Source organism: Sphingomonas radicis (genome assembly GCF_051400635.1).
Lineage (GTDB): Bacteria > Pseudomonadota > Alphaproteobacteria > Sphingomonadales > Sphingomonadaceae > Sphingomonas.
Genome location: NZ_JBLFFG010000001.1, coordinates 1,179,443 through 1,237,113, shown reverse-complemented (window position 1 = coordinate 1,237,113; position 57,671 = coordinate 1,179,443). Strand labels below are relative to the sequence as shown.

Annotated in this window: 42 protein-coding genes (1 of these 42 cut by a window edge); 16 read left to right on the top strand and 26 right to left on the bottom strand. The window is 66.1% G+C overall.

Going from position 1 to position 57,671, the window contains the following annotated elements; genetic code table 11:
* The first annotated feature begins 404 nt into the window (after positions 1 to 404).
* The 4 genes from ACMGDH_RS05595 (at position 405) to ACMGDH_RS05580 (ending at position 6,535) form a co-directional block, all read left to right on the top strand.
* Positions 405 to 3,146 carry a TonB-dependent receptor gene (locus tag ACMGDH_RS05595; RefSeq protein ID WP_436826914.1) on the top strand — a complete coding sequence of 914 codons (2,742 nt, stop codon included), beginning with the start codon at positions 405 to 407 and terminating at the stop codon, positions 3,144 to 3,146.
* A 124-nt stretch (positions 3,147 to 3,270) separates the two neighbouring features.
* Positions 3,271 to 4,308, top strand: coding sequence for a phosphatidylinositol-specific phospholipase C1-like protein (locus ACMGDH_RS05590; RefSeq protein WP_436826913.1), 1,038 nt, complete (start codon positions 3,271 to 3,273; stop codon positions 4,306 to 4,308).
* Positions 4,309 to 4,329: 21 nt separating this feature from the next.
* On the top strand, positions 4,330 to 5,736 hold the full coding sequence (gene phoA / locus ACMGDH_RS05585) for an alkaline phosphatase (protein ID WP_436826912.1): 1,407 nt from the start codon (positions 4,330 to 4,332) through the stop codon (positions 5,734 to 5,736).
* A 127-nt stretch (positions 5,737 to 5,863) separates the two neighbouring features.
* Complete coding sequence (locus ACMGDH_RS05580; protein ID WP_436826911.1) at positions 5,864 to 6,535, top strand: hypothetical protein; 672 nt, start codon at positions 5,864 to 5,866, stop codon at positions 6,533 to 6,535.
* Between the two features lie 49 nt (positions 6,536 to 6,584).
* Here ACMGDH_RS05580 and ACMGDH_RS05575 read toward each other — a convergent pair whose 3' ends face one another.
* From ACMGDH_RS05575 to ACMGDH_RS05565, 3 genes are all read right to left on the bottom strand, one after another.
* Positions 6,585 to 6,953 (bottom strand): YdbL family probable chaperone protein, encoded by a 369-nt coding sequence (locus tag ACMGDH_RS05575; protein ID WP_436826910.1) that lies wholly within the window; start codon positions 6,951 to 6,953, stop codon positions 6,585 to 6,587.
* On the bottom strand, positions 6,953 to 7,093 hold the full coding sequence (locus tag ACMGDH_RS05570; protein WP_436827232.1) for a YnbE family lipoprotein: 141 nt from the start codon (positions 7,091 to 7,093) through the stop codon (positions 6,953 to 6,955). The genes ACMGDH_RS05575 and ACMGDH_RS05570 overlap by 1 nt, the downstream gene beginning before the upstream one ends.
* Positions 7,094 to 7,170: 77 nt before the next feature.
* Positions 7,171 to 10,326, bottom strand: coding sequence for an intermembrane phospholipid transport YdbH family protein (locus ACMGDH_RS05565; RefSeq protein WP_436826909.1), 3,156 nt, complete (start codon positions 10,324 to 10,326; stop codon positions 7,171 to 7,173).
* Positions 10,327 to 10,488: 162 nt separating this feature from the next.
* On the opposite strand from ACMGDH_RS05565, the gene ACMGDH_RS05560 reads away from it, so the two are divergent.
* Positions 10,489 to 10,869, top strand: a complete 381-nt coding sequence (locus tag ACMGDH_RS05560; RefSeq protein ID WP_436826908.1) for a hypothetical protein — start codon at positions 10,489 to 10,491, stop codon at positions 10,867 to 10,869.
* A gap of 8 nt (positions 10,870 to 10,877) precedes the next feature.
* On the opposite strand, the gene ACMGDH_RS05555 is transcribed toward ACMGDH_RS05560, so the two are convergent.
* The gene (locus ACMGDH_RS05555; protein WP_436827231.1) at positions 10,878 to 11,774 is read right to left on the bottom strand and encodes an AraC family transcriptional regulator; all 897 of its coding nucleotides are present in this window, start codon (positions 11,772 to 11,774) and stop codon (positions 10,878 to 10,880) included.
* 151 nt (positions 11,775 to 11,925) lie between these two features.
* Between ACMGDH_RS05555 and ACMGDH_RS05550 the strand changes: the two genes are divergently transcribed.
* Positions 11,926 to 12,651 (top strand): SDR family oxidoreductase, encoded by a 726-nt coding sequence (locus ACMGDH_RS05550; RefSeq protein WP_436826907.1) that lies wholly within the window; start codon positions 11,926 to 11,928, stop codon positions 12,649 to 12,651.
* Between the two features lie 63 nt (positions 12,652 to 12,714).
* Here the strand turns inward: ACMGDH_RS05550 and ACMGDH_RS05545 are convergent, their stop codons facing one another.
* Positions 12,715 to 14,448 carry a ShlB/FhaC/HecB family hemolysin secretion/activation protein gene (locus ACMGDH_RS05545; RefSeq protein WP_436826906.1) on the bottom strand — a complete coding sequence of 578 codons (1,734 nt, stop codon included), beginning with the start codon at positions 14,446 to 14,448 and terminating at the stop codon, positions 12,715 to 12,717.
* A complete protein-coding gene (locus ACMGDH_RS05540; protein WP_436826905.1) occupies positions 14,445 to 19,685 on the bottom strand; it encodes a beta strand repeat-containing protein in 5,241 nt (1,746 codons plus the stop codon). Before ACMGDH_RS05540 ends, ACMGDH_RS05545 begins: the two co-directional genes overlap by 4 nt.
* Positions 19,686 to 19,691: 6 nt before the next feature.
* Here ACMGDH_RS05540 and ACMGDH_RS05535 point away from each other — a divergent pair, with 6 nt between their 5' ends.
* A complete protein-coding gene (locus tag ACMGDH_RS05535) occupies positions 19,692 to 20,279 on the top strand; it encodes a hypothetical protein (protein ID WP_436826904.1) in 588 nt (195 codons plus the stop codon).
* A gap of 33 nt (positions 20,280 to 20,312) precedes the next feature.
* On the opposite strand, the gene ACMGDH_RS05530 is transcribed toward ACMGDH_RS05535, so the two are convergent.
* From ACMGDH_RS05530 to ACMGDH_RS05520, 3 genes are all read right to left on the bottom strand, one after another.
* Positions 20,313 to 21,239 carry a formylglycine-generating enzyme family protein gene (locus tag ACMGDH_RS05530; protein ID WP_436827230.1) on the bottom strand — a complete coding sequence of 309 codons (927 nt, stop codon included), beginning with the start codon at positions 21,237 to 21,239 and terminating at the stop codon, positions 20,313 to 20,315.
* 122 nt (positions 21,240 to 21,361) lie between these two features.
* Entirely contained in the window at positions 21,362 to 24,097 is a 2,736-nt protein-coding gene (locus tag ACMGDH_RS05525; protein ID WP_436826903.1) for a TonB-dependent receptor, read from the bottom strand.
* Between the two features lie 102 nt (positions 24,098 to 24,199).
* Complete coding sequence (locus ACMGDH_RS05520) at positions 24,200 to 25,135, bottom strand: Gfo/Idh/MocA family protein (RefSeq protein WP_436826902.1); 936 nt, start codon at positions 25,133 to 25,135, stop codon at positions 24,200 to 24,202.
* 129 nt (positions 25,136 to 25,264) lie between these two features.
* Here ACMGDH_RS05520 and ACMGDH_RS05515 point away from each other — a divergent pair, with 129 nt between their 5' ends.
* The 4 genes from ACMGDH_RS05515 to ACMGDH_RS05500 are packed head-to-tail and all read left to right on the top strand — an operon-like array spanning position 25,265 to position 30,392.
* The gene (locus ACMGDH_RS05515; RefSeq protein ID WP_436826901.1) at positions 25,265 to 27,073 is read left to right on the top strand and encodes an IlvD/Edd family dehydratase; all 1,809 of its coding nucleotides are present in this window, start codon (positions 25,265 to 25,267) and stop codon (positions 27,071 to 27,073) included.
* 40 nt (positions 27,074 to 27,113) lie between these two features.
* A complete protein-coding gene (locus tag ACMGDH_RS05510; protein WP_436826900.1) occupies positions 27,114 to 28,262 on the top strand; it encodes an aldose epimerase family protein in 1,149 nt (382 codons plus the stop codon).
* Positions 28,263 to 28,291: 29 nt separating this feature from the next.
* Positions 28,292 to 29,440, top strand: a complete 1,149-nt coding sequence (locus ACMGDH_RS05505; RefSeq protein WP_436826899.1) for a cellulase family glycosylhydrolase — start codon at positions 28,292 to 28,294, stop codon at positions 29,438 to 29,440.
* Between the two features lie 7 nt (positions 29,441 to 29,447).
* On the top strand, positions 29,448 to 30,392 hold the full coding sequence (locus ACMGDH_RS05500) for a family 43 glycosylhydrolase (protein ID WP_436826898.1): 945 nt from the start codon (positions 29,448 to 29,450) through the stop codon (positions 30,390 to 30,392).
* Here the strand turns inward: ACMGDH_RS05500 and ACMGDH_RS05495 are convergent.
* The gene (locus ACMGDH_RS05495; RefSeq protein WP_436826897.1) at positions 30,389 to 32,869 is read right to left on the bottom strand and encodes a fimbrial biogenesis outer membrane usher protein; all 2,481 of its coding nucleotides are present in this window, start codon (positions 32,867 to 32,869) and stop codon (positions 30,389 to 30,391) included. The genes ACMGDH_RS05500 and ACMGDH_RS05495 overlap by 4 nt on opposite strands.
* A 13-nt stretch (positions 32,870 to 32,882) precedes the next feature.
* Positions 32,883 to 33,641, bottom strand: coding sequence for a fimbrial biogenesis chaperone (locus tag ACMGDH_RS05490; protein ID WP_436826896.1), 759 nt, complete (start codon positions 33,639 to 33,641; stop codon positions 32,883 to 32,885).
* Positions 33,642 to 33,792: 151 nt separating this feature from the next.
* Here ACMGDH_RS05490 and ACMGDH_RS05485 point away from each other — a divergent pair, with 151 nt between their 5' ends.
* A complete protein-coding gene (locus ACMGDH_RS05485) occupies positions 33,793 to 33,966 on the top strand; it encodes a hypothetical protein (protein ID WP_436826895.1) in 174 nt (57 codons plus the stop codon).
* A 71-nt stretch (positions 33,967 to 34,037) separates the two neighbouring features.
* Here the strand turns inward: ACMGDH_RS05485 and ACMGDH_RS05480 are convergent, their stop codons facing one another.
* From ACMGDH_RS05480 to ACMGDH_RS05445, 8 genes are all read right to left on the bottom strand, one after another.
* Complete coding sequence (locus ACMGDH_RS05480) at positions 34,038 to 34,595, bottom strand: hypothetical protein (RefSeq protein WP_436826894.1); 558 nt, start codon at positions 34,593 to 34,595, stop codon at positions 34,038 to 34,040.
* A 325-nt stretch (positions 34,596 to 34,920) separates the two neighbouring features.
* Complete coding sequence (locus tag ACMGDH_RS05475; protein ID WP_436826893.1) at positions 34,921 to 35,955, bottom strand: hypothetical protein; 1,035 nt, start codon at positions 35,953 to 35,955, stop codon at positions 34,921 to 34,923.
* A complete protein-coding gene (locus ACMGDH_RS05470) occupies positions 35,952 to 36,284 on the bottom strand; it encodes a hypothetical protein (RefSeq protein ID WP_436826892.1) in 333 nt (110 codons plus the stop codon). Before ACMGDH_RS05470 ends, ACMGDH_RS05475 begins: the two co-directional genes overlap by 4 nt.
* Before the next feature lie 363 nt (positions 36,285 to 36,647).
* Complete coding sequence (locus tag ACMGDH_RS05465) at positions 36,648 to 37,250, bottom strand: hypothetical protein (protein ID WP_436826891.1); 603 nt, start codon at positions 37,248 to 37,250, stop codon at positions 36,648 to 36,650.
* A gap of 135 nt (positions 37,251 to 37,385) precedes the next feature.
* Positions 37,386 to 38,012 carry a response regulator transcription factor gene (locus tag ACMGDH_RS05460; protein ID WP_436826890.1) on the bottom strand — a complete coding sequence of 209 codons (627 nt, stop codon included), beginning with the start codon at positions 38,010 to 38,012 and terminating at the stop codon, positions 37,386 to 37,388.
* A 101-nt stretch (positions 38,013 to 38,113) separates the two neighbouring features.
* Complete coding sequence (locus ACMGDH_RS05455) at positions 38,114 to 38,377, bottom strand: Hpt domain-containing protein (protein ID WP_436826889.1); 264 nt, start codon at positions 38,375 to 38,377, stop codon at positions 38,114 to 38,116.
* Complete coding sequence (locus ACMGDH_RS05450; protein WP_436826888.1) at positions 38,374 to 38,742, bottom strand: response regulator; 369 nt, start codon at positions 38,740 to 38,742, stop codon at positions 38,374 to 38,376. The genes ACMGDH_RS05455 and ACMGDH_RS05450 overlap by 4 nt, the downstream gene beginning before the upstream one ends.
* Complete coding sequence (locus tag ACMGDH_RS05445; RefSeq protein ID WP_436826887.1) at positions 38,742 to 40,865, bottom strand: ATP-binding protein; 2,124 nt, start codon at positions 40,863 to 40,865, stop codon at positions 38,742 to 38,744. Before ACMGDH_RS05445 ends, ACMGDH_RS05450 begins: the two co-directional genes overlap by 1 nt.
* Positions 40,866 to 41,150: 285 nt before the next feature.
* On the opposite strand from ACMGDH_RS05445, the gene ACMGDH_RS05440 reads away from it, so the two are divergent.
* Both ACMGDH_RS05440 and ACMGDH_RS05435 read left to right on the top strand, forming a co-directional pair.
* Entirely contained in the window at positions 41,151 to 44,327 is a 3,177-nt protein-coding gene (locus ACMGDH_RS05440) for a TonB-dependent receptor (RefSeq protein WP_436826886.1), read from the top strand.
* 341 nt (positions 44,328 to 44,668) lie between these two features.
* Positions 44,669 to 45,100, top strand: a complete 432-nt coding sequence (locus ACMGDH_RS05435) for a hypothetical protein (RefSeq protein WP_436826885.1) — start codon at positions 44,669 to 44,671, stop codon at positions 45,098 to 45,100.
* Positions 45,101 to 45,280: 180 nt separating this feature from the next.
* Here the strand turns inward: ACMGDH_RS05435 and ACMGDH_RS05430 are convergent, their stop codons facing one another.
* The 4 genes from ACMGDH_RS05430 to ACMGDH_RS05415 form a co-directional block, all read right to left on the bottom strand.
* Positions 45,281 to 46,696: a hypothetical protein gene (locus ACMGDH_RS05430; protein WP_436826884.1), complete on the bottom strand. Its 1,416-nt coding sequence runs from the start codon at positions 46,694 to 46,696 to the stop codon at positions 45,281 to 45,283.
* Positions 46,697 to 47,215: 519 nt separating this feature from the next.
* Positions 47,216 to 49,918: a beta-galactosidase GalB gene (galB, locus tag ACMGDH_RS05425; protein ID WP_436826883.1), complete on the bottom strand. Its 2,703-nt coding sequence runs from the start codon at positions 49,916 to 49,918 to the stop codon at positions 47,216 to 47,218.
* A gap of 84 nt (positions 49,919 to 50,002) precedes the next feature.
* The gene (locus ACMGDH_RS05420) at positions 50,003 to 51,097 is read right to left on the bottom strand and encodes a PLP-dependent cysteine synthase family protein (protein ID WP_436826882.1); all 1,095 of its coding nucleotides are present in this window, start codon (positions 51,095 to 51,097) and stop codon (positions 50,003 to 50,005) included.
* Positions 51,098 to 51,193: 96 nt separating this feature from the next.
* Positions 51,194 to 52,822: an ArnT family glycosyltransferase gene (locus ACMGDH_RS05415; RefSeq protein ID WP_436826881.1), complete on the bottom strand. Its 1,629-nt coding sequence runs from the start codon at positions 52,820 to 52,822 to the stop codon at positions 51,194 to 51,196.
* A gap of 29 nt (positions 52,823 to 52,851) precedes the next feature.
* Between ACMGDH_RS05415 and rfbF the strand changes: the two genes are divergently transcribed.
* Together rfbF and rfbG are read left to right on the top strand one after the other, a co-directional pair.
* Positions 52,852 to 53,625 carry a glucose-1-phosphate cytidylyltransferase gene (gene rfbF, locus ACMGDH_RS05410; protein ID WP_436826880.1) on the top strand — a complete coding sequence of 258 codons (774 nt, stop codon included), beginning with the start codon at positions 52,852 to 52,854 and terminating at the stop codon, positions 53,623 to 53,625.
* Positions 53,589 to 54,704 carry a CDP-glucose 4,6-dehydratase gene (rfbG, locus tag ACMGDH_RS05405; RefSeq protein ID WP_436826879.1) on the top strand — a complete coding sequence of 372 codons (1,116 nt, stop codon included), beginning with the start codon at positions 53,589 to 53,591 and terminating at the stop codon, positions 54,702 to 54,704. The genes rfbF and rfbG overlap by 37 nt, the downstream gene beginning before the upstream one ends.
* Here rfbG and ACMGDH_RS05400 read toward each other — a convergent pair.
* The 3 genes in view from ACMGDH_RS05400 to ACMGDH_RS05390 are tightly spaced (each overlapping or abutting the next) and all read right to left on the bottom strand, a layout consistent with a single transcriptional unit that may run on beyond the window.
* Positions 54,659 to 55,612: a class I SAM-dependent methyltransferase gene (locus ACMGDH_RS05400; protein ID WP_436826878.1), complete on the bottom strand. Its 954-nt coding sequence runs from the start codon at positions 55,610 to 55,612 to the stop codon at positions 54,659 to 54,661. The two genes, rfbG and ACMGDH_RS05400, sit on opposite strands and share 46 nt — an antisense overlap.
* Positions 55,609 to 56,025 carry a GtrA family protein gene (locus ACMGDH_RS05395; RefSeq protein WP_436826877.1) on the bottom strand — a complete coding sequence of 139 codons (417 nt, stop codon included), beginning with the start codon at positions 56,023 to 56,025 and terminating at the stop codon, positions 55,609 to 55,611. The genes ACMGDH_RS05400 and ACMGDH_RS05395 overlap by 4 nt, the downstream gene beginning before the upstream one ends.
* On the bottom strand, positions 56,022 to 57,671 hold the 3' portion of the coding sequence (locus tag ACMGDH_RS05390) for a thiamine pyrophosphate-binding protein (protein WP_436826876.1). It continues 171 nt past the right edge of the window; 1,650 of the gene's 1,821 nt are visible here — the last part of the coding sequence; its start codon lies off the right edge, out of view; the stop codon is at positions 56,022 to 56,024. The genes ACMGDH_RS05395 and ACMGDH_RS05390 overlap by 4 nt, the downstream gene beginning before the upstream one ends.

Here is a 57,671-nt window from a genome sequence, read left to right as displayed (position 1 = left end):
CCGGACTACCGATCGGCCCGCCACAAGGCTCTGCGCCGCCGCCCGAAAGCCGAAAATATCGGCAGCTCGTAACAACCACGTAATAACTCTTCCCCACCGGGCGAGGCGGGACAACGGGCGTTTGGGGGAAGCAATGAGTTGGATCGCGGCGATTCGCCGCTGTTTGCCGCTGCAATATGCCCGTCGGGGCACGAGGGACTCGGTCGGAACCTTCCTGCCGAGCCACTGCGAACGGCTACAGCGGAGATCCTGCGCCCGATAGTCAGCCGCCCGCGCGGGGCGAGAAACTCGCCGCAGCTACAGAGACACAAACCTGAATTCCGGACCCGGAGTCCGGGAGCCGTATCCATTCGCCAAAAATCCAGCCGGCGAACCGCTGGCTGACGCCAAAAAGGGGATCGCAAATGAACCGGAAATCAAGCCATCTCGGCCGTACCACGCAATTCCTCCTCGGAGCGGCCGTCGCTGCGCTCGCGGTTGCTCCTGCCGCGGCGCAGACGGCGTCGCCCGAAGAAGCGGCCGATGCGGGCGAAGAGATCGTGGTCTCGGGCTACAGCCGCAGCCTCGAGGAAGCGATCGAGATGAAGCGCGAGACGATCGGCTTCTCCGATTCGATCGTCGCCACCGACATTGCGGACTTTCCCGAGCAGAACCTCTCCGAAGCGCTGCAGCGCGTCCCCGGCGTGACGATCGAGCGCGACAAGGGGCTCGGCACGCGCGTCAACGTTCGCGGTCTGCCGACCGAGTTCACCTTCGTCTCGATCAACAAGCTGGCGACCGCATCGGGCTCCGGCGGCCGCGACGTCGAGTTCGACATCTTCGCCTCCGAGCTGATCCAGTCGGTCACGGTGCAGAAGTCGCCGACCGCGGCGGACGAGGAAGGCGGTATCGCCGGCTCGGTCTACATCCGCACCGCGCGCCCGTTCGACACGCCGGGGCTTCGCCTCGTCGGCAGCGTCGAGGGCGCGTACAATTCGATCTCCGAGAAGATCGACCCCAATTTCTCGTTCCTGGCCAGCAATACCTTCGGCGATTTCGGCGTCCTGGTCTCGGTCGCCAAGCAGCAGCGCACTAACCGCACCGACTCCAACTCTGGCATCAACTTCCGCCCTATCTCGCGCTGGACCGACCGCGCGGGCGCAAATCGCAACCAGGCGATCGCAGTGCTCCAGCGCGACGCGGGCATCACCTTCACCGATGCCATGAAGAACACGATCGTCTTCCTCGATAAGGTCGGCGACCGCGTCTATCAGAACGATCAGGACCGGCTCGGCCTGTCCGGCTCGATCCAGTACAAGCCCAGCGACAGCTTCAGCCTCGCTTTCGATGCGTTCATCGGCTCCTATGACACGGTCGAGGACGAATATGACGCCGCGGGCTATTCGGCGTCGAGCAACTCGACCCTCGAAACGATCCACGAATATGACGATACCACGCTGTCCGACGCCGGCATCGTCGTGCTGCGCGACGTCTCCTACACCAACACCCAGCACGAATTCCTGAGCAAGGAGTATCTCAACGAGACCGATTATCGCCAGTTCGGCGGCGAGATGAACTGGGAGACGGGAAACTGGAAGATCAACGCGCTGGGCGGCTATTCGGGCGCGAAGAAGACGCTGGACTTCTCCAACCTCAAGCACGTCGCCTATGCGCCGTCGCGCACCCGCTATACCGAGACCGGCGGCGAGACGATCCCGAGCGCCAATCCGCGCACGATCGACATGTACAACGCGCCTTCATCCTATCTGTTCGAGGCGTATGAAACCACGCGCGAGCAGATCAAGGACGACAAATACGCCGCGCAGCTCGACGTCAGCTACCTGTTCGACTCGTCGGTGCTGAAGCGCTTCAATTTCGGCGGGCGCTACACCGACAAGACCAACGAGCGCGAATATGGCGAGGAGAAGATCCAGGGCCCGACGCGCGGCAGCACTGCCTATGTGAACAGGCGCACGCTCGCGGACAGCCCGCTCGAAAATGTGACCGACATCGTCGGCGGCAAGTCGTACCAGGCGCGCGACCTCAGCTGGTCGCAGATCTCGAACGACTATGCGCGCGATTTCTTCCGGCCCGACGGCTTCGTCACGCCCTTCAACGACGGGCAATATTACAAGGTCAAGGAAGAGACGCTCGCGGCCTATGCCATGGTCGATTTCGAGTTCGATGTCTCCGTCCCGCTCTTCGTGAACCTGGGCGGCCGCTATGTTCGTACCGATATCCGTTCGGAGGGTTTCCACCAGATCCAGAACCCCGACGGCTCGACCGGCCTCACCGATGCGCCCGTTTCGAGCGACGGGAGCTATGAGAAGTTCCTGCCGGCATTCAATGCGCATGCCGAGCTGACCGAAAGTCTGTACCTGCGCGCTGCCGCATCGCAGACGCTGATCCGCCCTGCGCTGACCGATCTTGCCTACAAGCGCACCGCGAGCTGGAACGACTTCCGCTTCACGGACGGTAACCCCAACCTCAAGCCGACCTATGCGGACCAGTGGGAAGTCGGCGTGGAGAAGTATCTCGGCCGCGGCGGCATTCTGGCGGCGTCCTACTTCTGGAAGAAGATCAAGGGCGTGGTGCAGAACGAGCTGACCGGCGTGGTTCCGGACGTCACCAAATACAACGCCAACGGCACGGTCGACGGCGTCTATGACTTCGACGTCTACCAGCCGGTGAATGCCGAGGGTTCGTACAATGTGAGCGGCATCGAGCTCAACGCGGTGCTGCCGTTCGGCATGTTCGCCGACTGGGCGGACGGCTTCGGCATCAACGCCAACGCCACCTTCCTGGACAGCTCGTTGACCGGCGAATCGGATCTCGACCTCGAGACCTCGCCGATCGGGCTGGCCGACAATACCTACAATGCCACCCTGTTCTACGATAAGGGGCCACTCTCGCTGCGCGTCTCGTACAACCGCAAGGGCGCCTATGTGGAGCGGATCGAGCGGAACATGTATCCGGTGTACCGCGACGCCTATGGCCAGTTCGACTTCGCAGCCAGCTATCAGGTGACGCGCAACTTCCGCGTCGAGCTGCAGGGCATCAACATCGGCGACGCGAAGACCACGGGCTACACCATGGATCCGTCCTTCCCGACGACCTATGAATTCTCGGGAAGCCGCATCAGCCTGGGCGTCCGCGCGCAGTTCTGATCCGTGACGAGCCCCGCCGCACCGGGCGGCGGGGCCCGGTCATCCGCATTGTCACAATCGTCTTCTAGGTACCCCGCTCCAGGTCCGGCAGCTTCATGTCGGACCGCCATTTTCGGAGTCCGCCATGTTCTGGCTACCCGTCCTGCTCGCCGCGGCATCTGCCGAGGAGCCGGTTCGCATCAACGACCTGATGATGATCGGCACGCACAACAGCTATAAGCTGGCGATGCCCCCTGAGCGGATGGCCAGGCTGCGCGAGGCCGATCCCAGGAGCGCGGACGCACTCGACTATGCGCATCGCTCCCTCGTCGAGCAGCTCGACGCAGGCGCCCGGCAGCTCGAGTTCGACATCTGGCACGATCCCCAAGGCGGACTCTATGCCGAGGGATCGAAGGATCCCGCGATGCTGCGCGCCGGGTTCAAGGTCCAGCACATGGCCGGTTTCGACGATCGCTCTAACTGCGCGACGCTGGTGCAGTGCCTGACGATCGTCCGCGACTGGTCGAACGCACATCCGGGCCATGTGCCGATCCTGCTGATGTTCAACACCAAGGACAATGGCGAGTTCATCAAGGGCGAGCCCTTCACCGCGGCCGCCTATGACGCGCTCGATGCGGAGGTCCGGTCCGTGCTCGCGCCGGGCAAGCTGATCGTGCCCGACCAGGTCCAGGGCAACTATCCCACGCTGCGCGACGCGGTGCTCGCCAACAACTGGCCGACGCTGGAGGCATCGCGCGGCAAGTTCCTGTTCGCGCTCGACGAGGTGCCGGCGAAGGTCGCGCTCTATCGCGGCGCGCGCAAATCACTCGAGGGGCGCGTCTTCTTCGTCAACACCGACGAGAATTCGCCCGCTGCCGGCTATATTACGCTCAACGAGCCGATCGCCGACGCGGAGCGGATCGCGCGCGCAGTGAAGGCCAATTTCCTCGTCCGGACCCGCGCCGACGCCAACACCCGCGAAGCACGAACGAACGACACCCGCCCGCGCGAGGCCGCGCTTCGAAGCGGCGCGCATTATGTCTCGACCGATTATATCTGGCCCGACACACGCTTCACCGGCGGATACCGCGTGATGATGCCGGGCGGCGCCGTGGCGCTGTGCAATCCGGTGCGGCGCCCGCAGGGATGCGGCGCGCCCATCACCGAATCAACCCCTCGCTGAATTCCCCGGAGTATTGCCCCAATGATCTCGCGTATCGCGCTCGCCACTCTGCTTGTCCTGTCCGCCCAGCCTGCGCTTGCGCAGGAGGCCGCGCCCGATCTGTCGCGCGCGGCGCGCGGCGACCTGCGCGAGCCGGGCGGCGCCCGGCGCATCGCCGGCGACATGCGCGAGACCTATGCAAAGCTGGGCGCTTCCGGGGAGGTCCGCAACGTCATCCTGCTGATCGGCGACGGGATGGGTGACTCCGAAATCACTATTGCGCGCAACTATGCCGAGGGCGCGGGCGGTTATTTCAAGGGCATCGATGCGCTGCCATTCACGGGACAATACACCCATTACTCGCTCGACCGCGAAACGGGGAAACCCGATTACGTAACCGACTCCGCCGCCTCGGCGACCGCCTGGGCGTCGGGCGTGAAGAGCTACAACGGCGCGATCGGTGTCGACATCGAAGGCAAGCCGCACAGGACTCTGCTGGAGCGCGCCAAGGCCGCCGGCCTGGCTACTGGCGACGTCTCCACCTCGGAAGTCCAGGACGCGACGCCAGCAGCGCAGATCGCCCATGTCGCCCACCGCAAATGCTATGCGCCCACGGCGACCAGCAAGACCTGCCCGCAGAATGCGCTCGAGAACGGCGGCGCCGGTTCGATCACCGAGCAGCTGCTCGATACGCGCGCCGACCTGGTGCTGGGCGGCGGCGCAGCGAGCTTCACGGAGACGGCGACGGCAGGCAAATGGAAGGGCCGCACGCTGTTCGAGCAGGCGCAGGCGCGCGGCTATCGGATCGTGCGCAACGCCGCCGAGCTCGATGCAGTGACCCGCGCCGACGATCGCCAGCCGCTGATCGGGCTGTTCTCGGAGGGCAACATGCCCGTGCACTGGACCGGCCCGCGCGCAAGCTTCCACGGCAACATCGACAAGCCCCCCGTCACCTGCCAGCCCAACGCGGAACGCACCGCCGCCACGCCCACCCTCGCGGCGATGACGCGCAAGGCGATCGCGCTGCTCAGGGACAAGCCCAAGGGCTTCTTCCTCCAGGTCGAAGGCGCATCGATCGACAAGGAGGACCATGCCGCCAATCCGTGCGGGCAGATCGGCGAGACGGTGGACCTCGACGAGGCCGTGCAGGTCGCACTCGAATTCGCCAAGGCGGACGGCCACACGCTGGTCATCGTCACGGCCGACCATGCGCATACCAGCCAGATCGTCGGCAACGGCACCCGTTCTCCTGGGCTCACCGCCGCGCTCAACACGCGCGAAGGCGGCTTGATGACGGTCAACTACGGCACGGCCGAAGAAGGATCGCAGGGTCATACCGGCACCCAGCTGCGCATCGCCGCTTATGGCCCGCACGCCGTCAACGTCAGCGGCCTGCTGGACCAGACCGATCTCCACTACATCATCCGCGACGCCCTGAAGCTCGACTGAGCCGCGCCACTGCGGTGCTCGTCGGCTCCAGCTGGAACGACTTGCATCTCATGCGGACCGGCGTCAGCGTTCGGGCGATACCCGTGGTAGATACGGCGTTTGTGGATGCGGAGGCTGCGGAAACTGGATGGTTGTGCTCTCGGCGATCTTCTTCTTCATCAGCCAGCATTACTTGCTGTCGCTGCCGCTCTGGATCCTGGCGGGGTTCGCCCTGGGCGGCGCAGCGAGCGCATTGCTCCGCAACGGTGCCTGGATGGGGCTGGGCGCGGTCGGCCTCGTACTCGGGATGGCCAACATCTTCCTCGGATCGACGGCCAATGCGATCTTCCTCAACGCCTATGGCATCTATGGCACCGCGGTCATCACGCACGAGGAGGAAACCAGCTCGCAGCTCAACGATTCCAATATCTGGGAGTATGACGCGGTGGTCCGCACCGCCGATGGTCGTGACGTCAAGACCGGCTTCGATACCATGTCGGCAAGCCTCTATCCGCCGCGCAACGCGATCCAGATCCCGCCCAAGGGCGAGCGTTTCGTCGTCAAATATATTCCCGGTTTCGAGCACAACATCGCGATCATGCGCGACGAATCACCCTTCGGCAGAAGGCTGCTGCTCCAAAGGGCGCTCGAGCCCGTCGAGCGCGCCGCCGCGCAGGTCGAGGCGAGTCCCGACAATCCCGATTTCCGCCGCGAGTATCGCGAGACAATCGAGAATTTCCTTGCCCGATACGCGAAGGACGCGCCGCCGGAGCTAGTCGAACGCTATCACGCCGAACTCGATCGCCTGCGCGGGACCTGAACATCCGAGCGGCTCGCGCTCCAGATGCCGGCAAGCCCCAGCTACGGGTTCACAGGCACCGCGGATCGCGGACCGGCTGTTCGCTGCCGCGGGTCAGCCAGCGGCCGTCCGGGGTACGGTATTTTTCACCCGCGGCGGTGCGCAGGATCAGGTTGCAGCCCGTCACGAATGCCATCTGCTCGACCGTGGAGCCCTGCGCTGCCTGTTCGGTATATTGCTTCTTGCGCTGGATGTTGATGTTGTTGACCAGCGCGCGGAGTTCCGGCGTGGCGCTGCCGACGATGCCCAGATAGCCGTCGGGCTGCTCGCCCACGAGCCCCTGCTGACGGGCAGCCTGATAGGCGGGGTCGCGCTGCGCAAGTGCCGCGGACGGGGCCGCGGATGCGGCGAGCGCGAGAGTGAGAACAAGCATGCGCATCAAAAAATTCCCGGGTTCTCTTGGATCAGCGTCTTGGCCTTGTTGTCGAGACGATAGACCACTTCCTGCGTAATCGAGATATTGAGGTTTATCACGATCGGCTTGTCCGGCGCTTCCACATTCACGCACGCTCCGGTCATCGCTGCCGGAGCCGCGACGCCGGCGAGAAGCCATCGGCCAGGCCGCGATCGAGAAACCTTCACCATTTGTCCTCCCATCATTGCGCTTCGTCGCTTTCCGGCGGCTGAACGGGTTGCCCCGGAGCCGGCGGCGCCTCCCCGCTTTGCCGTTGCTCTTCCTCGATCAATGCGTCCAGGTTTCGTTCGATCAGCCGGCTGGGATCGTACCAGGATTGCACCGAATCGAGGAGCTGCTGAAAGGGTGCGTTGATCCGCACGTTGAACACGAACGGGAGCCTGGCGAGACGGCGGAGCAGGAAGTTCGACTTGGCGCCCTCCCCCTGGCTCAGCCCCTCGAAGCGGATCTGGGTGACCATCTCGCCCGCCAGCGGGCCGTTCATTTCGATGCTGAGCTGCTTGTAGTCGATCGACTTGAGCGCCTGGAACGCCATGTTGCCCCAGAAACCCAGGTCTTGTTGCGAGAGCTCGCCCACATAGGCGATCGATCCGGCGCCGCGCGCACAGAGCGTGCCGCCTTCCACCCGCCCGCCGCTCTCGTTGAAGACCATCGGCAGGGTGCCGTCGAAAATTCCGGTGGCGTTGAGGTTGTCGTATCCCATTTCCTTCAGGAACAGGGCGGCGTCGGCGCCGATCACGCGGAAGGTCATGCGCCGCTCCTGCCGCTCCCCGAAATCAAGGATCGTGGGTTCCAACACCAGCTCGCCGCCTGCGAACGGCCAGCGCCCGCCCTCGATACGGACCCGGCGGCTGTCGAGCAGCTCGTAGCGAAGCGTGCCGTCGCGCACGGCAAGCCCCGGATTGAGCTCGGCGATCGTGGCGACCTGCCCGGCCGCGGTCCGCATGCCGAGCAGATCGGTGAAGCGAAGCTCGGTCGAAAGCCCGCGCACCGGTCCGAAGGAAGCGGCCAGATCCGTGTCCTTGGTGGCGAAGGTACCGCGGCTCGAAAGCGCGTCCGGCGTCCAGTCGAGGCGGGCAGCACCCGAGACGGAGCCGCTCACATCGGCGATCACACCGAAGGTGAGCGGCGTGAGATCGCTCGGTTGCAGACCGCCTTCGGCGAACTTGAGCCCCGGCACGTCGATCGTGGCGAAGCCCGTGCCCGCACCCAGATCGTGCCCGATGCGAACCTTGCCGAGCGGCTGAAGCCCGCGTTCCGCAGCCAGCGTGCCGGTAACTTCGACGGCGCTCGCGGTGACGCGAACCTCCAGATCGGTGCCGGCAAGCGGGTGGAAGCGCACCGGCTCGACAGCATCGGACACACGCGCCTTGCCGGTCAGGGACAGCCCGCCATCGGCGAACCGCCAGTTGCCCGCGCCCTGCGACACGATCAGCGGCACGTTTCCGATCTGCCCGCCAAGCCCCGCGAAGGTGCCGCCTTCCCCCTCTCCCAATCGCCCCTCGAACGCGCTCGCCTCGAGCCTTGTCGCGCCCTCGGTCCCCAGCCGGAAGGCGAGCTGCGACGCGCTGAACCGGCGGTCCGCGAAATCGATTTGCGCCTCGTCGAGCGCCAGCACGAACGGATTCTCGCCGAGCGTGCCGGCAATCCGCGGCTGCGACAGGCGAATTCCACCTGCGATCCCGTCCCGCCCGGTGCGCAGCATCGCGCCGCCCAGCGGGCACAGCCGGATGCCGGTCGAAGGGATTTCCAGCGAACCAGCATGGAGCCGGGCAAGCTGCGCGTTCACGCACTCAGGATTGAGCCGGAGCGACGAGCCGGACCAGGCGAGGTCCAGAGGCATGCGAAACTGCTCGACTCGCCCGCTCGCCAGCGGACCGGAGAAGTTCGCCACCGTCCGTAGCGTCCCGGCCCCGCGGGCATCGAAGCTCACGTCGAGCCTGGCGAGCTCCAGCCGTGCACCGCCGGCCTGATACGGTCGCATGAAGCCTGCACCGCGCAGGCGACCGTCGGAAGCCCTGGTCAAGCGCAGCATCATGTCCGGCAACCCGCCTCCGCCCGTGGCGAGCACGCCTTCGAGCCCAAGAAGCCTGCCCGTCCCGTCGAACTTGACGCCGGCGCCGCGATCGAGCCGGACACGCGCGCCGCTCGATCCCGTTGCTTCGAGATTGGCGAGCGCCAGCTCGGTTCCGGCGTCGGCGGACCGGAGCAGGATATCCGTGCGCCCCGAGAAGGAAACCGCGGCTTCGCCGAGCGCCTCGGTCAGGCCGCGGAGGAGAGGTGCAAGCGGAGTTCCGTCAGCCGCCGCCCGCATCGGACCGAGCCGCCGGACGACCACCGGCGCGAGGGCTGCGGATGCCACTTCCACACCGCCGCTGAAGGCGAGACGATCGGCTTGCTGGAAATAGGCGCCGGCGAGCCGCACTTCTCCTGCGAGCGCACTGGGTGAAACCAGATTGGCCGCACGCGCTTTCACGTCGCCGCGGAGCGCACCGACCCTTCCCGCGAACGTCGCCTGCAGTTGCGCTGGCCCGCTCCGTCCCTGCGGGTGTTCGATCAAGGCTGCGCGGGCATCGAGCGATCCACGCCACGCGTCCAGAGCCTCGCTCAGCGTGGCGGAGCCCGACAGCCGCACGCCGGTGATCCCGGTGGAGCCGCATTGCGCCTGCGCCAGCTCGACGGGTCCACGGAGGGTGGGACTCCGGTCGCGGATGCGGAGGTCGAACCGCGCCTCGCCACCTGTCAGCGCGCACCCGCCGAAAGCCAAGCGTGGTGCCGATGCTCGCACTTGGCCGGCGAAGCCGTCGTCGAGCATGCCCTTCCCCGAAAAGGCGAGCCGAACCGCGCCCTGTGGCGCGTCGAGGTCCAGCAGCCCGTCCGATATGTCGAGCACCACGTGCGGCAGCGCGAAGGGAGCGCCGCTTGAGGCCGGGAGCAGCCGGTCGATCGCACCGAAGGAAAGCTGGCCGGCCGCGAGCTTCGAGCGGACCCGCACCTTTCCCGCGCGGATCACCAGCACTTCGGCTTGCCACGGCGAAATGGCCGTACGAACTTCGATCCAGTCCGCTTCCAAATCGGGCCGGCGCGGATCGCCGATGACCACATGGGTCAGCCGCTGCCGCCACGGCGAGATCTGGTCGAGCTCGTAGCGGGCCCGCACGCCCCGGCGGGCCAGCTCCCCATCGATGAAGCCGCGCGCGATTGTGCGCCGCTGAACCCAGGTTGCCGCAACCAGCACCCCCGCCAGGCAGATCAGCGCGAGCACCAGACGTAGCCAGCGTCGAGTGCCAACGGTCTTGCCAGTGTCGTTCGTCTCGGCCGCCGGCTCCTCGCTCACCTTCGCTCCCATTCAACCGAAGGCGCGTTTCTCGCCCAATTCGGTCCGCCGCGCCAGCCCGCCAGCCATGCGACGTTTGCTATCAGTTCGAGCGCCGGACTCGCCCGCCGCCCGCGAGATGTGGCACAATGGCGTCAGGATCATATGCTCGGAGGTCTCGTCATGACGAAGCTGACGCTCACCCTTTCCAGCCTGTATCTCGCCGTCGTCGGCCTCGCGCTGATGTTCTTCCCGCTGCAGTTCGGCCGCGGCGCGGTGCCCGAAGATGCCGGCCCTGAGCTGCTTGCGCTGCTGCGGCTGCTCGGCGGGCCGTTCCTGGGCATAGCCGTGCTGAATTGGCTGTCGCGAAACGCGGAGCCCGCCACGCTCCGGGCTATCCTGATCGCCAATATCGTCGGCTTCGGAGCGGTCGCGGCCAACGACATCTGGGGCGTCGCCAGCGGCGAGGCGCGGGAGATCGCCAAGCTGTTCCTGGTCGTCCATCTGCTTTTCGCCTTCGCATTCGTGGTGGCGGCGCGACGGGCGCGGCGGATCCGCGACTGACCCGGCAATTACACAGCCACTACATAGTCATGGGTCGCCTGCAGGCGCTCGATGTCCTGGCGCGGCGGGGCACCGAACAGCCGCCGATACTCGCGGCTGAACTGAGACGGGCTTTCATAGCCGACGGCGAACCCGGCCACCCCCGCGCTCATGCGCTCCGCCAACATCAGCCGCCGCGCTTCCTGCAGGCGGAGCTGCTTTTGATATTCGAGCGGCGTCATGCGCGTGACGGCCTTGAAATGGGCGTGCAGCGAAGAAGTGCTCATTCCCGCCGCCGCGGCGATCTCGTCGATCCGCAGCTGCTCGTGGAAACCGTTCCGGATCCTGGCGATCGCGCGGCTGACCTGGTTCAGGTGACTGTCGGCCGCCGCAATATGCCGCAGCATGGCGCCGTGCGGTCCGGTCAGCAGCCGGTACAGGATCTCGCGCTCGATCAGCGGCGCGAGCGTCGCAATGCCTTCGGGCCGTTCGAGCAGCCGCACCAGCCGGCAGGCGGCGTCGATCAGGTCGGGATCGCTGGGATAGACGGCGAGTACGGGCAAATCGCTCTTCGGCGAAGCCCCTCCCACCGCGATGATCAGATCGGCGAGCGCCACCAGGTCGAGGTCGATCTTGCAGCAGAGATACGGCGCGCTCGGGCTCGCTTCGAGCACATGACCGACCAGCGGGAGGTCGACCGAGACCAGCAGATAGCGCGACGCATCATAGACCACGCTGTCTTCGCCGAGCGATACCCGCTTCGACCCTTGGGCGATCAGGCAAAGCGACGCTTCATAGACCGCCGGGATCGGCCCCGGCGGCTGATCCGCCCGGATGAGCGAGAGCCTGGGCACCATCGTGCCAGCCATGCCCGATTCCGGCGCATGTCGCATGATCGATTCGGCGAGTTCGGCGATCCGTTCCATGCTTCTTCGTTTCACGATTCGGTGGAAGGCTGCAACCTCGGTTCCATCAGATTTGGAGAATCGTGCAAACTCCACGGGCGATCGCTCTACCGCCATCCTCCTCCGCAGCCGCATATCCGGCCTCGCCATCCCAGCGATAAGGAAACCGAACATGACGGGACTCAGTGACAAGATCGTACTCATCACCGGCGCATCGAGCGGCATCGGCGAAGCCACCGTCCGCGAGCTGGCAGCAGCGGGGGCGCGCCTGTTCATCGGTGCGCGCCGTGCCGATCGGCTGCAGGGCCTGGCGGAGGAGCTCGGCGCGCAAGTCGCGTGGCGCGAGCTCGACGTGACGGACGCCGCGAGCTTCACCGCTTTCGTCGATGCCGCCGAAGCGCAGTTCGGGCGCGTCGACGTGCTGATCAACAATGCGGGTGTCATGCCGCTGTCGCCGCTCGCCGCGCTCAAGCGGGACGAATGGGCGCGGATGATCGACGTCAACATCCACGGCGTGCTCAACGGCATCGCCGCAGTGCTCCCGCGCTTCATTGCGCAGCGGGGCGGGCATGTCGTCAACGTCGCGTCGATCGGCGCGCATCTCGTGGTGCCGACCGGCGCCGTCTATTGCGCCACCAAATATGCAGTGTGGGCTATCACCGAAGGGCTGCGACAGGAGCATGACGAAATCCGCGCCACGATCATCTCCCCCGGCGTTGTCGCGACCGAGCTGGGCAACGACATCACCGATCCGCAGGTGGCGGCCGCGCTGAAGGATTGGCGGCAGAAGTCGCTGACTCCGGACGCGATCGCCCGCGCGATCCGCTACGCGCTCGAACAGCCCGAGGGCGTCGACGTCAACGAGGTGATCGTGCGCCCCACCGCTGCCAACATGTAGGCGGCCTCGCCCAGTCCGCTTCGGGCGAGCCCGGTGCTTGCCCGAAGCGGACCCTCGCGCGCATCAAAGCCCGACGGTCACGGTAACCGCCAGCCGCGTCTTGCGGTCGGGCTGGAACGGCGCGTGCATCAGCTGGTGGCCCAGCTCGAGCTCCACGTCCAGATAACGGCCCACCGTATAGTGAAGGCTTGCGCCGATGCTCGCGAGATCGGCATTGCGCGGCGAATCCGGCAGGCGGCGCTGCTGCCAGAGATTGGCATAGTCGAGGAATATGCCGAGCTGGAGCTGGTCCGCGAACTGGCCGCTCTTCGACAGCACGCTGAAGGCCGGCGCATCGATCTCGGTCTTGAGCATCACGCCTTCGCTGCCGAGCGCGGTATTGGGATCATAGCCGCGCACGCTGCCGATCCCGCCGGCCGCGAGCTGCTCGCTATACGGCAGGTTGCCGGTGGCGAACTGCACCATCCCGCGCACGATCCAGCTGAAGTTGTGCGGCAGCCGCGTGACTCGGGTTATCGATGCGCGATCATAGCCGTAGCTCGCGTCCGAAAAGGGCACGAGCAGCCGCATATATTCGTCCTTGTTGTATTTGGTGATGTTGCCCGGCGAGAGGACGAACTGGTTCTCCAGGATCGTCTGGCCGAGCCGGTCCTCGATCGTGGCGGTGAAGATCAGCGGGAACTGGAACACCTCCACGGCGGTGTCGAGCAGGCGGAAGCCCAGGAATTCCAGGTTGTTGTCGGTGCGCTTGTAATCGACGCCGAACTGGATGCTGCTCTTGACCCCCAGCGGCATCGGCAGATCGCTGACGAAGCGGCCGCTGATCTGCGCCGAATGGCCTTCGCTGTCGAACACCGACGAGAGAAACGGCTTCTGCGTGGCATAGGCGCCGAACAGGAGGATCCGGTCATCGGGGCTGAGCGGGATCACGTCGCTCACCGAATGCGACGCGTACCGCCCTTCGAAGCTGCGGGTATATTGATAGGACAGTATCTGCCCCGTCCCCAGCACATTGCCCCAGTTGAACCCCACGAACCATTCGTCGCGGCCTAGCGTCTCCACGCCCTGGTTGTCGTAGCCGCCATAGACGCGCAGCGGGAACCGGTCCTTGGCCTCCAGCACCACATCGGTAGTGCCGGTCGTATCGCCGGGCTGGACTATGCTGTTCACCGTGAGAAACGGGTTCCGGTTATAGCCGTCGAGCGCCTTGCGCAGGCGCGGCAGGGTGAGCGGGTCTCCGGGCTCGAGATCGCCCATGCCCCGGATCAAATCGGTGGAGAAGTGGCGGTTTCCGGTGACATTGATCTCGCCCACCCGATATTCGGTGACGACAATCTGGATGACGCCGCTCTGCACCTTCTGCGGCGGCACGCTGACGTCGACGAACGGGCGCTCGGCGGCGCGGTATGCCTCCTGGACGAGCCGAGTGATCGTGTTGAGGTCGCCCCGCGTGAGCGGACGGCCCAGATAGGCGCGAAGCTGGTCGCTCGCGCCCGTGGTCGCGATCAGCGGGGCGGCGCGCGTGTCGATGCCGCCTGCCACGCTCTCGGGTGCCACACCCTCCGGCTGAACCGCGCCCGGGCCGTTGACGAACACCAGCCCCTTGAGTTCCGGGACGAGCTGGGTCGCATCCTGTGCGGGCGGCGGCGCTTCGGGCGGGACCGCAACTTCGGGCATCGGCGGCTGAGGTGGCGGCTTGGGCAGGCGCCGCTCGAAATCCTGGGCATTCGCTCCCTGCGACGCGAACGCGCCCAGGAGTGCCAGCGCCAGGAGCGACGCGCGCACCACAGCCGTCACGGCCGCACTCCTTCATAATCGATGGGCCTCAGCGGCGGATATTCGATCCGGATCGTCCGGCTTCCACCCATCTGGTTCAGGATCTGGTCGCCGGAGTTGATCACGGTCGAGCCGGTGACGATCAGCATCCCGCCCGATGTCTCCATCACGCTCGGATAGGTGACGATGCTGGGCATGCCGGCAAAGGCACCCGTGATACCCTGATACATCGGGTACAGCGTCGGGAAAGGTATGAAGAAGTGCTGCCGGCTGGTCACCGCGAGCCTGAACGCCAGATTGGGCGGCAGGCAGTCGAGCAGGCCGTCGCTGCACGGGGGCGGCGCCGTTGCGATGATCTCGCCCTCACCCACTGCCTGGGTGGGCAGATTGTAGTTGGAGAGCAGCGTGCCCGCGTCGGCGGTATAGTCGTCCGCCGCCAATATGGCCGTCACCAGCTGCTCCCCGGGATCGGGCGAGGCATAGGTGCCGCTGGTCTCGGTGATCGTGGCGCCCTCGCCGGCGACGAAGCCGGTGATGCTGTAGTCCGCGGAGGTGAGCGTCGCATCGGTGTTGCCATCATAGTCCTTGGTCGGGCGCCCGGTGATCGCGACCGTCAGATCGGCACGGTCGATCGTGCCCGCACCGGTCGCCGAGGCCGGGAGCACATAGTTGGATAGCAGCGTGCCGCTGTTGGCGCTGAAATCGTCCGCGGCGAGGCTGGCGGAAACGGTCCGGCTGCCAGCGTTCTTGTTGTCGTAAGTCCCCGCCGCATGCGTGACGGTGGCGCCTTCGCCCGCCACGAAGCCGGTGAGCGCGAAATTGGTGCTGGCGAGCACCGCGGCGGTGTTGCCGTCATAGGTCTTGGTCGGGTTGCCGACGATCGCCGCGGTGAGCATCGCCTGGGAAATCGTCCCCATCCCCGAAGCGCTCGTCGGCAATACATAGTTGCTGAGCAGCGTCCCGCCATTGGCCGTGAAGTCGCCCGCTGCGAGGATCGTCGTGACCGTGCGGGCGCCAGCGTTCGCGCTGTCGTAAAGGCCCGCGGCCTGATCGACGGTCGCGCCTTCACCGGCGACGAACCCCGTCAGCTGATAATTGGCCGAACCCAGCACCGCCGCGGCGGTGCCGTCATAGACCTTGGTCGGATTGCCGATGATGGCGGCCGTCAGCAGCGCCTGACCGATAGTTCCCGAGCCAGAGGCAGTCGTGGGCAAGGTATAGTTGGAAAGCAGCGTGCCGCCGTTCGCAACGAAATCGCCTGCGGCGAGCGCGGCAGTGACCGTCCGGCTCCCGGCATTGGGTTCGTCATAGACGCCCGCGGTCTGGGTGACCGTCGCCCCTTCGCCCGTGACGAACCCCGTCAGCGTGAAGTTGGTTGGCGTGAGCGTCGCGGCGGTGTTGCCGTCATAGATTTTGAAGACGTCGGCCAGCGTTGCGGTGAGCGGCGCCGGCGTGATGCGCCCGATGCCGTTCGCGCCGGTGCGCAGCACATAGTTCGAGAGCAAAGTGCCCGCATCGGGCGTGATGTTGGCGGTCGCCGGATCGATCGTCAGCGCGTGCAGCCCCACGTTCCTGCCTGCATAGGTGCCGCTGATCGTGCTGCCGATGGCAACGCCTTCGCCCGCCACGAAGCCGAAGATCCGGAAATCGTCGGTGCTCAGCGCCGCGGCGGTGGTCCCGTCATAGACCTTGGTCGGCGTGCCGAGGATGGCGACGGTCAGTTCCTTGGGATCGATCGTCCCCGCGCCAGTCGCGCTGGCCGGCAGCACATAGTTGGAGAGCAAAGTGCCCGCGTCCGCGGTGAAGTCGCCACCCGCCAACACCGCGGTCACGATGCGGGCGCCCGCGTTCTTCTCGTCATAGGTGCCCGCGGTCTGCGTGACGGTCGCGCCTTCGCCCGCCACGAAGCCGCTCAGCTGATAGTTACCACTCGCCAGCACCGCCGCGGTGGTGCCGTCATAGGTCTTGGTCGGGTTGCCGATAATCGCTGCGGTGAGCATCGCCTGGGTGATCGTCCCCAGCCCGCTCGCACTGGTCGGCAGCACATAGTTGGACAGCAAGGTGCCCGCATCCGCCACGAAATCGCCACCGTCGAGCGCCGCGCTGACTGTGTGGATTCCCGCGTTGGGCGAGCCATAGCTGCCCATGGCCTCGGTGACGGTCGCCCCCTCGCCCGCCACGAAGCCGCTCAGCTGGTAGTTGCCGCTGACCAGCGTCGCGGCGGTCGTCGCGTCATAGACCTTGGTCGGATTGCCGATGATCGCCGCAGTGAGCGTCGCCTGGTTGATCGTGCCCAGCCCACTTGCGCTGGTCGGCAGCACATAGTTGGAAAGCAAGGTGCCCGCGTCCGCCGTAAAGTCGCCGCCGTCGAGCGTGGCGCTGACCGTGTGGATCCCCGCGTTGGGCGATCCATAGCTGCCCACCGTCTCGGTGACGACCGCACCCTCGCCCGCGATGAAGCCGCTGAGTTGGTAATTGCCGCTGGCCAGCGTCGCGGCGGTGGTGCCGTCATAGACCTTGGTCGGGTTGCCGATGATCGCCGCGGTGAGCATCGCCTGGCTGATCGTCCCCAGCCCGCTCGCACTGGCTGGGAGCACATAGTTGGACAGCAAAGTGCCCGCGTCCGCGATGAAGTCGCCGCCGTCGAGCATCGCCGTAACGGTGCGGATGCCGACGTTGGGCGAGCCGTAGCTGCCCATGGTCTCGGTAACGGTCGCCCCCTCGCCAGCGACGAAGCCGCTGAGCTGGTAATTCCCGCTGGCCAGCGTCGCGCCGGTCGTCCCGTCATAGACCTTGGTCGGATTGCCGATGATCGCCGCGGTGAGCATCGCCTGGCCGATCGTGCCCGCGCCGCTCGCGCTCGTCGGCAAAACATAGTTCGAAAGCAGCGTGCTCCCGGTCGCAGCGAAATCGCCACCGTCCAGCGTGGCGCTGACGGTGCGCGATCCCGCGTTGGGGTCGTCATAGGTGCCGGCGGTTTCGGTGACGGTTGCGCCTTCGCCCGCCATGAAGCCGGTAAGCTGGTAATTGCCGCTGGCCAGCGTCGCCACGGTGGTGCCGTCATAGGTCTTGGTCGGGTTGCCGATGATCGCGGCGGTGAGCGTCGCCTGGTTGATCGTTCCGGCACCCGCTGCGCTGGCCGGCAGCGCATAGTTTCTGAGATCGGTGCCGCCATCGGCGACGAAATCGGCGCTGCCCAGCAGCGCCGTCACGATGCGCGCGCCTGCGTTCGGCGAATTATACGCGCCCACCGTCTCGGTGATCGTCGCCCCCTGGCCGCCGACGAATCCCGTCAGCAGATAGTTCGCGGAGGTCAGCGTCACCCCGATCGTCGCATCATAGGTCTTGGTCGGGTTGCCGATGATGATCGCGTTCAGCGCTGCCTTCTGGATGATGCCCGCGCCCGTGGCGCTGGTCGGCAGCACATAGTTGGAGAGCAAGGTGCCGCCGTTCGCGCTGAAATCGCCGCCGTCGAGCGCCGCAGTGACGATGCGGATGCCGGCGTCCGGCGAGCCATAGGCGCCCACCGTCTCGGTGACGGTGGCTCCCTCGCCGGCGACGAAGCCCGAAAGCGCAAAGTTCGACGACGTCAGCGTCGCAGCCGTCGTGGCGTCATAGACCTTGGTCGGCAGGCCGGTGATCACGGCGGTGAGCAGCTTCTGGCTGATCGTGCCCGCGCCGCTCGCGCTGACCGGTAGGATGTAATTGTCGAGCAGCGTGCCGCTGTTCGCAGTGAAATCGGCGGCGTCGAGCGTGGCGGTAACGGTGCGCGGCCCGGCGTCCTTGCTGTCATAGGTTCCCACTGTTTCGGTTACGGTGCCGCCTTCGCCCGCGATGAAGCCGGTGAGCTGATAATTGCCGCTGGCCAGCGTCGCCGCGACGGTGCCGTCATAGATTTTGGTCGGGTTGCCGATGATCGCGGCGCTGAGCGCCAGCCGGTCGATCGTGCCCATGCCCTCCGCCTGGGTCGGCAGGACATAATTGGCCAGGTTGGTGCCGCCGCCTGCGGTGAAATCGCCGCCCGCCAGCATCGCAGTGATCAGCCACGCCCCTGCATTGGCCGAGGCATAGCTGCCCGCAGTCTGGGTCACCGTCGCGCTCTCGCTGCCGACGAAGCCGGTCAGCTGATAGTTCGCCGCGGCCAGCGTCGCCGCGTTGGTGCCGTCATAGGGTTTGGTCGGATTGCCAATGATCGCCGCGGTGAGCGCCTTCTGGCCGATCGTGCCCGCGCCGCTCGCGCTGGTCGGCAGGACATAGTTCGAAAGCAGCGTGCCGCTGTTCGCAGTGAAATCGCCGCCGTCGAGCGTGGCGCTGACCGTGCGCAGGCCAGCATTGGGATCGTCATAGGCGCCGACGGTTTCGATGACGATAGCCCCCTCGCCGGTGACGAAACCCGTCAGCTCGAAATTGGCGGAGGTGAGCGCGGCGGCGGTGTTGCCGTCATAGATTTTGGTCGGATTGCCGATGATCGCGGCGGTGAGCGCGCGGGGGTCGATCGTGCCGATCCCGGTGGCGCTTGTCGGCAGGTTGTAGTTGTCGAGCAGGGTTCCGCTGTTCGCAGTGAAATCGCTCGCGGCAAGGCTCGCGGTGACGAGATGGCTGCCCGCATTCGGGGACGCATAGGTGCCGGCGGTCTGGGTTACCGTCGCGCCTTCGCCCGACACGAAGCCGTTCAGCCGGAAGTTGAGCGAAGCCAGGGCCGCCGCGACGCTGCCGTCATAGGTCTTGGTGGGATTGTTGACGATCGCGGCGACCAGATCGGCCCGTTCGATCGTTCCGGCTCCGGTCGCGCTGGTCGGCAGGATATAGTTGCTGAGCAGCGTGCCGGGGTCGGCGGTGAAGTCGTCCGCGAGAAGGCCCACGTTGACGGTGCGCGCGCCTGCATTGAAGCTGTCGTAGGTGCCGGAAGTCTCGGTGACGGTCGCGCCTTCGCCCGAGACGAAGCCGGTGAGCAGGTAGTTCGTGCTGGTCAGCGTCGCGATGTTGGTGCCGTCATAAGTCTTGGTCGGGTCGTTGATGATCGCGGCGGTAAGCGTCGCAGGCGTGATCTCGCCAACTGGCGCGGCGACGAGCGTGCTGGCGATCGAGTAATTGCCCGCCGCGGTGCCGCCGAGCGCAATTCCGGTCGCATTGACATTGATGCCGGTCGCCACGTCCTTGCTCGCATAGCTCCCGTTGATCCCTGCAGGCGCTACGAAGACCTGGTCGCCGGCGACCACGCCGCCAAGCGTATACGCAGCCGAATCAGCCGGCAGCACGAGCAGGTGCCCGTCGCGCTCGGGGACGATGCGCAGGTCATCGTCCGCACCATATTGCCCTTCATCTCGCAGGAAGGGGCGGTGCCGGGCCAGCGGGGCGCCACCGATTTCGGCGACGTCACCCAAACCTTCTTCTTCAAGCCCAAGGACACCGGCAGCCTCACCTGGGGCGTGGGCCCGGTCTTCCTATGGCCGATCGGCGGATCGGGATATGGCAGCGGCAAATGGGCCGTGGGCCCGTCGGCGCTGGCGCTGAAGCAGACGCGCAGCGGCCTTACGATCGGCATGCTCGCCAACCATCTCTGGTCCTATGCCGGCAAGATCGATCGTCCAGACATATCCTCCACTTTCCTCCAGCCCTTCTTCACCAAAACGTTCGCGGACACGACCAGCATCGGCATCAACACCGAGACCAGCTACGACTGGAAGCGCAAGCAGTGGGTGGTTCCGATCAATCTCACGCTGGGCCGCGTCACACGCATGGGCAAGCAACCACTGCAGATCGCCGCCACCGGCCGCTATTATGCCGAAAGCCCCACCGGCGGCCCCGAATGGGGCGCACGGCTGACGCTCAGCTTCCTCTTTCCGGAGTGAACGACGGCCGTTTTCAGCTTCGCTGAATCGATCTCAACCGCGAACGATGCAGCGGAAGCCGATGTGGCTGGTCGAGGAATCGACCATCTGCGGATGGCGCGCCGCCGGGCGGTAACGCTGGCAATAATTGGCTGCGCACAGGTGCGATCCGCCCTTGAGCACCTTGCGCGGGATGCGCGCTTCCTGCATCGGATCGAGGCTGCCCCCGCGCGATCCGCCGCGGGGATCGACTTCGGTGCCGCCGCAGCACGAGCGCGCAGGCTTGCCCTTCTTCGCTGCGCCCGAGCGATCCGAATACCAGTCCGCAGTCCACTCCCAGACGTTGCCGATCATGTCGATCAGTCCATAGCCGTTGGGCGGATAGGTGCCGATCGGCGACGTGCGTTCCCAGCCGTCGAGCAGCTGGTTGGCGAAGGGAAACAGCCCCTGCCAATAATTGGCGAGCATAGCCCCGGCCGGCGCCAGCTCGTCGCCCCAGGCGTAGTCGGCATCCTCCAGCCCGCCGCGCGCGGCATATTCCCACTCCGCCTCGGTCGGCAGCGCCTTGCCGGCCCAGGCGGCATAGGCCTCGGCGTCGGCATAGCTGACGTGGACGACGGGATGATCCTCCAGCCCCTCGATCGAGCTCTCCGGCCCCAGCGGATGCCGCCAGTCGGCGCCGGCGAGGAACGACCACCATTGCGAGGGATCGCGCACGTCCACCGGCGTATCGGTGCGATGAAAGACCAGCGAGCCGGCGAACGCCATCTCGTCGAGCATCCCCGGATAGTCGGCAGGATCTGGCGGCACTTCGGCAGTGGTGACGTGCCCGGTCTCCGCCACGAAGCGCGCGAACGCACGATTGGTCACCGGCGCGCGATCGATGCGGAACGGCCCCACCTGCACCCGGCGGGATGGCGCCTCATCGGCATAGAAACGCTCCGAGCCCATGGTGAAGGCCCCGCCCGGAAGCGCGATCATCCGATCATCGGCGAGAGGGTTCGATTTCATGATCCCAGTTCTAAGCCGCCCGCAGCACCGCGACCAGCCCGCTCTCGCCATTACGAGCGAGAGACGGGCTGGCGGGCAAGCGTTGCTGCCGCTTAGAAGCGGAAGCGCACGCCCAGCGAATACACCCGCTCGATATATTTGACCTGGAACGGGTAGCTGTCCCCGGCCGCGTTATAGGAGCGGTAGGTCTTGATCGGCGTTCCCAGCATGTTGAGCATGTCGAACGCGATCGTGACATTCTCGATCGGCGTCACCGTCGCCGCGAAGTCGAGCGTACCGTACGAGTCCTGGTAAAGCGGCGACACGAAATTCGCCTGCAAGTTCTGATACTCGATCACGAAATCCGACCGCCAGTTGTACGCGAGGCGCGCCGAGAATTGCGGCCGCTCGTACATGCCGACCAGGTTGAACGCGTGCTCGGAGACGCCCGGGAAGGGCTGCTGACCCGGCAGCTGCTCACGGAAGGCCGGCTGGAGCTCGGTCGAAGCGTCGATATAGGTGTAGTTCGCCTGAAGGCCGAAGCCCTGCGCCCAGTCGGGCAGGCTCGCGATGTCGAGGAAGCTGGTGAACGCCACCTCGACACCCTGGATGCGACCACGCCCCGCGTTGGTGGGCTGGTTGGTGACGACATCCGGCGCGTTCGGAATTTCCTGCGTGACGTCGTTGCGGAAGACGAAATTGCTGACGTCCCGGCGGAACAGCGCGCCCGTAAGCGAACCGGTGCGCGAGAAATACCATTCGAGCGCGAGGTCGTAATTGTCCGAAAGGATCGGCTGGAGATTGGGGTTGCCGCTCGAATTGAAAAGGCGGCAGTTGGGAGAATCGGGGCCGGTGTTCGTCGGATCGTCCGGGTCCGGCGTGCACGACGAAGGTGGCGTGCCGAAAGTGGTCGAGGGGCTGAGATCCCAGAAGTTCGGCCGCGTCCGCGTTTGCGTATAGGCGGCGCGGAACTGGAGCCCGTCGGCCAAACCGGCCCGCAGCGAAACGTTCGGCAGCCAATCGGTATATTCGTTGGTCTGGGAGACGGGCGTGGCGCCGGTCGGATCGACCACCGTGCCGTTCAACGTGGTCCGGGTACGCACGCCGCGAATACCGATGTTGCCATCGATCGGCATGCCGCCGGCATCGAAAGCATAGCGGATCTGCGCATAGCCGGCGAGCGCCTGCTCGTTGGCGGTGAACGTCTCGACATCGCTGAACGGCGGGTCGCCCACCGGGAAGCCCGCGATCGTCTGCAGCTCGCCAAGGTTTGCGCGGATGCTGTCGAAGGTAGGCGCGGCGAACTTGGTCTCGGGCTGGTAGTTGTCGAAGCGGAAGCCGCGCGGGAAATAGCCGATCTCCACCGGAAGATCGCTGTAGAGCAGCCCGCGATCGAGCAGCGGCTGATAGCGCTGGCCGTTGCGTCGTTCGGCGTTGCGGTCGTTGTAGCGCACGCCGAAATCGATCCGGTTGAGGAAGTCGAGCCCGGTCTCATACTGCACGTCGAGCCGTGCCTGAATGTCGTCGCCGGCCGCCATATAGATACGGTCGAAAAGGCCGCGGAAGGCGTAGTTGTTCGGATCCGCCGGATTGAAGTTTATAAAGTCGAAGGTGCCGCCGCCCGGCCCCTCAGCGATGTCGAAATTGACGTTGCGCACCGGCGAACTGGTGTAGGCGAAGTCGATGTTCGCATCGCGCTGGTCATAGCGGCTGTCGGTGTAGGCGACGTCCGCCTGCACCTTGAAGCCGCCCGCGGTCCAGATGCCGCCGCCGGCGATCTGATAGGTATCGGTCTTCGCCCGGACGGTGCCCGCCCAGCCGTCCGGATTGGCGCCGCCGGTAACGGTCATGCTCTGGGCCGACTGACTGTCCGGGCGCAGCACGACATTGCTGTATTGCGGCGCCGCGCCGAAGGTCGGAACGAACAGCCAGTGATTGTAGTCCTTGCTGCGGAAGCCCTGGAACAGCCCGTCCACATAGAATTCGAGATTGGGGCTCGGCCGCCACTGAAGCGCGGCGTTGACCGAGGGGCGCCAGCGATGGCCGCTGCCGTAGAAAATGCCCTGGCCGTTGGGCCGCGTGAAATCGCCTGGCCCCGGTGCCACATTGGGATCGGGGGTGATGAACCGATCGTTCTCGCGCGTCGAATCGAGGAATTCGATGTTGGTCATCGCGCCGTTCACCAGCACGCCGATCTCGCCGATTCCGGTCTCCCAGCGGTCGCTGATCAGCAGGTTGGCGTTATAGTCGATCTGCTGGCTCTGCTCCCAATGGACGCCGTAGAGCGAACCCGAGATATGGAAGCCGCTGAAATCGAACGGGCGGCGCGAACGGACGTTCACCTGGCCGCCGATGCCCGGCTCGATGAGATTGGCAGTGCCCGATTTATAGACTTCGAGTGCTTGCACGGCGCCTGCAGGGAAATCCTGAATCGCGACGTTGCGATTCTCGGCGGTGAAGATCTCGCGCCCGTTGTAGGTGGTCGTGATGTCGGGCAGGCCGCGCACCTGGACCTGCGCCGCCTCGCCCGCGCCGCGGTTGACCTGTACGCCGGTCACGCGGGCCAGCGCTGCGGAGGCAGTCACGTCGGGAAGCTTGCCGATATCCTCGGCAACGATCGCATCGACGATGCCGTCCGAGTGACGCTTGAGGTTCTGCGCCGATTCAAGGCTCCGCCGGAAGCCGGTGACGACTATATCCTGCTCGGGGGCGGGGGCCGATTGCGGCGCCGCGGCGGGGGCCGGGTCCTGCGCCGCCTCCGCGTCTTGCGCCTGGGCGTAAACAGGGACCCCTGCAACCGCCAGCATCAGCAACGAGACCGAACTGGTGACGAACGACTTCACGCGCATTTTACCCTCCTCCCTATTTTTCGGGCTCTCTTCCGGAGCCTCGGTATATGGCAACAAACCAGACAATTATCTTATCTATATTACCCCGGCAAGTGCAAGTAGCTACCAGTCGAACGCCGCCCCCTGCTCGCGCTCGGCAATCAGGAATGCGTCCGCCACTAGACGGAGCGGCGACACATCCACATCGCTCTCACCCGCCGCAACCAGTTCCGCGAAGCGCGCGTAGAGCCGCGGATATTCCTGCTCGGGCGCCTTGCGCTCCTGCTCACCCGGCAGTGTCAGCACGCTGCCGCCCAGCCCGAGCCTGAGCGTGCCCAGATCGGTGTCCACTTCGATGTCCCAGGTCTGTGGACCGGTCTGCAGGAAATCGAACGAGGCGGCCACCGGCGCGCTCCCGCTCGACATCTTCAGCTCGGCCGCGATCGGCGAGTGGCGTCCGGCGGGTACCGTCATCGATGCGGCTTCCAGGATCACCGGCTCCGGCAGGATCCGCGTGAGGATCGAGAGCGCGTTGATCCCCGGATCGAACACGCCGAAGCCGCCTGCGGCAAGGATCCAGTCCTGTCTAGGGTGCCAGCGGCGGATGTCCTCGCGCCACGCGATCCGCACCGCGCGGATTTCGCGCTCGGCGAGCCATGCGCGCGCGGGCTCGACTCCCGGCGCCTCGCGCGAATGCCATGTGGTGAAGAGCGTGATGCCGGCAGCGCGCGCCATCCGATCGAGATCGTCGATTTCGGTCAGCGTAGCCGCGGGCGGCTTCTCGAGCATCACGTGCAGCCCGGCCTCGACCGCCGCGCGCGCGATCTCCCAGCGTCCCGCAGGCGGGGTGCACAAAGTCATCGCATCCAGCGCGTGGCCCGCCGCGAGCATCTCAGTAATGTCGCCATACCCCGGAACGCCGGGCAATGTCGCGTGGCGGCTGGCGGTTGCCACCAGCTCGAAGCGCGGGTCAGCGGCGAGCGCTGGCAGATGCTGGTCGCGCGCGATCTTGCCGATGCCCACGAGGCCGATTCGGATCGGCCGAGCGCTTGTTTTCATTGAAATTTCCGCGCTCACATTGCCTCCACATTTATACGATATATATGCTTTCTATTCGTCGTTGGTTTGGCTATCAAGCGACAAGGTGCAACGCCGCAGAATCGGATTCTCGGCGCTTCTGGAGAGGTTATGAAGCAGGACGGAAACGAAGCAGGGCAGCCGAAGCTGAGATCGCGCGCCTGGTTCGACAATCCGGCCAACGCCGACATGACAGCACTGTATATCGAGCGCTACCTCAACTACGGCCTCAGCGCCGAGGAGCTGCAGAGCGGCCGGCCGATCATCGGCATCGCCCAGTCGGGCAGCGATCTGGTGCCGTGCAACCGTCATCATCTGGTGCTCGCCGAGCGTGTCCGCGAAGGCATCCGCGACGCCGGCGGAATCGCGATCGAGTTCCCCACCCATCCGATCCAGGAAACCGGCAAGCGCCCCACGGCGGGGCTGGACCGCAACCTCGCCTATCTCGGGCTGGTCGAGCTGCTCTACGGCTATCCGCTCGACGGCGTGGTGCTGACGATCGGCTGCGACAAGACCACCCCTGCGGCGCTGATGGCTGCGGCCACCGTCAACATCCCCGCGATCGCGCTCTCGGTGGGCCCGATGCTCAACGGCTGGCACAAGGGCGAGCGCACCGGCTCCGGCACGATCGTGTGGAAGGCGCGCGAGATGCTCGCTGCGGGCGAGATCGATTATCGCGGCTTCATCGAACTCGTGGCGAGCTCCGCTCCGTCGACCGGCTATTGCAACACCATGGGCACGGCGACGACGATGAACTCGTTGACCGAGGCGCTGGGCATGTCGCTCCCGGGCTCGGCGGCGATCCCCGCTCCCTATCGCGACCGTCAGCAGGCCGCCTGGGAAACCGGCCGCCGCATCGTCGAGATGGTCCGCACCGATCGCAAGCCGTCGGACATTCTCACGCGCTCTGCTTTCCTCAACGCGATCCGCGTCAATTCGGCGATCGGCGGCTCGACCAACGCCCCGATCCACCTCAACGCGCTCGCCCGCCACATCGGCGTCGAGCTCACGCTCGAGGATTGGGAGCGCCACGGCGCCGATATCCCGCTGATCGTCAACCTCCAGCCGGCGGGCAAATATCTGGGGGAGGACTATTATCGCGCGGGCGGCGTGCCCGCGGTGATGGGTCAGCTGCTCGACGCCGGCCTGCTCGACGGATCGGCGATCACCGTGACGGGCGAAACCGTCGCGGCGACCTATTCGGGCAAGACCACCGAGGATCCCGACGTGATCCGCCCGCTCGCCGAGCCGCTTATTTCCGCCGCCGGGCTCACCGTGCTGCGCGGCAATCTGTTCGACGGCGCGGTGATGAAGCTCTCGGTCATCTCCGAGGAGTTCCGCAACCGCTATCTCAGCGACCCCGAGGATCCGGATGCGTTCGAAGCCCGTGTGGTCGTGTTCGACGGACCCGAGGACTATCACCAGCGGATCGACGATCCCGCGCTCGGCATCGACGACCGCACCATCCTGGTGATGCGCGGCGCCGGCCCGATCGGCTATCCGGGCGGCGCGGAAGTGGTGAACATGCGCCCCCCCGCGGCGCTGATCCGTGCGGGCGTGCACGCGCTCCCCTGCCTGGGCGACGGCCGCCAGTCGGGCACCAGCGGCAGCCCCTCGATCCTCAACGCCGCGCCCGAGGCGGCAGTCAACGGCGGGCTCGCGCTCGTCCGGACCGGCGATCGCATCCGCATCGATCTCCGGCGCCGCGAAGCCAATCTGCTCGTCGACAACGCCGAGCTGGCGAAGCGGCACGCGGCACTGGTGGCAGAGGGCGGCTATGCCTTCCCGGCCGCGCAGACCCCGTGGCAGGAAATCCAGCGCACGATCGTCGGCCAGTTCGATACCGGCGCCGTGCTCGAGCCGGCGGTAAAGTATCAAAGGCTTGCACAAACCCAGGGTTTGCCGAGAGATAGTCACTGAGGCGCAAGCCCGGGACAGTGAACAGCGAGAGGAGCAGCGAATGCGTGCATGGGGATGGGCAGCGGCGGGCGCCGCGATGATGATTGCAGCGACGCCGGGGCACGCTGCCGAGGCGCAGCGCGGAAGCTTCGGCAAGCTCGCCGACGGGCGCGAGGTTCCGTCGGTGACGCTCACCAATCGCAACGGCATTTCGGCCACGGTGATCGCCTATGGCGCCACGCTCCAGTCGGTGGTGATGCCGGACAAGAACGGCGCCAAGGCCGATGTCGCGCTCGGCTACGACAATATCGCCGACTATGTCGGCAAGCCGCAATATTTCGGCAGCACCGTCGGGCGCTTCGCGAACCGCATCGCCAAGGGCAAGTTCGCGCTCGACGGCAAGGCCTATGAGACTCCCGTCAACAACGGCGAGAACTCGCTCCACGGCGGCACGCAGGGTTTCGACAAGGTGCTGTGGGAAGTGGTCGAGGTGAAGTCGGGCGCCGATCGCGCGTTCGTGCGCCTGCGCTACATCAGCCCCGATGGCGACATGGGCTATCCCGGCAAGATGACCGTCTACGCCACCTATTCGCTCGACGAAAGCAATGCGCTCGGCATCGAATATACCGCGACTACGGACAAGGCGACGATCGCCAACATCACCAATCACGCCTATTGGAACCTGTCGGGCGACGGCTCGTCGAATGGCGCGATGGGGCACGTCGTGACGATTCCGGCGGAAACCTATCTGCCCACCGACGCAGGCTCGATCCCGACCGGCGAATACAAACCCGTCCAGGGCACCGTCTTCGATTTCCGCAAGCCGACCGCAGTCGGCGATCGCGTCCGCGACGCAAGCGACGAGCAGATCGTCTTCGGCCGCGGCTATGATCACAACTGGGTGATCGGCCGCCAGGTAACCGCCGATCAGCATCTGATGGCGCGCGTCAGCGATCCGGTCTCGGGCCGCGGCTTCGAGCTCTGGTCGAACCAGCCGGGGCTGCAATTCTATTCGGGCAACTTCTTCGACGGCACGATCACCGGAAAGTCGAAGAAGATCTACCGGATGGGCGATGCGGTCGTGATGGAGCCGCAGATCTTCCCGGACACGCCCAACCAGACCGGCTTCCCCACCGCGCGTCTCGCGCCGGGGCAGACCTATCGTAACGTCATGACCTATCGGCTCACCACCGGCCAGGCCGGGCGCTGAGCTACCAAGAAGACTTCAGGGAGAGAAACATGATCCGTCGCGCCCTTCTGATCGCCACCACTGCGCTCGCCTTCGCCGCCCCGGCCGAGGCGCGCGACATGTGGACCAAGCCGGCTGCCAACAAATGGTACGACCAGCAGTCCTGGATGGTCGGCGCCAACTACAATCCGCGAACCGCGATCAACCAGTTCGAGATGTGGCAGGCGGATAGCTTCGATCCCAAGACGATCGATCAGGAGCTCGGCTGGGCTTCGTCGATCGGAATGAACGTGATGCGCGTCTATCTCCATAACATGCTGTGGGAAGACGATGCCGCTGGCCTCAAGCAGCGCATGGACCAGTTCCTGGCGATTGCCGACAAGCACAAGATCCGCATCATGTTTGTGCTGTTCGACAGCTGCTGGGATCCCGATCCCGTCTCGGGCCCGCAGCGCCCGCCGATTCCGGGGGTCCACAATTCGGGCTGGTTCCAGGCCCCGGGCGCCGCGCGGCTGGCCGACAAGAGCCAGTACGACAAGCTGCTCGCCTATGTCACCGACGTGGTCGGACACTTCAAGAACGACAAGCGCATCGTCGCCTGGGACGTATGGAACGAGCCGAACAACGGCGGCGGCGGCAACTACAAGCCGACTCCCAACAAGAAGGAGCTCGTCGCCGGGCTGCTTGGCCGCGTGTTCGACGCCGCCTATGCGGTCGATCCCACCCAGCCACTGACCAGCGGCCTTTGGATCGGCGAGAACTGGGACAAGAAGGAAAGCCTCGACGCCGTCGAGAAGATCCAGGTCGAGCGCTCGGAAGTGATGAGCTTCCACGATTACAACTGGCCCGAGCAGTGGGAGAAGCGCGCGAAGCAGATGCTGAGCTATGGCCGGCCCGTGCTGTGTACCGAATATATGGCTCGCGGCAATGGATCGACCTTCGACGGCTCGCTCCCGCTCGGCAAGAAATACAATATCGCGATGATCAACTGGGGCTTCGTCGACGGCAAGTCGCAGACCCGCCTGCCGTGGGACAGCTGGAAGAAGCCCTATACGCTCGACGAGCCGACGATCTGGTTCCACGAGGTATTCCGCGCCGATGGCCGCCCCTATCGCCAGGCCGAGGTGGATCTGATCAAGCGGCTGACCTCGGCGCCCAAGGGCGTGGTGCCGGCCAATCCGTCGCTCGCGGCGAAGTAAGCCAGCAATGCGCAGGCTCGCCGCGGCGCTGGCGCTCGCTGCTTCGGCATGTGGCACCACGCCGCGGGTCCCTGCGCCCTCCAATCCCCTGTTCGCCGGCGCCGATCCGCATGCGGAGGCGATCGGCGATAAGGTGTGGATCTATCCCACCGGGGGAGACGAGCGCGGTTCGCTCGTCGCCTGGTCTTCTTCCGATCTCCGCAACTGGCAGAAGCACGGCCCGATCTTCGCGCTTGCCGACGCCGCGTGGATCGACGACGATGGCGCGGCGGTCCACCACCTCTGGGCGCCGGGGCTCGCCCGCGCCAACGGCCGCTTCTATCTCTATTATTCGGTCGGCCCGCAGAACCCCACGCCGAGCCGGATCGGCGTCGCGGTGGCCGATACGCCCGCCGGTCCCTTCACCGACAGCGGCAAGCCGCTGATCACCGGAGGCAACGGCTTCGAAGCGATCGACCCGATGGTCTTCATCGATCCGAAGGATGGCACGCGCTATCTATTCGCAGGCGGCAGCGCGGGCGCGACGCTGCGCGCGTGGATTCTGAAGCCCGACATGGTGACGATTGAGCGCGAGGTGCCGATCGCGCAGCCGCCGCAGTTCACCGAAGGCGCGTTCATGCACGCGCGGGACGGCGTCTATTATCTCTCCTACAGCCACGGCCGCTACAACCGCGCCGACTATTCGGTCCATTATGCCACCGGCCCCTCCCCGCTCGGCCCCTGGACCTATCGCGGCGTGCTGCTCGAGACTGCTGGCGAGCTCAAGGGGCCCGGCCACCACAGCTTCTTCACCGATCCCGCGAGCGGCCGTTTCATGATCGCCTATCACCGCTGGGAGCGACCTGGCGCCGAGCCGTTCCGCGGCAGCCGCATGGTCGCGATCGAGCCCGTCACCTATCGCGCCGACGGGACGATCGAGCCGATCGGGATGACCGCCTCAGCCCCGCGCTAGCCGGCCGGCCGAAGGTCCCCGATAGCGATCGTCGCGTTCGGCTTGGCGTTTTCGGAGATGACGAGGTCGTATGCGGTCTTGCCGGCATCGGTCAGCGTGATCCGCCAGCGGCCCGGCGCCAGCCCCGCGACACCGAAACGGCCGGCCGCGTTGGTGAACAGCGCCACGGGCTCGTGCTCGGGATGCCCGCTCTCCACTGCGCTGCCCGCCACCAGCGCGATCGGCGCGCCGTTCGCGTCGACCAGCCGCCCGACGACGCTGATCGTATAGTCGGAGCCCACCGTCAGCCGGTATCCGCCGCGATAGGGCGGCAGCAGGCGGAACGATCCCTCGCCCAGATTGGCGCCGAGCGGCGCGTCGGGCGCGGTGACCAGCAGGTTGCGCTCGCTATAGCTGCTCAGGCTCGGGTGCACGGCCGTTCCCAGCCCGCCGGTGTTCGCGATCGAGTAGCTGCCGTTCGGATCGACCAGCATGTCGGTGCCCTCCAGCGAGGTGTGGGCGCGCACGACTGCGAACCCGTCCTGCACCGGCCGCCCGACCGAGAAGGCGCCGTCCGCCATCGCCAGCGCCGTGCCGAAGCGCAGCGAGGTTCGCTGGCCGGTCGATCCGCTGAAGTTGCGCTCGAAGGTGCCGAAGTGGCTGAAACCCAGCTCGGCCCGATTGGTGTAATATATGCCGTTTAGGGTGGCACCGGTGCCGATGTCGCTGCGCTCGATGTCCGCGTTGAAGTTGTACGCGCCCGTGCCCGAGCCGTGATAGGTCTGATAGGATAGCCGGCTACGGTTGTAGCGGCTGTCATAGTCGGCGCGCAGGTTCGAAGCACGGTCGAGCCGCAGCGTCAGCGAAAGGAACGCGCCGAACCGGTTGCGCCGCCCGGTGCGCTCATAGGTGAGGTCGCCCGAGAAGCTCAGGTCCTGGGTGATCCGCCACCCGCCGGTCGCGCGCACGCTGCCCACGTCGGGCTCACCGTCGCGTCCGCGCGAATAGCGCGCGTCGACGCCGCCATAGACGGTATCGGTGAGCGTCGCATTATAGCTGAGCCCCGCGATGTAGCTGTAGGGGTTGATGGGCAGGCCGGTGCCGGTCGGCGCGAAGTTGCGGCTGCGCGTCTCGAACGACAGCGACAGCGCATCGGCGCGCTCGCCGCCCCGCGTGATCGTCCGCTGGAAGGTCACGATCGACGCCCAGCCCGATCCGACGCCCTGAAGGTGCGAAGCCGATGCGAAGCCCGCGAACGATCCAATGGGGGTCGCCACCACCGATTCCGCCCCCGCCATCCAGCCCTCGCCATCCACTTGGGCATTGGCGCCCAGCGTCAGCCAGTCGTTCAGCCCGCGCCGGTAGAAGCCGCTGAACGCCAGGTCGTTGCTATAGACGGGTCCGCCCAGCCCGCTCGGCGCCAGCACCCCGCCATAAAGGCCGAACTCGCTGAGCCCTGCTGCGAGCTGGGCCTGATCGAGGAAGATGTCGAAGTCGATCGACTGGATACGCCCCGCATCGTCGGTGATCGTCAGCCGGACGTCGTTCGACCCCTGGGTATAGGGGAAGTCCTGCAGGTCGAAGGTGCCGGGGTCGAGCTCCATCCGCCGCACCAGCTGGTTGTTCACCCGCACCTCCACGGTCGATCGCCGCTCGAGCTGGAAGCTGCGGCTCCCGCGCGGTCGGATCACCGTCTGCGGATCGAGCAGCGAATAGAAGCGCGAAACCGAAAGCCCCGCGATCTGCGGCGCCGACTGGAAGCCGCGCGCCAGCGTCAGCAGGTCGCCCGCCGCGAAGCGCATCAGGTTGCGCCGGTCGTCATACACCAGCCGCGTGCCGCGCCGCTGGAAGTCCCTGCCAGCCGCACCGCTCTGCCAGTTCGCCTCGCCCTCCAGCACCACGCCGCCCGCGCGGATCGCGCCGTCGAGGAAGGTGACCGGCGCGGCGACGCCCTGATCGTCGCCCTGCTGGATCCAGTCGAGCTGCCCGCGCACGTTGAGATAGGCGCTGAGCTCCGCCGGCGCGACATAGGTCGCCGCCACGCGCGCATTGCCGTCTCCCAGATCAAGCGGGCGGCTCGCCCGGCTCGCTGCGGCGATCTCCAGCGTGACTTGCAGCGCCTGGGGATCATAGCCGATCGTGACGCCGACGCTCTGCAGGTCGGTGCGGTTGAGCCCGCCCCGCTCGGCCACGCGCGCGCGCAGCCAAGCCGTGAGGTGGGACGCCAGTCGCGGCTCGATCAGCGCGATCAGGCGCTGCGCGGCGAAGCTCACACGCCCGCCGGGATCGATCGTCACGGTTGCGTCGCCCAGATAGGCTTGGCCGTCCATCACCGGCGCAGTCAGCACGATCGGCCGCCCGGTGGGATTGACCGCAGCCGCATCGGATTGCGGATCGATCACCACGCTCGTCTGCGGGGGGTCGGCGGTCTGCGCCGACAGCGCGCCCGGGGAGAGCGCAGCCAGCATCAAACCGGCCGCGGCGGCGTACGGCTTCATGCGGATGCGCCCGTCAGCCCTCGGGCGTGAACTGGGCTTCGATGCGGCCGCCCGGTTGCGCTAGCCGCACGGGCAACGTGATCCGCCGCGTCTGCCCGCCTCCGATCAGGCCATAGCCGATCGTCTGCTGGAGCTCGGGCCCGGTGAATTCCTTGCGGAACAGCTCGCGGCCATCCGCCCCCAGCTGGACGACGCGCAGCCGCCCGCGCGAGAGATAGCCATGCGCCGCCGACGCGTTCGAGACGGTGATCACCGGCGCGGGGTTGCCATCGGCATCCTTGCCGATCTCGGCGGAGGCAATGGTCAGCGCAGGCTTGGCACCGGCCGGCGCGACGCTGACCAGCACCTGGAAATTATAGAGCAGCTGGATATTCGACTGTGCCTCGGTCGTCTGCACCGGCAGCTGCGCCACGGTGACGAAGAAGTGCTTGCTCTGCGCGAGCGCCGGATCGCCGACATATTGGACGCGGAAATTCTGGCGCTGCCCGGGCGGGATCATTGCCTGCGGCGGGAACACCGCCAGCTCGCCGCTGTCGCGCCCGCTCGGCTTCACGCCGTCGGCGACGAGGTCCAGCGTCTCGATGCGCAGCTCGACCGGCAGCGGCTTGTCGAACGTATTCTCCACCGTGACCACCTGGCTCATTCCGCGCCCCGAAGTGGTGAGGTCGAGGACGACGGGCTGGACGGTCATCGCATAGACCGCAGTGGAAATGCCCAGTACCGCCGCCGACGCGATCAGCGCGGTGACGAAAGTTCTACGCTGCAGCTTCACAGACAAGCTCCTACACGCTTGCAAAAAACCCGCCGATCGCGGGCGGCGATGGCGGGTATCTCCCCTGCCACCAAAACATGAAAAAAGCGGCAAAAAGCAGCAAAATGCGCCCAAAAGCGCCAAAATACCCGCCGTTCGATCCGCAGGCGCGATGCTCGGTATCGAGGTTTCAGCGCGGCAGAAGAACGTTGAGCGTTTGCTGCTGCGCGCCTTGCTCCTGCGCGTCGGTCAGCTGCTCATATTCGGCGGCGAGGAACAGCAGATCGTCGCGTTCCTTGGGCTTCGCGTCAAATGCCCGGGCGCGAAGCTCGGCCGCAAGGCTTGAGGGATTGTTCCGGGTCATCGGGCAGAGGCCTTCCGGCAGACCCCGGGCGGGGCCTGCCGGAATTTTCCCGATCAGGCCGCCGGCGCGATCGTGATCTCGACCTTGCCCGCATAGGTGCCGGCTTCGAGAAGCGCGTTCGATTCCTGGGTCTGGCCGCTGCCGATGGTCAGCGCGATGTTGTTCGCGGTCGCGGCGAGGCGGCCGGTGATCTGGCCGGTGGTCGCGCCCCCGGCGATCGACTGATCGGCGACGGTGGTGTTGCTGCCCGCGGCGGCAGTCGCGACGACGGTCGCGGTATAGTGGACAGTGTTGGTGTAGCCGTTGGGCGAGCTGGCCACGGCAGCGTTGACCAGCGGCTTGGCATCGACCGAGATGCGCGGGCTCGCGCCGTTGCACTTGACCGAGAAGGTGCGGCTCAGCCCACCGGTGTTGCTCGCGAAGGCCGGATCGACGGTGCCGTCGGTCTTCGAAAGTTCGCCGAGCGTGATGTTGCCGCTGAGCGGCGTGGCGGCCGAGCAGCGGCCGGTGACGGTGCCGGTCACGTCGACCGAGCCCGTCGCCTGCGCGAACGCGGGCGCCGCAGCGAAGGCCGAACCGATCATCAGGGCGGAAAGAATCAGCTTCTTCATCTCAAAGTCTCCGAAAGGCCTGGGGGCACGGCCCCGTTGACCCGCCCTTTGCCGCGGCCCGGCGCCGCTTCCCATTTAGCGGGCGGCGAAAACCGGTCTAACTTCCAGCACAAACGGCTATAGCGGAGGATATAGGGGGTTCGGCATCGCTGGTCGGCAAGGCCCCGCGGAGTTAGCGCGGCCGCCCCTCAATCCTTCCCCGCCAGGGGGAGGTGGCATGCGAAGCATGACGGAGGGGGAGGAATCACGCCGCTCACGTTCTGGCATCCGCCCCCTCCGACGCCTTCGGCGCATCTCCCCCTGGCGGGGGAGGATTAAGGGGCGCTCAAAGCCCGCCGCAATTCGTGGCCGAAGCCGCGGAAACCACCGGCGTGAAAGTTATACTGATCGTATCGCCATAATTGGGCGCCGGCGTCTTCGCCGCCCCGCCTTCGCGCAGCGTGGCGCGGAGCGGCAGCGTTCCCGCTTCGCCACCGATCCCGGCACGCGCGCAGACGCGCCTGCCGAACGACGCGTTCGACGTGATCTCCTGCCCCAGGAACCGCGCGCTGTAGCGGATCGTCTGCGCCGGATCCGCCAGATCGCCGCCCGGGAACGCCAGCCGGAAATCATTCTGCGAACGCATCCGCACTTCGAACGGCCCCGAGCTGCGCACCCTGAGCGAGTTGGCCGAAGGCGTGGTGTAGCGATCAGGCGTCGCCTGCACCGCTGCGGTGGTCACGTCGCCGATCTCGCCGAAGTCGAGCACCGATCCGGCATAATGGGCCTGGAGCGCGCTCACCGTGTTGACGTTGATCCGCAGCGCGCCGCGATCGCGCAGCGGGAACGGCACGTCCTGCATGTACCCGTCGCCCGAGCAGATATAGAGGATGTCGAGCACGATCGGCTCGCCTGCCGAAAGGTCCGCTCCCGGCGGCACCGTGACGCGCAGATTGAGCGGCGCCGACAGGTCGGACGCGAAGAAATTGCCGAAATCGTAGCGGATTTCGCCGATCGATCCTGCTCCCCTGTCCTTCGAATTGACCGAATGCGGGCGGCCGGCATTGGCCCCCTCCCGATAGAGGACCTGCTGGCCGCGGTAGGTGACTTCGATCGGCGGCGTACCGGACGGGGCGATGAGAACCAGACTGACTTCGTCGGTATAGCCGGTGAAGCTGCGGTTGCGCCGGAGCACCAGCGGGATCGTGACGTCCGAAAGCCCGCCGGGCGAGAAGGGGTCATAGGTGATGCTGGCGGGCGCCGTCGCGTTGCCGGTCACCCCGCAGATCGACGAAAGCTGTGTCTGCGCGGCCGCAGGCGACACGAGCCCCGCCGCGGACGCTGCGCCCGCTGCGAACAACCCGCCGATCCACCGCCTCATACGCGTGGGGATACGATGATCTCTAGCGCGGTGCGCCCCGCAACCTGCGCCCCGCCTTCCGCCGGATCGGCGTCCGCCATGCGATCGAGCGAAACGACGCGAGTCGCCAGCGTCCCGTCCGCATTGAACGAGCGGACTTGCGACTGGAGCCGCGGGACCGACTGATTGCAGACTGCCCCCAAAAGCGGCGCCGGCTGGTCCGCGATCGGCTGCGGCATCCGCGCGGTCGCCACCCAGCAACGGGGCGCCACATATCCGTAAAGATCCATTTGCTGTCGCGTCTGGGCCTGCGCCGGGATGGCAAGGATCGCAAACGCGGTCGCCGTCATCGCAGCCGCCCACCTCGCCCAAGGCGAAATAGCGCTGCGAAGAAGGGCGTTCCGCGACATGACGGAACATGGAATATCGCAGGAGCCGTGAATAGGCCATCGCTTGGAATACTTAGCCCGATATTAAGGATGAATTGGAAAGTTCACGGCGATTGTTCGATCGCGAAGGTGGCGCTCGCCAGCTTCCAAATCCTCCCGCCGCCAGGGGGAGGTGGCGCCGAAGGCGACGGAGGGGGAGAAAGCACGCCGGCAATTGGTCGCTGACCTCCCCCTCCGTCATGCTGTGCATGACACCTCCCCCTGGCGGGGGAGGATTGGATTGCCCCGAGACCCTCGCCTCTGCAATCGCTGCGACCGCGAAATTCATGGCGTGACGCTCACCGTGATCGTCAGCGTGTCGGTATAGCGGCCCTCGATCAGCGGCGTGGCACCATCGTAGCTCGGCGCGCTGATCCGCAGATAGGATCCGTTGTTCCGAGTCGATGCGCCTGCCAGACGAAGCCCGTTGGCGCTGGTCGCGGTGCCGGCGAAGCTGCAGGCACCGCCGCCGCCGAGCGCCGCTGCGTTGCACGACGCCGAAGCGCTGGTGCCGTTGTCCGCAACGACGCGCAGCGCGACCTGATAGGGTGCCTTCGAGCTGAAACCGTTCGCGCTCGCCGAGGTCGCCATTCCCCCATTCGCCGACGCGACCGCGATGCGCGAGGCGCCGCTGCAGTTGAGCTGGATCGGGAAATCCTTGCTGAAGCCGGTGCGATCGAAATCGGCCTGGTCGATGCTGCCCATGGGCGCGCCGCCCGATGCGAAGCCGCAGCGGCTGCGCACCGACGCGCGCACTTCCACGCCCACTTCGATGCTGCTGACCGCGCCCTGCCCCGCGGCATAGGCAGTGACCTGCGCGCGCACGGGCTGGCTGATGCCGCCAAGCATCATCAAAATCACCAGACCCAGAATGCGCAAGCGACTCATTACCCACCGACCCAGGACGGTCTGATGCCGTCAGCTGGGCGCGCTGATGCTTCGGTTGGTCGTCAGGAACCATTCAACCGATGGTGAGAACCACGCTTACCATCGGCTGAAACGTCTATCGCTTTGGATATAGGGTCAGGCTCCGCGCTCCTGCGCCAGCAGGATCAGCTCGGTGCGGCTGCGCACGCCGAGCTTTTCGAAGACCTTGTGGAGATGGACCTTCACCGTTCCCTCGGTGATCCTGAGCTCGTCGGCGATCTCGCGGTTGCGCAGACCCCGCTGGACGAGCGACGCCACCGCGCGCTCGCGCCCGCTCAGCGTCTCCAGCGGGTCGCGCGCCGCATCGGGCGACATCGCCAGGTCCATCACGCGCTGCATCACTTCCTGATCGATCCAGCGGCGCCCCGTAGCCACGGTCTCCAGACAAGTGAGCAAGTCGCGCGGCGCCGTCGCCTTGATGACGATTCCGTTCACGCCGAGATGCATCGCCTCCTTCGAGGCCTGGTCGTTGATCCCGCCGGTGAGCAGGATCACGGGCCGGGTGTCACCGCGGCCGCGCAGCGTGCGGAGCACCTCCAGGCCGGTGCGCTCCGGCATGCTGTTGTCGAGGATCAGCAGGTCCGGCCGCGCGCTGGCCACCGCGTCGAGCGCCGCGGTGCCAGTCCCCACGGTCGCGACCACGGTGAAATTCGTCTTGTCGAGGAGGACTTGGATTCCGGCGAGCGTGAGCGGATCGTCTTCGGCGAGAAGCACCTTGGTCATGCGACTTATTTGACCCCTGGCTATAGCTTTAGGGAATGGCTCTATCACCGAACCGGATATCCGGTCCAGCGCGAGCGCCTTCAAAAGATTGGTAAAATACCTCAGCGCCGCCCATCGAGCAGCCTCAGAAGATGTGCCAATCGGGGACGGACGTCCTCCTCGCCGGCCTCCTCCACCGCCCGCGCGGCGGCGCTGATTTCGGGAAAGCCGAAGATGCCCGCGCCGCCGGCAAGGCTGTGCACGATGCGCTGAATCGCCTCGCGATCGCCCGCCTCCCGCGCGGCCGCCAGGGCAGCGTGATCGTCTGCCGCACGCGCCAGGAACCGCGCCCGGAGCCCTGCCAGCCGATCATCGAAATCGCTCATCCCGGAAGATACGCGCGCGCCTGTTTGGCGAGCGTCATCGGATCGAAGGGCTTGCCGATCACTCCCCCCGCGCCGAGCCCGATGAACCGCTCGAGTTCGTGCGCCTGGGTTCGCGCGGTGATGAAGACGATCGGCGTGCCGCGGGTCTCGGGCCGCGCGCGCAGCTCGGCGAGCGTCGTCGGCCCGTCCATTTCGGGCATCATCACGTCGAGCAGGATGAGGTCGGGCGCCCAGTCGGGCGCGACTGCAAGCGCCTCCGGCCCCGAGGCGCAGGCGCGGACCTCCAGCCCGGGATCGAGCTCCAGCGCCATCACCGCCACTTCGCGGATGTCGGGCTCGTCATCGACGTAGAGAATCCGCGCCATCAGGCTTCTCCTTCGCGCTCCACCAGCCCCATCACGGTATCGACGAGCCTGTCCACGTTCGATCCCGATTTGGTGACCACCGCATCCACTCGCGCCGCATAGGACGGGCCGACGTCGTGGACCGTGAACAACGTGGTCGGTGTCGGCGGATCGGTTTCGCGCAGAAGCGGCAGCAGGTCGAGCCCCGATCCGTCCGCCACCGACACCTCCAGGATCGCGGCGTCGAACCGGTCGCGCTGGAGCGCCACATAGCCCTCGCGCACGCTGGGGGTCGAGTGGACCTCCGCCTTGCCTTCGAAGGCGCCGGCGATCACGCGCAGCATGTCGGGATCGGCATCGACGTGCAGGATCCGCGGCAGGCCGGTGGCGCTGCGCTGCGGCTCGCCGGGGCGCTCAGTCTCCCTGGCCCCCGCGGCAGGCAGGTCGACGTGGAACACCGCGCCCTCGCCGGGCCGGCTCTCGAAGCCGATCGACCCGCCTAGGCGCGTCACGATCTCGCGCGCGATCGACAGCCCCAGCCCCGTGCCCGATTTGGACCGCGCATCCGAAGCATCGGCCTGGGCGAACTTGCCGAAGATGCGCTCGTGGAACGCCTCGGGAATCCCCGATCCCTTGTCGGCGATCGTGATCCGGCACCGGCCGTCGAGAGTTTCCACCCGGATCCGCACCTTCTCTCCGTCCGGCGAGAATTTGACGGCATTGGAGAGGAGGTTGGTGATCACCTGGATCAGCCGGTCCTCGTCCGCGATCACCGCCGCGTCCTCCGGCACCGGCGCCAGGTCGAGCTCCACATGATGCCGGTCCGCGAAGCCGCGGTTGGCGTGCACGGCCTGTTCGAGCAGCGGCTCGAGGCGGAGCCATTTGAGATTGAACGTCATCTTCCCCGATTCGATCTTCTCGATGTCGAGGATGTCGTTGATCAGCCGCACCAGCCGCTCGCTGTTGTTGTGCGCGATCTCGATCAGCCGCTTCGCCTTCCCGGGCAGCACGCCCGCCGCCCCGCCGCCGAGCAGGCCCAGCGAGCCGGCGATCGAAGTCAGCGGCGTGCGCAGCTCGTGGCTCACCGTGGCGACGAAGTCGTTCTTCATCTGCTCGATCCGTTTGCGCCCGGTCGCGTCGCGGACCGCAGCGAGGAACAGCGTCCGGTCGTCGAGGATCACGGGACTCACCACGACATCGGCCGGATAGGTGCTGCCGTCCTTGCGGCAGCCGATGAACTCGCGCGTTCGCTGGGCGCTGCCGTCAGGACTCCTGGCGATCTTGCGCAGCCAGGCCCGGAGCTGCTCGCGCGGGAAGGGCTTCTTGAAGAACACGTCGATATGGCGCCCGGCAAGCTCGTCGGGCGCATAGCCGTGCATCCGCGCCATGCCCGGATTGGCCGATTCGACGATTCCTTCGTCGTCGTGAATGAGCAGCCCGTCAGTCGCGGCATCGAACACGGCTTCGAGCCGCGCGCTCGAATCCTTGAAGCGCCGCGCCGCCAGCCGCTCGGCCCGCAGGCTGCGCATCAGCAGCCAGGCGGCGACGATCAGCATCACCACCAGCAGCGCCTGCAGCGCATAGGCCACGCGCTCTGTCCGCACGCGGGCGACCGCGCGGTTTCTGCGCGTCGTCTCGAGTTCCTGCGCGATCGCGGCGTCGGACTTGCCGATGCGGACCCGCAGCGCGTCCATGACTGCCTTGCCGCGCTGCGACGCGATAAGTCGCGCAGCGTCCGGTTGGTGTCCCTGCCGGGTCAGGGTGACGGTCTCGGCGGCAAAGGTGCGCTTCTGCTTCGAAAGCGTGCGCATTTCCGCAACGGCAGCCTGAAGATCCGGGCGTCCGGCGGCGAGCCCATCCAGCTTGGCAAACTCGTTCGGCAACCTTGCCTCCGCTCGGGCATAAGGCTCGAGGAAGGTCGACTCGCCGGTCAGCACATAGCCGCGCTGCCCGGTTTCGATGTCCTGGTGAGTCGACAGGATCGTATTGAGCTGCTCGCGCACGAGATACGCCCGCTCGGCCTCGTCCGCCAGCGTCCGCGCATCCGAAAACTGTGCGGCCAGCATCTGGTTGACCAGCAGCAGGAGGGCCGGCACCGACGGGATGACCAGCATCTGGAAAATTCGCCGCATCTTCATCGGCATGCCGTCACCCTTCCCGGCCCGCAGAGCGTGATTGGCGAGCGTTCAACTCCGCGCGGAAACGGGCCCTCCCCATTCCTATAGGACGAAACGCGGCTACTCGGGTCGAAGTGCCGTGAATTCGGCACGCCATGCAGATCGCCCGGCGACGATGCCGGATTTTCACCGCAGAATCGCGCCGGAGCGGAGGGGAATTGACCTTCGGTCGCTTAACTCATACAAAACAATGTGACCGCTAACATTAGCGGCAATCCGCGATTCACGGCGGGAAAAGTCAGGGAGGATACTATGCCTGTGAGAAGGTGCATTGTCGTACGGCGCGGGACGCTGCTCACCGCATCGCTGCTGGCGACTGCCGCATGGCCGGCGCTGGCGCAGACCACCACACCCACTACACCGCAGGAACAAACGGCGGGAGAGAACCAGGCCGATTCGGCCTCGCAGGTTCCTCCTGAGCCTTCGGCGGGTGCCGACGAGGAAATCGTCGTCAGCGGCTATCGCGCGTCGCTGCAGAGCCAGACCAACGCCAAGCGCGAGTCGATCGGCTTCAGCGATTCGATCTTCGCCGAAGACATCGGCAAGTTCCCCGACACCAACATCGCCGAATCGGTCAACCGCATCCCGGGCGTGACGATCGCCCGCGAAGTCACCGGCGAAGGCACCAGCATCGCGATCCGCGGCCTGGGCACCAATTTCACGCGCGTGCTACTCAACGGCGCGCCGGTCGCGGTCGCCTCGGTCCGCTTCGACGCGCAGAGCACCAACCGCGAAGTAGATCTCGACCTGCTGCCGACCGAACTGTTCACCCAGCTCACCGTCACCAAGTCGCCGGTCGCGAGCCAGGTCGAGGGCGGCGCCGCCGGCACCGTCAACCTCCGCTCGGCACGTCCGTTCGACAATCCCGAGACCTATGTCAGCTACAGCCTTCAGGGCTCGAAGGTCAGCACCGCCGACAAATGGGGCTATCGCGGCCATATCCTGGCGAGCACCACCTTCGGCGACTTCGGCATCCTCGCCGGCGCGGCGGTGGCGCGCAACGAGTTCCGCGTCGACGGCTTCGAGACGATCGGCTGGACCAACCCGAACCTTACCGCCGCACAGCGCACCACCGGCACGCGCAACGCCACCGGCGGCGGCAACTGGACGATCCCCGGCACCGTCCCCGTCAATGCCGGCAACGGCCTGACCACCGGCGCGACGATCGACGAGGCGTTCCTGCTCGCGCAGAACCCGGGCGCGACGATCGACCAGATCGACAACGGCCTGCTGCCGCGCCTCGGCCGTCCGCGCACCGAGATCGGCTTCCGCGATCGCAAGAACTTCATCGGCTCGCTCGAATGGCGCCCCAGCGACGATTTCCACTTCTACATCGACGGCCAGTACGGCGAGCGGAAGACCGAATTCGAACGTACCGCGATGAACTGGGTGGTGCGCAACGGCGCGGCCATCCCGCTCGACACCACCTATGACCGGACGGACTGCGCAACCGGCTGCGTGGTGACCAGCGGCACCTATGCCAATTCGCAGTTCTTCCTCGAATACCGCCCCTATCGCGACACGGTGGACTTCTGGGGCGTCAACCCCGGCATCGAGTTCACCGTCAACGATTTCATCAAGGGTGATCTCCAGGCGAACTACACCAAGAGCACCTTCCACCGCGAAAGCCCGACGGTGCTCGTGATCACGCCGCCGAGCAGCGGCGTCACCACGACCTACACCAACGATGGCGGCATCCCGAACATCCAGAGCAACATCGATCTCAACGATCCGCGCAACTTCGGCTGGGCCGGCGGCGGCCGCGTCAACCTGAACGGCGAGGATCGCGAGACCGAGACCAAGGGCATCCGCGGCAGCCTGCTCTTCGGCGACGAGAAGCGCTTCAGCATCCGCGTCGGCGCTGCTTATGACGACACCCGCCGCCGCATCACGCCGTGGGACAATACCAACCCGTGGCAGAACGCGATCTGCGGCAACAACCCCAGCGTGACGCTGCCGGCGCCCAACCGCCAGCCGGTCTGCGACGGAACCAACATGCCGGGCACCGCCACTCCCCCGGGCTACCCGAGCTATCCGGCGTACGGCACCGGCTATTCGAGCGGCTTCCCGCCGTTCAGCTGGGGCGGCTCGCTGGTGCCGACCGCATCGGTGCCCAGCTATCTGATGCCGGGCAGCAACGGCTTCATCACCGTCGACTGGAATCGCTTCCGTGCCGACACCGGCTATGACGCGTTCCTGGCCGATGCTTCCGAGACCGGCTCGGGCAGCAGCGGCGCCAACGGCGGCCTGATCCAGGAGAAGGTCACCAGCACCTTCGCCGAGGCCAATGGCGTGATCGACATCGGCGACAACCAGCTTCGGCTCAACGGCGGCATCCGCTATGTCCGCACCGAGCAGATCGTCGGCGGCCGCACTTCGATCGTCGATCCGCGCAACAATGTGGGCGGCGTGGTGTGCCCGGGCGCTTCGCCGGGCTTCGCGCTCGACGGCTCCTGCTATCCGAACATCAACACCTTTTCGGAAACCACCTCGCTCTATTCGAACTTCCTGCCCTCGGCGAGCGCGGCCTTCCACATCGGCGACATCGCGGTGGCGCGTGCGTCCGTCTCGCGGACGATGACTCGTCCCGATCCGAACGCACTGCTGCCCGGCGCGAGCTTCGTGCAGCCGTCGGCGGACGTCGGCACGGTCGGCAACAGCCAGCTCGACCCCTATATCTCGAGCAACATCGACCTGGGCTTCGAGATCTACACCGGCGGCGAGGGCGTGATCGCCTTCGCGGCGTTCCGCAAGTCGATCACCGGCTTCACCGTGCCGGGCACGACGACGGTGCCTTTCTCCTATCTCGCTCCCTATGGCATCACCTTCGCTTCGCTCACTGCGGCGCAGCAGGGTGCGCTGGTCGCTCGTGCCCAGCCGGGGCAGGCGCCGGAGGACGTTCCGATCATCATCCAGCAGCAGGTCAATTCGGACGGCAAGCTCAAGGTCAACGGCCTCGAGTTCCAGATCACCCAGCCGCTCGACTTCCTGACCAGCTACATCGGCGTCACCGGCTTCGGCTTCCAGGGCAATCTCACCCTGATCGACCAGAAGGGCGAGGGCGCCGGCGCCCCCGCGGTCGCACTGGGCGTCGCGCCGACCACCTACACCCTCACCGGCTATTACGAGGGCAACGGGCTGCAGGCACGGCTGACCTACACCTTCAACGAAGGATCGCAGAACTCGGGCACCAACCAGAACGGCATCCCGACCGCGGCGATCTTCGGGCGCGACTATTCGCAGCTCGATTTCTCGGGAAGCATCGAGCTCAGCGAGATCTTCAACAACGATTACCTGCCCTCGCTGACGCTCAACGTGATCAACATCACCAAGGAGTCGCAGAGCAGCTACTTCCAATACCCGAACGCGACTTTCAACGAATACAACCCCGGCCGCACCGTCCTCGTGGGCATCCGCGGCCGCTTCTAACCGCAATTCCCCCCGCACCTGGGGCGGCCGGAGCAATCCGGCCGCCCTTTCCTTTTTTGGCGGATGGCGGGATCGGGCCCTGTCCTCATCGCCCCATGAACGTCGGGCCCAAAGTGCGGCGCATTACTGATTTCAGCGGTGACGGCGTGCGAAGGCAAATTGCAGTCGGCCCACTTTCGCCAAATCTCCATTCAGCGAGCCCGCAACCGGACCCGAGAGGAGTCGTTCGTTCATTTAGCTGCGTACTCAGCTACCTGCGCAATTGCAGATGGTGTTCCGAGGCTGTTCAGCTTCCCGAAGCAATGAAGTGATCTATTCATGTTCAAGCCGGGAGGACGAGGATGAAGCTGATTGCCATTGCGGCCGCGGTGGCAATCGGACCTTCGTTAGCTGCATCCGTCAATGCGAACGACGTAGACAGGGTCATCAGTAAACTTGACCTGACCACGTTCCCAAATTCGCTCCCCAAGCGAATGCCTGGAAAAACCACCTTTGCAGACTACGGTTTTATCACCGTTGCGAAGACGGCAAGCGGAGCGAAGCTAGTCGGCCAGATCGATGGCGCATCGAAGAGCTTCGTCGTGGTATCGAACCATCCAAAGCACATGCGCCTGTGCTTCCACGATGGAGTAGTGAGGCAGCTCGGCGCAACGGCACGTCGTTTCGATATAACCTCCGCGCTCCTTGTCACGAAATCGCAGCAAGGTGCGTGGACTGCCGAAGAGGTCCCGGGGGGATTCCCGAACTGCCGTAACGGTCGAGCGGCAACTTAGGCAGCGAGCACGCGCAAGCTGCCGTTCTGCAGTCCACCAGTTTCCGCCATCCCCGGCGGCAATTGGACGGTGGAAGCGGGCCAGAAGCTACCGCCCCAAAGTTTGCCATTGATCGGAGGGGACCGCCGAGGCCGAAAGCGGTCATGGCGTATGCCGCAAGCTAGGGCTTCCATTAATTGGTTAGATGTCGTCGTTCAATCTTATATAGACGCGCGAGGTCGAAATTGGCCCGTTACCCACACGCACGTCATATTCGAACCAAATGATGCCAGGCTCCTGATCCAATCTTTCGATCACCAGATTGCCAGCGAGATCCCGGCTGAGCCGGATACGGCGAACGAATTCAGCGGGCACCCGTGCCTCGGACCATTGAGGATTGATCGGATTTGGCAACATCCATTGCGCAACATCGACGTCATTGCAGTGCGGCGCCTGGCGCAGGATGGAGAGGCATTGATTGTCGAGTGCGAGCATATTGCCGGTTACATGGCGGTCGAAAGACACATAATCGGCAACCGCTGTCACACCCCCGATATCGTAGCGCGCCTGCTGCATCCCAAAGAACGATTCTAAGCCGGCCACCAATTCATCGACCGTCAAGGCATTGAGCCGTGTATGTGACGGGACGCGATTCAAAGGCGTTTGGATGGTACCGAACAACGCCATCAACTCGGGTAGTATGCGGATACGCAGTGCCCGTTCGATGGCCATCGAAGTGTACCCGAACGGGAACCGTGTCGCGTCTCGGCGTGCGCCGAAGCGGTCGATCGCCTGCCCCCATCGTGCAAGCAGTTGTGCCGCCGCATTCCGCGCCTCTTCGCTCGCCCGACGGGCCACCGGCGACCGGTCGAGCACCGAACGGATAGACGCAGCGTCGTTCAAATCCACCCGGCCGATGCGCAATTGTTCGGACAGAGGTGCGAGGTTCTGCGCAACGACGATGCTGCGATCGGGCCCGAACCCGGTGGAATTCGGAAAGCCAGCCAAGGCCAGCAGCTTTAGGTTCACTAGCACTACTTCCCGCGCAACAGGTCTTATCGCCGGATTCGGATCGCCCGTTGGGTCCGAGGTGCTCGTCTCGTGGTCCGCATTGAAACCTGCCAAACGCGCCGCGTCCATCGCGAGACCCAAATTGGCTGGTACAACATCGTCGTCGATGTTCCGTAGCAACGTGGTTACGGGCGATAGAACCGTCCCGCCTCGAGGTGTCCTCACGTCCGCATAGTGGAACCCGGTGAGGTCGTCATATCCGGTGGCGCTCATCGCCCAGAGCGGCGCAGCCGGGGTTTGCGAGCTGTCCAGCCTGTCCAGTACGTCAGGGCCAAATCTGCCCCAACGGTCGGTTGTCGTGCGCGTATCTCCAGCATCTGCAATGACACCGGCGAACTGCCCATTGTCGTTTGAATCTATGGTGATGTAGCCGACAAGGCCCGCTTCAAAGCGCGGCGCCGGCGAAGGAGTTGGCGTGGGCGTCGGCGTTGGAATAGGCGCTTGGGGTGAAACGGCGATCGTGCCGCCGCCCGACGAACTCCCACCACCGCCGCACGCCGTTGCGGCAAGACAGACCCCGACTGCAAGAATCTGCAGCTTTTTCATATCGCTCCCCCCAAAATCCGACACTAGGCGGGGCTGAACATTCAATCAACTTAGTGCAGCGGTGAACCGCTCCCTTCACAATTTGCATTCCTAAAGCGGCCGCACCGCTACCCACCCATTTCCCGCCATTTGCCCGGTCGGCGCCGCTCTCGGTCGTACCGAATTGAGAACAACGCTTGAACATCAGCCGCGGCGCCCTAAGTCGCTGGAGCGACTTGCTCGCCGCTCTTTCCCATCGTCCGCACGATCTCTCTCGAGCATGAGTCAACCGGGCTGCTGCGTCCGTGCAGCCTCCCTGCCGCGTCGGTGTAGCGTCGGTGTAGCGTCGGTGTAGCGTCGGTGTAGCGTCGGTGTAGCGTCGGTGTAGCGTCGGTGTAGCGTACCTGCCGCGTGGGTGTAGCGTCGCGTCAAGGGATTCTGCACCTTATGCTTGCAAATCAATGCGTTGCCATTTTGGCCTGCCCGCAAAAAGGCGCAAACGAGTCAAGCACGTCAACCGGCACCGCCGCGCCCGCCGGATCACCGCGTGCTGCGCACCTCCACGGTGGCGGGCTCCAGCCCTTCGCCCTCGACCCGCACGACGATCTTCCCGCTGCTCCCCGGCTTGGCCCGGACGATCGCCAGCGCCAGCCCGTTGAACGCGGGCCGCGCGTGCGACGGGAAAGGCACGAAGCTCGTCGGATCGCCATTGTCGGTCGCCACGATCTCGCCCGGTCCGGTCACGCTGAAGCGCAAGCCGTTCTTGGCCCGCGGCGCTAACGCGCCGTCCTTGTCCAGCACCCGCGCCGTGACGAACGACAGGTCGCGCCCGTCGCCGGCAATCGCACTGCGGTCCGCTTCCAGCTGGAGCCGCGCCGGCGCCCCGGTGGTCCGCCGCATCGCGGTCGCCCATTCCTTGCCGTCCTTCCAGGTGACGACCCTGATCTCGCCGGGTTCGTAGGTGACGTAATCCCAGCGGAAGCGGTACTCGAAGGGCGCGCGCTTGCGCCGGCCCTGCGACTTGCCGTTGACGAACAGCTCGGCCTCGTCCGCCGAAGTGAAGACATGCACCGGCGTCGGCTCGCCCTCGCGCCCCGGCCAGGTCCAGTGCGGAATGATGTGCGCGAACTTCAGATCCGGCCGCCAGCGCGCCTGGTAGAGATAGAAACGGTCCTTGGGGAAACCGGCCAGATCGATGATACCCGAATAGGAGCTGCGCGCGTCATAATAGGGCGTCGGCTCGCCGAGATAGTCGAAGCCCGACCAGACGAACTCGCCGCCATTGTACGGATGCTGGTCGTCGAGCGCGAAGACCTTGTCGGGTGACGAGCCGAAGTCCGATGCGAACAGCTCATATGCGCTCACCTGCCTGGTCTTCGGATCGCCGCCCACGCCGGGGCGCACCGGGCCGCTGATCGTGCCGGGCACGGGGAACAGGAACTCCCCCCGGCTCGACAGCGCCGAGGCGCTTTCCGAATGGAGGATCACCTTGTTGGGGAAGGTCTTGCGGAAGGCATCATATTCGCTGGGCCGCGAGCGGATGCCGTGGCCCTGATAGTTGAGGTTGAGCACGTCGACCACTTGCGGCAGCGGCATGTCCGCCTTGGCAAAGTTCATCGCGCTGGTCGCGAGCCGCGTCGGGTCTTCCTCGCGAACGATCTGCACCAGCCGGCGCCCGATCGCCGCGCCTTCCTCGCCGGTATATTGCTCGCCGACTTCGTTGCCGACGCTCCACAGCACGATCGACGGGTGGTTGCGGTCGCGCCGGAGCATCGAGCGCAGATCCTGCTCGTGCCAGTCGGGAAAGATCAGGTGGAAGTCGAGCGGGGTCTTCTTGCGCTCCCAGCTGTCGAACACCTCGTCGATCACCAGCAGGCCCATCCGGTCGGTGAGCTCGAGCAGCTGCGGATCGGGCGGGTTGTGGCTCATCCGGATCGCGTTGGTGCCCATCTCGCGAAGGATCTCGAGCTGGCGCTCTGCAGCGCGGATATTGAACGCTGCGCCCAGCGCGCCCAGGTCATGGTGGTTGTTGACGCCCCTGAACGGCACATGCTCGCCGTTGACGATCAGCCCCTTGTCCGGATCGAAGGTGATGGTGCGGATGCCGAACGGCGTTTCATAGCGGTCCACGACCCGCCCGCCGCGAGTCACCGTCGTCACTGCGACGTACCGATTGGGCTGCTGCGTCGGCGGTGGACCCCAGAGCCGCGGCCTGGCGACGCTGGCCGATCCGGTCGCCGTGGCGCTCGCCTTGGCTGCGAGGGCGAGCGGCGCCGGAGCGATCGTCGCCACCGGCTTGCCGACGCGCTTGCCCCGCCCGTCGAGTGCGTAGACCGCGCTGGCGACAGTCACATTCGCGGGCGCATCCGCGTCATTGTCGACGGTCACCGCCACCTGCACCGTCGCCCGCTCCGCCGAGACCTGCGGCGTGGTGACCACCGTGCCCCATTGGCCGACATGCACCGGCGCAGTCTTGGTCAGCCACACGTTGCGGTACAGCCCGCCGCCTGGATACCAGCGCGCGGACTCGGGCGGATTGTCGAGGCGGATCGCCAGCTGGTTGGTGCCGGCGCGGACATAGGGCGTCAGGTCCAGCCGCCAGCTGTTGTACCCATAGGGCCAGCCGCCGACGAGCCGGCCGTTGAGCCACACCGTCGCGTAGGACATGGCACCGTCGATATCGAGGAAGATGGATTTGCCCGCGTCGCTCGCCGGAACATCCAGCGTGCGGCGATACCAGCCGATCCCCCAGCTCGTCAGCCGCCCCATGCCGCCATAGGGTCCGCTCTCCAGGAACGGCCCTTCGATCGCCCAGTCGTGCGGCAGCGTCACGGCGCGCCAGCCGCTGTCGTCGAACCCCGCCTGGACATAAGGATGATCGCTGCCCGGATCGCCTGCTGGGCGAACATGCCGCCGGGCGGGATCGCGGATGAAGGCGTTGCCCGTCGGCAGGATCCACGGCTTGAGCACCCGCCGTCCGGCAGCGGAGACCTGCACGGCCGCGTCGGGGCGTGCATCGGCCGCCTTGCCGTCGGCACTGGCAGCCACCTCCGGCCGCACGTCATAGTCGAGCCCTGCCCCGCTCCCCGCCGGCTCGCCCTTCATGAAGCGCCAGCCGGCGTCCAGCAACACCCGCTCGCGACCCTCACGCTGCGCCGAGGCGGCGCCGGCGAAGGCGACGCTCATCACGAGCGACAGCAATGCGGCGGCCAAGAGCGCGCGCCAGCGGAACGTGCGGGTCATCATCCCTCCCCAGGACTTATTGTCTGAGTAAATGTCAATGCGTCCGCGCTTCCCCTGCGTCAAGCGCAGTCGGGAGAGTATCGGTCAGCCGCCGAGCAAATACGCGACCCGGTCTGCCGAAGCGCGCCATTCGATCCCCTGCCCAGCGAGCCAGTCGTCGCTATAATAGGTGCAGCCATAGCGTTCGCCGCCGTCGCAGAGCAAAGTGACGATGCTGCCCGTCTCGCCGGCTGCGTGCATCTCTTCCACTAGTGCGGCGCAGACCCAGAGGTTGGTTCCGGTCGATCCGCCCACCGGCCGCCCCAGCCGGTCGGCGAGCGCCCGCATCGCACCGATGCTCTCGCCGTCCCGCGCCATGATCATCCGGTCGACGACCGAAGGGATGAAACTCGGCTCCAGCCGCGGCCGGCCGATGCCTTCGATCCGCGAGGCGCAGCCTTCGTCGAGCGCCGTGCAGTTCCGGTCCGCATAATGCCGGTGGAACACCGAATGCTCCGGGTCGGCGACGCACAGCCGCGTCGGATAACGCCGGTAGCGCAGGAAGCGCCCGATCGTCGCCGAAGTGCCGCCCGTCCCCGCGCCGCACACGATCCAGCTCGGCACCGGATGCTCCTCCTCGACCATCTGGGCGAAGATGCTCTCGGCGATATTGTTGTTTCCCCGCCAGTCGGTGGCGCGCTCGGCATAGGTGAACTGGTCGAGATAATGGCCGCCGGTTTCCGCGGCGAGGCGGTGCGCGACGTTGTACACCGAGCGCGGATCATCGACCATGTGAAGCTCGCCGCCGTGGAAGCGGATCGCATCGAGCTTGGGCGGCGCAGTCGTTGCGGGCACCACGGCAATGAACCTGAGGCCCAGCATCCGCGCGAAATAGGCTTCGCTGACCGCAGTCGACCCGGACGATGCCTCGATCACGCAAGTGTCGGGCCGGATCCAGGCATTGCACAGCGCATAGAGGAACAGCGAGCGCGCGAGGCGGTGCTTGAGGCTGCCGGTGGGATGCGAACTCTCGTCCTTCAGATAGAGCGTGATCCCCGGATAGCGCGGCAGATCGACACGGATGAGATGCGTGTCGGCCGAGCGATTGTTGTCCGCCTCGATGCGTCGGATCGCGTCGGCGAGCCATGCCCGCTCCGCATCGCCGAGTTTCTCCTGCGAGTCGTGCCCGCGCAATTCCATCGCATTCGCTCCTTCGGCACGGCCCGGTCCGCGCCCACGCGTGCATTGACCGTGCGGCACGACATATTCAACCCGCAGCACAGGTTCGGCCGCCTCTCATCGGAGCCGGACGATCCTTACCGTGGGACCGCCCCGCTCCCCTGCAATCGGGTGCAACTCGGCGACCGGATACCCGCTCTCGAACAATCGCTGATATCGCCCCAACTCGGCGGGGAAGCGCGCGGCGTCGGCGCGATAGACGTCATAGTGCGAAAGCACGGCATAGTCGGCGCGACAGGTTTCGAGCAGCGCCGGATCGACATGACCCAGGTCGATCACCGGCCGCCCGGCACGGAGCGTCTCGACCTGCGAGTAGCGAAGCTGTCCCGTCAGCGTGCGGCGCACGTCGATGCAGCCAGCCGATCCGAGCGGGAACAGCAGCCGCCAAGGGCCAGGCAGCAGATCGAAGGCCGCGTGCTCGATTAGAATTGTACTCCCGGCCGGCACATGCGCCTCGATCCAGCGCGATGCCACCTGTCGTGTGTCATTGGCGCGCTCCACGGCGCTGGTCTGGGCCGTCCGAACCATCGGGATGCACGCCAGCAGCACCGCGGGCACGAGCAGCAGGGGCCGGCGCGAAATCCGATCGACCAGCCAACAGATCGACCAACCGGCGGTGATCGCCAGAAACGGCAGCAGCGGCACGACCCAGCGCTCCCAGACCAAAGCCTGCACGCAGATCGTGATCGCGAAGACGATGAAACCGGGAAGCACTGCGATCGCCAGCGCGCGATTGCGCAATGGGGCGAGCCCGAGGCCCAGCATCGCCAGCGCCAGCCCGGCCCAGCCGAGCGATGCCAGCAATGGCCCACGAAGGTACCAGAGCAGGTTCGCCACGAAGCTTCCGCCGGTGGCGCCGGGGTGCATCGGCCGTGCTTCACCCGCCAGATTGCGCACAACCGTCGCATAATCGAGCACGAGATAAGGCGAGGCGAGCAGCAACGCCGCCAACCCTGCCGCCGGCACCAGCGCTACCTGCCGCCACTCCCGGCGATCACCGCTAGCGCGCCAGATAGCGGCGCATACAGGACTGAGCAGAATCACCGCCGCCGGCCATTTTGTCGCGCAGGCAAGTCCCGCCCATAGCCCCGCCAGCAGATAGTCGCGCAACCTTCCCTCGCGCAGGATCGCCACCGACGAGAGCGCACACAGCAGCATGAAGACGCTCGCATGCACGTCGGTGCGGATGATCTGCGAATATTCGATGTGGACGGCGTTCACGGCCAGGAACGCGGAGGCAGCGAGCCCGAGCCGCGGCCCGCCGAGCCGCTTGCCGAGCAGCCAGGTCAGCCACACGCACGCCACCCCACACGCCACGATGAACAGCCTGCCCGGAAGGAATAACAATCCCGGATCGGCGTAGACCGCGGCGACGAACGCATCGGCGTCGGCATAGTGCCCGGTGGCCAGCCCGGCTCCAGCCACACCCAGGCTCACCAGTACGAGTGCATAGAGCGTGGTTGTGGCGGGATGACCGAACCAGCCCGGATTGAGGCTGTGGTTCTGGAGCATCTCGACCGCGGTCATCACAAACAGCGGTTCGTCCGGGTCGTTGAGCGCTGGCAGTCCGAAGCCGACGCCATGCAGCCGCAGCGCCACCGCGATGAGCAGAACCAAGAACACCAACGCGCGCTCGACCCAGCCGTCGCGGATCGGGTTACGGGCTGGGGAAGGTGGTTCCGTCATGGTGCCGAATGCCATGACGTGGAGTGACGATGCGAACCGTAATCCTGGCCGGCGGTCTTGGCACCCGGCTCGGCGAAGAAACCTCGGTTCGGCCGAAGCCGATGGTGGAGATCGGCGGGATGCCGATCCTCTGGCACATCATGAAGATCTATTCTTCGGCCGGATTCAATGACTTCGTGATCTGCCTCGGCTACAAGGGCTATCTGATCAAGGAGTTTTTCGCGAACTATTTCCTCCACACCTCGGACGTGACAATCGATCTGCGCCGCGGCAACGGGATGGAGGTCCATTACGCCCGTAGCGAGCCTTGGCGGATCACATTGGTCGAGACTGGCGCGACGACGATGACGGGCGGACGGCTTGCCGCGGTCCGGCCCTATCTCGATCCCGACGAGCCCTTCTGCTTCACCTATGGCGATGGCGTGGCCGACATCGACGTCGCCGCGTTGGTCGATTTCCACAAGACCCATGGGCTGCGCGCGACGATCACCGCGGTCTCGCCTCCGGGCCGCTTCGGCGCACTCGAATTCGATCAGGGGCGCGTGACCGATTTCAAGGAAAAGCCCGCTGGCGACGGCGGCCAGATCAACGGCGGCTTCTTCGTCGCCCACCCTTCGGTGCTCGACCTGATCGACGGACCCGAGACGGTGTGGGAATCGGGGCCGCTCGAACGGCTCGCGCGCGGCGGCGAGCTGATGGGTTACCGGCACGAAGGCTTCTGGCAGCCGATGGATACGCTCAGGGACAAGATCTACCTCGACGAATTATGGAAGAGCGGAAGCGCACCGTGGAAGCGCTGGTGAGCGGCGCCTGGAGCGGGCGTCGGGTGCTCGTCACCGGGCACACCGGGTTCAAGGGAAGCTGGCTGAGCCTGTGGCTCCACGCGATGGGCGCCGAAGTGACCGGCTTCGCGCTGCCGCCGCCCTCCGATCCGAGCCTGTTCGAAGCCGCGCGGATCGGCGCGCTGGTCGATCATGTCGAAGGCGATGTCCGCGACCTTGCTGCGGTGCGCGCGGTAGTCGAGAAAGCACGGCCCGAAGTGATCTTCCATCTCGCCGCCCAGCCGCTGGTAAGGCTTTCGTATCAGGAGCCGGTCGAGACCTATGCCACCAACGTCATGGGCACCGCCCATCTGCTCGAAGCCGCGCGCCAGGTGCCCGGCGTGCGCGCGATCGTCTGCGTGACGAGCGACAAATGCTATGAGAACCGCGAATGGGTATGGCCCTATCGCGAGAGCGATCCGATGGGCGGGCATGATCCGTATAGCAGTAGCAAGGGCTGCGCGGAGCTGGTCGCCGCCGCATATCGCCAATCCTTCTTCGCGGACGGCGGTCCCGCGCTCGCGACGGTGCGCGCCGGCAATGTGATCGGCGGGGGTGACTGGGCCGCAGACCGGCTGATCCCTGACCTCGTCCGCGCGTTCGAGGCGGGCGTGGCGCCGCTGATCCGTTCGCCCGACGCGGTGCGCCCGTGGCAGCATGTGCTGGAGGCGCTGGGCGGCTATCTGATGATCGCCGAGCGGCTGCTGGCCGGCGAGACGCGCTTCGCCGACGCGTGGAACTTCGGGCCTTCGGACGACGACGCACGCCCGGTTTCGTGGATCGTCGAGCGGATGCGGGCGGCTTGGGGTGGTGGAGCCACGGATGCGTTGCCCGACACTGGCCCACGCCCGCACGAGGCCGGCCTGCTGCGTCTCGACTGCTCGAAGGCCCGCGCTGCGCTCGGCTGGCGCCCGGCGCTGACGCTCGACCGCGCGCTCGAATGGATCGTCACCTGGCACAAGGCCGTGGCGGCGGGCGCCGATGCGCGCGCGGTGACGCTCGCCCAGATCGCCGATTATTCCGCCGCCTCCAGCCGCTCGGGCGATCGCGCCGCCGCCTGAGCGGGCGCGGTCGCCAGCGTCAGGATATTGCCGAGTCTGAGTCCGATCGAGATGCGCGGCAGCGGCACGCGCGTGAGCCTGACTCCCACCGACCAGGCCGCCTGCCGCGCGAGGAAATCGACCGGAAAATGGTTGCGGCTGCGCTCGACGGCGACGCCTGAATAGCCCGCGCGTTCGAGCAGCGCAGCGATCGTCCCGGGATTGAACAGTAGCGGATGCTGAAGGCAGAAGGGTGGCCAGCTTTTGCCCATCACACGCCGGAGCAGCGACTGCTCGTTGTGCGTCACGATCATCAGCGTGCCGCCCGGCCGTAGCTTAGCACGGATCTGCCGCAGCATCGCGAGCGGATCGAGCAGGTGATCGAGCACATGAATCATCACCGCCAGCCCCACCGATCCGTCGGGAACCGCCGAAAGATCCTCCATGTCGGCGCTCAGCGTCGCCGGACGGCCATCGGCCGCCATGCGCAGCACGTCGTGAACGTCGCGGTTGGGCTCGAACAGCCAGAAATGGTCGAAGCTGCCGCGCCGCGCGGCCTCGGTGACGACATAGCCCACGTCGGGTCCGATCTCGAGGTAACCGCCCTCCAGCCCGCCGCGCGCCGCCGCGCGCTCGAAATAGCCGCGCTGGGTCGCCGCGATCGCGTCGCTCGCTACCAGATCCATGTTGGGCGCCATGCTCGAATAGAGCTCCGCGAGCTGGCGCTGGTCGAAGAACACCGGATTGTAGAGCAGCCCGCAATCGAGGCAGCGGTGATAGGAGAAGAAGCTCCTCTCCTTGAACAGCCCGGACCAATAGGGGCGCAGCTGCTCGGGCGTCATCCATTCGGCGCGCATCGGCGCCTGCATCTCCGAGAGCGCGGCCCCGCTGCCGCACATCGGGCAATCGCGTTCGAGGAAAAGGCTCATCTTGGGCCTCCTGCAGTGCGGAAAGTGACTCGGCTGTGCCAGAACCAGCTGCCCAGGATCAGCAGCAGCGTGAAGCCGAGCTGCGCGAGGATCGGCGGCACGCCCGCCAGCTCGACCAGCAGCGGCAGTGCTGCCCAATTGGCGGCATAGTTGAACAGATAGAAGCTCGAGAAAGCCCCGAACTCACGCGCGAGATTGCCGCGGGTGCGGAACACGCCGAGCTTGTAGGTGGTGAAAGCGAAGCACAGGCTGATCGCCTGCGCGATGCCCAGCGCCAGCATGTAATGGGTGTGGAGAAAGGGCACGCTCCACAGCAGCAGCGGATAGATGGCGACGCCGAACACGGTGTTCGCCGCCCCTGCCAGCGCGAAGCGCAGCGGGCGCTCCCCGGCCTGGGCGAGCCGCGCGATCACGAATCCTCCATCAGCGGAATGCGCATATTCTCCGCCAGCACTTCGCGCGGCAGGAACGGCGAGAGATCCTCCAGCGCAGGCGAAGTGATCCGCCCGTCGGGATGCTGCTTCGCGCCGAGCTTGGGCGCGAAGGAGACATTCTCGTCGATGAACAGCTCGCAGACGACGGGTCCCTCGGCGGCGAGCGCCGAGGCGATCGCGCTCGGCAGATCGTTGTGCGAGTCCGCGCGGAAGTAAGCGAATCCGAACGCCGCGGCGACCTTGCCGAAATCGGGGAAGGTGACGTTGCTCTTGGGCCCGCCGCCCACCTCGACGCCGTTGAAGAAGTTGCGGTGCGTCTGGAAGATCGAGACATAGCCGCTGTTGTTGATCAGGAAGACCTTCACCGGGATGCCGTAGCCGGCGATCGTCTGCATCTCCTGCAGGTTCATCATGATGCTGCCGTCGCCGGCGATTGCGATCACCCGTCGCTTGCCTTCGCTCGCGGCCCAGACGCCGATCGCGGCCGGCAGATCATAGCCCATCGTCGCGCAGCCCGAGTTGGTCCACAGCCGCTGGCCGCGCCTGATCTCGGCCGTCTGGAAGCTGACCACGCAGGCGCTGCCGTTACCGGTGACGACGACATCGTCCTCGCCCAGCTGCTCGAACAGCGCGTCCATCGCGATATAGGGATGGATGTGCGGCCCATGGTCGCGATATTCGGGAAGCACCGTCGGGAAGCGGCGTACACGCTCGCGCGACCATTCCAGCCATTCGCGATGCTCGGAAGTGGGTCCCGCATAGGGCTGGGCGAGCAGCGCCGGGATAAGATCGCCGAGATCCGCGACTACCGGCATGTCCGGCACCACATTGGGCTTCGCGAGCTCGACCGGATCGATGTCCACCCAGATCTTGAACGCCGCGCGCGCGAAGCTCTTCCAGTTGTAGCTGACCTGGCGGATGTTGAGCCGGCTGCCGAGCACGAGCAGCAGGTCTGCGCTCTGCGTCACCATGTTGCCGCCGCGATCGCCCACCGTCCCCGGCCGACCGCAATATAGCGAGTGATCGTTCCAGAGGACATCGTGCGCGTTCCATCCGGTCACCACCGGCACGCCCAGCTTCTCGATCAGCCGCAGGAAATCGGCGTGCGCGCCGCTCAGCCGCACGCCCCCGCCTGCGAACACCACCGGCCGCTCGGCAGCCTGGATCTTCGCGAGGATCGCCGCCGCTGCGACTTCGAGGTCGGTACGCTTCCACGGCTCGTCGAGCTCGGCGGGATCGAAGCCCGACAGGTCGTCGGGATCTATCTTCGCCGCCTGCACGTCGAGCGGAATGTCGAGCCACACCGGCCCGGGGCGCCCGCTGGTCGCGAGGTACAGCGCCTTTTCGAGATGGTAGCGGATGGTCCGCGGATCGGTCACCATCGTCGCATATTTGGTGATCGGGCGGACCAGCTCCTCGATGTCGAGCTCCTGGTCGCCATATTGCCGCAGCGGCAGCCCCGTTGCCCGTACCGTGGTCTCGGTCTTCACCTGTCCCGAGATGACGAGCATCCCGATCGAATCGACATAGGCGCCGTAGACGCCGGTGATCGCATTGGTGCCGCCCGGCCCCGAGGTGACGTTGACCACTGCCAGCCGGTTGGTCAGCCGATAATAGGCCTCGGC

What these genes read in the sequence shown, in the direction of transcription:
- ACMGDH_RS05595 (WP_436826914.1), top strand. Translation starts at nt 405, where the DNA reads ATGAACCGGAAATCAAGCCATCTCGGCCGTACCACGCAATTCCTCCTC.
- ACMGDH_RS05590 (WP_436826913.1), top strand. Translation starts at nt 3,271, where the DNA reads ATGTTCTGGCTACCCGTCCTGCTCGCCGCGGCATCTGCCGAGGAGCCG.
- phoA (WP_436826912.1), top strand. Translation starts at nt 4,330, where the DNA reads ATGATCTCGCGTATCGCGCTCGCCACTCTGCTTGTCCTGTCCGCCCAG.
- ACMGDH_RS05580 (WP_436826911.1), top strand. Translation starts at nt 5,864, where the DNA reads ATGGTTGTGCTCTCGGCGATCTTCTTCTTCATCAGCCAGCATTACTTG.
- ACMGDH_RS05575 (WP_436826910.1), bottom strand. Translation starts at nt 6,953, where the DNA reads ATGCGCATGCTTGTTCTCACTCTCGCGCTCGCCGCATCCGCGGCCCCG.
- ACMGDH_RS05570 (WP_436827232.1), bottom strand. Translation starts at nt 7,093, where the DNA reads ATGACCGGAGCGTGCGTGAATGTGGAAGCGCCGGACAAGCCGATCGTG.
- ACMGDH_RS05560 (WP_436826908.1), top strand. Translation starts at nt 10,489, where the DNA reads ATGACGAAGCTGACGCTCACCCTTTCCAGCCTGTATCTCGCCGTCGTC.
- ACMGDH_RS05555 (WP_436827231.1), bottom strand. Translation starts at nt 11,774, where the DNA reads ATGGAACGGATCGCCGAACTCGCCGAATCGATCATGCGACATGCGCCG.
- ACMGDH_RS05550 (WP_436826907.1), top strand. Translation starts at nt 11,926, where the DNA reads ATGACGGGACTCAGTGACAAGATCGTACTCATCACCGGCGCATCGAGC.
- ACMGDH_RS05530 (WP_436827230.1), bottom strand. Translation starts at nt 21,239, where the DNA reads ATGATCGCGCTTCCGGGCGGGGCCTTCACCATGGGCTCGGAGCGTTTC.
- ACMGDH_RS05525 (WP_436826903.1), bottom strand. Translation starts at nt 24,097, where the DNA reads ATGCGCGTGAAGTCGTTCGTCACCAGTTCGGTCTCGTTGCTGATGCTG.
- ACMGDH_RS05520 (WP_436826902.1), bottom strand. Translation starts at nt 25,135, where the DNA reads ATGAAAACAAGCGCTCGGCCGATCCGAATCGGCCTCGTGGGCATCGGC.
- ACMGDH_RS05515 (WP_436826901.1), top strand. Translation starts at nt 25,265, where the DNA reads ATGAAGCAGGACGGAAACGAAGCAGGGCAGCCGAAGCTGAGATCGCGC.
- ACMGDH_RS05510 (WP_436826900.1), top strand. Translation starts at nt 27,114, where the DNA reads ATGCGTGCATGGGGATGGGCAGCGGCGGGCGCCGCGATGATGATTGCA.
- ACMGDH_RS05505 (WP_436826899.1), top strand. Translation starts at nt 28,292, where the DNA reads ATGATCCGTCGCGCCCTTCTGATCGCCACCACTGCGCTCGCCTTCGCC.
- ACMGDH_RS05500 (WP_436826898.1), top strand. Translation starts at nt 29,448, where the DNA reads ATGCGCAGGCTCGCCGCGGCGCTGGCGCTCGCTGCTTCGGCATGTGGC.
- ACMGDH_RS05495 (WP_436826897.1), bottom strand. Translation starts at nt 32,869, where the DNA reads ATGAAGCCGTACGCCGCCGCGGCCGGTTTGATGCTGGCTGCGCTCTCC.
- ACMGDH_RS05485 (WP_436826895.1), top strand. Translation starts at nt 33,793, where the DNA reads ATGCTCGGTATCGAGGTTTCAGCGCGGCAGAAGAACGTTGAGCGTTTG.
- ACMGDH_RS05480 (WP_436826894.1), bottom strand. Translation starts at nt 34,595, where the DNA reads ATGAAGAAGCTGATTCTTTCCGCCCTGATGATCGGTTCGGCCTTCGCT.
- ACMGDH_RS05475 (WP_436826893.1), bottom strand. Translation starts at nt 35,955, where the DNA reads ATGAGGCGGTGGATCGGCGGGTTGTTCGCAGCGGGCGCAGCGTCCGCG.
- ACMGDH_RS05470 (WP_436826892.1), bottom strand. Translation starts at nt 36,284, where the DNA reads ATGACGGCGACCGCGTTTGCGATCCTTGCCATCCCGGCGCAGGCCCAG.
- ACMGDH_RS05465 (WP_436826891.1), bottom strand. Translation starts at nt 37,250, where the DNA reads ATGAGTCGCTTGCGCATTCTGGGTCTGGTGATTTTGATGATGCTTGGC.
- ACMGDH_RS05460 (WP_436826890.1), bottom strand. Translation starts at nt 38,012, where the DNA reads ATGACCAAGGTGCTTCTCGCCGAAGACGATCCGCTCACGCTCGCCGGA.
- ACMGDH_RS05455 (WP_436826889.1), bottom strand. Translation starts at nt 38,377, where the DNA reads ATGAGCGATTTCGATGATCGGCTGGCAGGGCTCCGGGCGCGGTTCCTG.
- ACMGDH_RS05450 (WP_436826888.1), bottom strand. Translation starts at nt 38,742, where the DNA reads ATGGCGCGGATTCTCTACGTCGATGACGAGCCCGACATCCGCGAAGTG.
- ACMGDH_RS05445 (WP_436826887.1), bottom strand. Translation starts at nt 40,865, where the DNA reads ATGCCGATGAAGATGCGGCGAATTTTCCAGATGCTGGTCATCCCGTCG.
- ACMGDH_RS05440 (WP_436826886.1), top strand. Translation starts at nt 41,151, where the DNA reads ATGCCTGTGAGAAGGTGCATTGTCGTACGGCGCGGGACGCTGCTCACC.
- ACMGDH_RS05435 (WP_436826885.1), top strand. Translation starts at nt 44,669, where the DNA reads ATGAAGCTGATTGCCATTGCGGCCGCGGTGGCAATCGGACCTTCGTTA.
- ACMGDH_RS05430 (WP_436826884.1), bottom strand. Translation starts at nt 46,696, where the DNA reads ATGAAAAAGCTGCAGATTCTTGCAGTCGGGGTCTGTCTTGCCGCAACG.
- galB (WP_436826883.1), bottom strand. Translation starts at nt 49,918, where the DNA reads ATGACCCGCACGTTCCGCTGGCGCGCGCTCTTGGCCGCCGCATTGCTG.
- ACMGDH_RS05420 (WP_436826882.1), bottom strand. Translation starts at nt 51,097, where the DNA reads ATGGAATTGCGCGGGCACGACTCGCAGGAGAAACTCGGCGATGCGGAG.
- ACMGDH_RS05415 (WP_436826881.1), bottom strand. Translation starts at nt 52,822, where the DNA reads ATGACGGAACCACCTTCCCCAGCCCGTAACCCGATCCGCGACGGCTGG.
- rfbF (WP_436826880.1), top strand. Translation starts at nt 52,852, where the DNA reads ATGCGAACCGTAATCCTGGCCGGCGGTCTTGGCACCCGGCTCGGCGAA.
- rfbG (WP_436826879.1), top strand. Translation starts at nt 53,589, where the DNA reads ATGGAAGAGCGGAAGCGCACCGTGGAAGCGCTGGTGAGCGGCGCCTGG.
- ACMGDH_RS05400 (WP_436826878.1), bottom strand. Translation starts at nt 55,612, where the DNA reads ATGAGCCTTTTCCTCGAACGCGATTGCCCGATGTGCGGCAGCGGGGCC.